This is a genomic window from Mycobacterium sp. 1274761.0 (assembly GCF_001668615.1).
GTDB lineage: Bacteria > Actinomycetota > Actinomycetes > Mycobacteriales > Mycobacteriaceae > Mycobacterium.
This window is the reverse complement of the sequence record NZ_LZMC01000100.1, coordinates 1-52,599: the sequence shown is the minus strand read 5'-3', so window position 1 is coordinate 52,599 and position 52,599 is coordinate 1. Positions and strand designations below refer to the sequence as shown.

The 52,599-nt window shown below is 66.5% G+C and carries 60 protein-coding genes and 2 pseudogenes; 37 read left to right on the top strand and 25 right to left on the bottom strand.

The features are described 5' to 3' along the window. Positions 1 to 596 (bottom strand): annotated as a pseudogene (locus A5651_RS20290) (translation initiation factor IF-2); the annotation flags it as partial. On the opposite strand from A5651_RS20290, the gene A5651_RS20285 reads away from it, so the two are divergent. Genes A5651_RS20285 through A5651_RS20270 form a run of 4 tightly spaced genes read left to right on the top strand, consistent with a single transcriptional unit; the run spans position 525 to position 3,937 of the window. Beyond that, complete coding sequence (locus A5651_RS20285; protein WP_066985056.1) at positions 525 to 1,082, top strand: EF-Tu/IF-2/RF-3 family GTPase; 558 nt, start codon at positions 525 to 527, stop codon at positions 1,080 to 1,082. The pseudogene A5651_RS20290 and the gene A5651_RS20285 overlap by 72 nt on opposite strands. Positions 1,083 to 1,114: 32 nt before the next feature. Then, complete coding sequence (rbfA, locus tag A5651_RS20280; protein ID WP_066985053.1) at positions 1,115 to 1,609, top strand: 30S ribosome-binding factor RbfA; 495 nt, start codon at positions 1,115 to 1,117, stop codon at positions 1,607 to 1,609. After that, positions 1,569 to 2,591 (top strand): bifunctional oligoribonuclease/PAP phosphatase NrnA, encoded by a 1,023-nt coding sequence (locus A5651_RS20275; protein WP_066985049.1) that lies wholly within the window; start codon positions 1,569 to 1,571, stop codon positions 2,589 to 2,591. Before rbfA ends, A5651_RS20275 begins: the two co-directional genes overlap by 41 nt. A 17-nt stretch (positions 2,592 to 2,608) precedes the next feature. Continuing rightward, positions 2,609 to 3,937, top strand: a complete 1,329-nt coding sequence (locus A5651_RS20270) for an MATE family efflux transporter (protein WP_066985046.1) — start codon at positions 2,609 to 2,611, stop codon at positions 3,935 to 3,937. Between the two features lie 72 nt (positions 3,938 to 4,009). Here A5651_RS20270 and A5651_RS20265 read toward each other — a convergent pair whose 3' ends face one another. Both A5651_RS20265 and A5651_RS20260 read right to left on the bottom strand, forming a co-directional pair. Further along, on the bottom strand, positions 4,010 to 4,573 hold the full coding sequence (locus A5651_RS20265; RefSeq protein ID WP_066985043.1) for a class I SAM-dependent methyltransferase: 564 nt from the start codon (positions 4,571 to 4,573) through the stop codon (positions 4,010 to 4,012). A 95-nt stretch (positions 4,574 to 4,668) separates the two neighbouring features. Further along, a complete protein-coding gene (locus A5651_RS20260) occupies positions 4,669 to 5,430 on the bottom strand; it encodes an enoyl-CoA hydratase (RefSeq protein WP_066985040.1) in 762 nt (253 codons plus the stop codon). A gap of 23 nt (positions 5,431 to 5,453) precedes the next feature. Between A5651_RS20260 and A5651_RS20255 the strand changes: the two genes are divergently transcribed. Together A5651_RS20255 and A5651_RS20250 are read left to right on the top strand one after the other, a co-directional pair. Then, complete coding sequence (locus tag A5651_RS20255; RefSeq protein ID WP_066985035.1) at positions 5,454 to 5,735, top strand: DUF2277 domain-containing protein; 282 nt, start codon at positions 5,454 to 5,456, stop codon at positions 5,733 to 5,735. Between the two features lie 23 nt (positions 5,736 to 5,758). Further along, the gene (locus A5651_RS20250) at positions 5,759 to 6,307 is read left to right on the top strand and encodes a DUF1802 family protein (protein WP_066985080.1); all 549 of its coding nucleotides are present in this window, start codon (positions 5,759 to 5,761) and stop codon (positions 6,305 to 6,307) included. On the opposite strand, the gene A5651_RS20245 is transcribed toward A5651_RS20250, so the two are convergent. Both A5651_RS20245 and A5651_RS20240 read right to left on the bottom strand, forming a co-directional pair. Then, complete coding sequence (locus A5651_RS20245) at positions 6,296 to 7,933, bottom strand: CocE/NonD family hydrolase (RefSeq protein WP_231988759.1); 1,638 nt, start codon at positions 7,931 to 7,933, stop codon at positions 6,296 to 6,298. The two genes, A5651_RS20250 and A5651_RS20245, sit on opposite strands and share 12 nt — an antisense overlap. 10 nt (positions 7,934 to 7,943) lie before the next feature. Continuing rightward, complete coding sequence (locus A5651_RS20240; RefSeq protein WP_066985032.1) at positions 7,944 to 8,549, bottom strand: DUF3558 domain-containing protein; 606 nt, start codon at positions 8,547 to 8,549, stop codon at positions 7,944 to 7,946. 131 nt (positions 8,550 to 8,680) lie between these two features. Here A5651_RS20240 and A5651_RS20235 point away from each other — a divergent pair, with 131 nt between their 5' ends. The 4 genes from A5651_RS20235 to A5651_RS20220 all read left to right on the top strand — a co-directional run bounded on the left by A5651_RS20235 (position 8,681) and on the right by A5651_RS20220 (position 11,689). Continuing rightward, a complete protein-coding gene (locus tag A5651_RS20235; RefSeq protein ID WP_066985029.1) occupies positions 8,681 to 9,625 on the top strand; it encodes a metallophosphoesterase in 945 nt (314 codons plus the stop codon). After that, a complete protein-coding gene (locus A5651_RS20230) occupies positions 9,622 to 10,290 on the top strand; it encodes a 4'-phosphopantetheinyl transferase (protein WP_197496703.1) in 669 nt (222 codons plus the stop codon). The genes A5651_RS20235 and A5651_RS20230 overlap by 4 nt, the downstream gene beginning before the upstream one ends. A gap of 77 nt (positions 10,291 to 10,367) precedes the next feature. After that, positions 10,368 to 11,276, top strand: a complete 909-nt coding sequence (truB, locus tag A5651_RS20225; RefSeq protein WP_066985017.1) for a tRNA pseudouridine(55) synthase TruB — start codon at positions 10,368 to 10,370, stop codon at positions 11,274 to 11,276. A gap of 11 nt (positions 11,277 to 11,287) precedes the next feature. Continuing rightward, complete coding sequence (locus tag A5651_RS20220) at positions 11,288 to 11,689, top strand: DUF6632 domain-containing protein (RefSeq protein ID WP_066985015.1); 402 nt, start codon at positions 11,288 to 11,290, stop codon at positions 11,687 to 11,689. Between the two features lie 84 nt (positions 11,690 to 11,773). Here A5651_RS20220 and mntR read toward each other — a convergent pair whose 3' ends face one another. Next, positions 11,774 to 12,478: a manganese-binding transcriptional regulator MntR gene (mntR, locus tag A5651_RS20215; RefSeq protein ID WP_066985013.1), complete on the bottom strand. Its 705-nt coding sequence runs from the start codon at positions 12,476 to 12,478 to the stop codon at positions 11,774 to 11,776. 81 nt (positions 12,479 to 12,559) lie between these two features. On the opposite strand from mntR, the gene A5651_RS20210 reads away from it, so the two are divergent. The 6 genes from A5651_RS20210 to A5651_RS20185 all read left to right on the top strand — a co-directional run bounded on the left by A5651_RS20210 (position 12,560) and on the right by A5651_RS20185 (position 19,570). After that, the gene (locus A5651_RS20210; protein ID WP_066985011.1) at positions 12,560 to 13,534 is read left to right on the top strand and encodes a bifunctional riboflavin kinase/FAD synthetase; all 975 of its coding nucleotides are present in this window, start codon (positions 12,560 to 12,562) and stop codon (positions 13,532 to 13,534) included. A gap of 120 nt (positions 13,535 to 13,654) precedes the next feature. Next, positions 13,655 to 13,924, top strand: coding sequence for a 30S ribosomal protein S15 (gene rpsO, locus A5651_RS20205; protein WP_066985007.1), 270 nt, complete (start codon positions 13,655 to 13,657; stop codon positions 13,922 to 13,924). A 304-nt stretch (positions 13,925 to 14,228) separates the two neighbouring features. Next, entirely contained in the window at positions 14,229 to 16,496 is a 2,268-nt protein-coding gene (locus tag A5651_RS20200) for a polyribonucleotide nucleotidyltransferase (protein ID WP_066985005.1), read from the top strand. After that, the gene (locus tag A5651_RS20195) at positions 16,477 to 17,829 is read left to right on the top strand and encodes a pitrilysin family protein (protein WP_082943873.1); all 1,353 of its coding nucleotides are present in this window, start codon (positions 16,477 to 16,479) and stop codon (positions 17,827 to 17,829) included. Before A5651_RS20200 ends, A5651_RS20195 begins: the two co-directional genes overlap by 20 nt. An 18-nt stretch (positions 17,830 to 17,847) precedes the next feature. Beyond that, positions 17,848 to 18,750, top strand: a complete 903-nt coding sequence (gene bla / locus A5651_RS20190; RefSeq protein ID WP_066985003.1) for a class A beta-lactamase — start codon at positions 17,848 to 17,850, stop codon at positions 18,748 to 18,750. Between the two features lies 1 nt (position 18,751). Further along, positions 18,752 to 19,570, top strand: a complete 819-nt coding sequence (locus A5651_RS20185) for a rhomboid family intramembrane serine protease (protein ID WP_066985000.1) — start codon at positions 18,752 to 18,754, stop codon at positions 19,568 to 19,570. On the opposite strand, the gene A5651_RS20180 is transcribed toward A5651_RS20185, so the two are convergent. Then, positions 19,567 to 20,121 carry a DUF4334 domain-containing protein gene (locus tag A5651_RS20180; protein WP_066984997.1) on the bottom strand — a complete coding sequence of 185 codons (555 nt, stop codon included), beginning with the start codon at positions 20,119 to 20,121 and terminating at the stop codon, positions 19,567 to 19,569. The genes A5651_RS20185 and A5651_RS20180 overlap by 4 nt on opposite strands. 53 nt (positions 20,122 to 20,174) lie before the next feature. Here A5651_RS20180 and A5651_RS20175 point away from each other — a divergent pair, with 53 nt between their 5' ends. Then, a complete protein-coding gene (locus tag A5651_RS20175; protein WP_066984995.1) occupies positions 20,175 to 20,561 on the top strand; it encodes a YchJ family protein in 387 nt (128 codons plus the stop codon). 4 nt (positions 20,562 to 20,565) lie between these two features. On the opposite strand, the gene ald is transcribed toward A5651_RS20175, so the two are convergent. After that, positions 20,566 to 21,681, bottom strand: coding sequence for an alanine dehydrogenase (gene ald / locus A5651_RS20170; protein WP_066984993.1), 1,116 nt, complete (start codon positions 21,679 to 21,681; stop codon positions 20,566 to 20,568). A 90-nt stretch (positions 21,682 to 21,771) separates the two neighbouring features. On the opposite strand from ald, the gene A5651_RS20165 reads away from it, so the two are divergent. Then, the gene (locus tag A5651_RS20165; RefSeq protein WP_066984991.1) at positions 21,772 to 22,287 is read left to right on the top strand and encodes an Lrp/AsnC family transcriptional regulator; all 516 of its coding nucleotides are present in this window, start codon (positions 21,772 to 21,774) and stop codon (positions 22,285 to 22,287) included. 34 nt (positions 22,288 to 22,321) lie between these two features. On the opposite strand, the pseudogene A5651_RS20160 reads toward A5651_RS20165, so the two are convergent. Further along, positions 22,322 to 23,876 (bottom strand): annotated as a pseudogene (locus A5651_RS20160) (HNH endonuclease signature motif containing protein). Between the two features lie 44 nt (positions 23,877 to 23,920). On the opposite strand from A5651_RS20160, the gene dapB reads away from it, so the two are divergent. From dapB to A5651_RS20135, 5 genes are all read left to right on the top strand, one after another. Next, complete coding sequence (dapB, locus tag A5651_RS20155) at positions 23,921 to 24,658, top strand: 4-hydroxy-tetrahydrodipicolinate reductase (protein ID WP_066984990.1); 738 nt, start codon at positions 23,921 to 23,923, stop codon at positions 24,656 to 24,658. Next, positions 24,655 to 25,119 (top strand): tetratricopeptide repeat protein, encoded by a 465-nt coding sequence (locus A5651_RS20150; RefSeq protein ID WP_066984986.1) that lies wholly within the window; start codon positions 24,655 to 24,657, stop codon positions 25,117 to 25,119. The genes dapB and A5651_RS20150 overlap by 4 nt, the downstream gene beginning before the upstream one ends. Further along, positions 25,116 to 25,574 (top strand): flavodoxin family protein, encoded by a 459-nt coding sequence (locus A5651_RS20145; protein WP_066984982.1) that lies wholly within the window; start codon positions 25,116 to 25,118, stop codon positions 25,572 to 25,574. Before A5651_RS20150 ends, A5651_RS20145 begins: the two co-directional genes overlap by 4 nt. Positions 25,575 to 25,998: 424 nt before the next feature. Then, on the top strand, positions 25,999 to 26,640 hold the full coding sequence (lepB, locus tag A5651_RS20140) for a signal peptidase I (protein WP_066984980.1): 642 nt from the start codon (positions 25,999 to 26,001) through the stop codon (positions 26,638 to 26,640). Positions 26,641 to 26,886: 246 nt separating this feature from the next. After that, the gene (locus A5651_RS20135) at positions 26,887 to 27,363 is read left to right on the top strand and encodes a hypothetical protein (protein WP_066984979.1); all 477 of its coding nucleotides are present in this window, start codon (positions 26,887 to 26,889) and stop codon (positions 27,361 to 27,363) included. Here A5651_RS20135 and A5651_RS20130 read toward each other — a convergent pair. Together A5651_RS20130 and A5651_RS20125 are read right to left on the bottom strand one after the other, a co-directional pair. Then, positions 27,357 to 28,277 carry a CoA ester lyase gene (locus tag A5651_RS20130; protein WP_066985074.1) on the bottom strand — a complete coding sequence of 307 codons (921 nt, stop codon included), beginning with the start codon at positions 28,275 to 28,277 and terminating at the stop codon, positions 27,357 to 27,359. The two genes, A5651_RS20135 and A5651_RS20130, sit on opposite strands and share 7 nt — an antisense overlap. Before the next feature lie 47 nt (positions 28,278 to 28,324). Further along, complete coding sequence (locus A5651_RS20125) at positions 28,325 to 29,068, bottom strand: dienelactone hydrolase family protein (RefSeq protein WP_066984977.1); 744 nt, start codon at positions 29,066 to 29,068, stop codon at positions 28,325 to 28,327. A 42-nt stretch (positions 29,069 to 29,110) separates the two neighbouring features. Between A5651_RS20125 and A5651_RS20120 the strand changes: the two genes are divergently transcribed. The 4 genes from A5651_RS20120 to A5651_RS20105 all read left to right on the top strand — a co-directional run bounded on the left by A5651_RS20120 (position 29,111) and on the right by A5651_RS20105 (position 32,211). Continuing rightward, positions 29,111 to 29,911 carry a thymidylate synthase gene (locus A5651_RS20120; RefSeq protein ID WP_066984976.1) on the top strand — a complete coding sequence of 267 codons (801 nt, stop codon included), beginning with the start codon at positions 29,111 to 29,113 and terminating at the stop codon, positions 29,909 to 29,911. Between the two features lie 22 nt (positions 29,912 to 29,933). Then, the gene (locus A5651_RS20115) at positions 29,934 to 30,422 is read left to right on the top strand and encodes a dihydrofolate reductase (RefSeq protein WP_066984973.1); all 489 of its coding nucleotides are present in this window, start codon (positions 29,934 to 29,936) and stop codon (positions 30,420 to 30,422) included. Then, positions 30,419 to 31,630 (top strand): winged helix-turn-helix domain-containing protein, encoded by a 1,212-nt coding sequence (locus A5651_RS20110; RefSeq protein ID WP_066984970.1) that lies wholly within the window; start codon positions 30,419 to 30,421, stop codon positions 31,628 to 31,630. The genes A5651_RS20115 and A5651_RS20110 overlap by 4 nt, the downstream gene beginning before the upstream one ends. Before the next feature lie 350 nt (positions 31,631 to 31,980). Next, positions 31,981 to 32,211, top strand: coding sequence for a deoxyribodipyrimidine photolyase (locus tag A5651_RS20105; RefSeq protein WP_066984967.1), 231 nt, complete (start codon positions 31,981 to 31,983; stop codon positions 32,209 to 32,211). Between the two features lie 437 nt (positions 32,212 to 32,648). On the opposite strand, the gene A5651_RS20100 is transcribed toward A5651_RS20105, so the two are convergent. Beyond that, positions 32,649 to 33,236 carry a nucleoside deaminase gene (locus A5651_RS20100; protein ID WP_066984965.1) on the bottom strand — a complete coding sequence of 196 codons (588 nt, stop codon included), beginning with the start codon at positions 33,234 to 33,236 and terminating at the stop codon, positions 32,649 to 32,651. Between the two features lie 83 nt (positions 33,237 to 33,319). On the opposite strand from A5651_RS20100, the gene thyX reads away from it, so the two are divergent. The 3 genes from thyX to A5651_RS20085 are packed head-to-tail and all read left to right on the top strand — an operon-like array spanning position 33,320 to position 36,668. Further along, complete coding sequence (thyX, locus tag A5651_RS20095; RefSeq protein WP_066984963.1) at positions 33,320 to 34,072, top strand: FAD-dependent thymidylate synthase; 753 nt, start codon at positions 33,320 to 33,322, stop codon at positions 34,070 to 34,072. Positions 34,073 to 34,089: 17 nt separating this feature from the next. Beyond that, the gene (dapA, locus tag A5651_RS20090; RefSeq protein WP_066985071.1) at positions 34,090 to 34,992 is read left to right on the top strand and encodes a 4-hydroxy-tetrahydrodipicolinate synthase; all 903 of its coding nucleotides are present in this window, start codon (positions 34,090 to 34,092) and stop codon (positions 34,990 to 34,992) included. Next, a complete protein-coding gene (locus A5651_RS20085; protein ID WP_066984954.1) occupies positions 34,992 to 36,668 on the top strand; it encodes a ribonuclease J in 1,677 nt (558 codons plus the stop codon). The genes dapA and A5651_RS20085 overlap by 1 nt, the downstream gene beginning before the upstream one ends. Positions 36,669 to 36,685: 17 nt before the next feature. Here A5651_RS20085 and A5651_RS20080 read toward each other — a convergent pair whose 3' ends face one another. The 3 genes from A5651_RS20080 to A5651_RS20070 are packed head-to-tail and all read right to left on the bottom strand — an operon-like array spanning position 36,686 to position 38,710. Continuing rightward, positions 36,686 to 37,558, bottom strand: coding sequence for an SAM-dependent methyltransferase (locus A5651_RS20080; protein WP_066984952.1), 873 nt, complete (start codon positions 37,556 to 37,558; stop codon positions 36,686 to 36,688). Beyond that, positions 37,558 to 38,361: a mycofactocin-coupled SDR family oxidoreductase gene (locus A5651_RS20075; RefSeq protein WP_066984946.1), complete on the bottom strand. Its 804-nt coding sequence runs from the start codon at positions 38,359 to 38,361 to the stop codon at positions 37,558 to 37,560. The genes A5651_RS20080 and A5651_RS20075 overlap by 1 nt, the downstream gene beginning before the upstream one ends. A gap of 31 nt (positions 38,362 to 38,392) precedes the next feature. Beyond that, complete coding sequence (locus tag A5651_RS20070; protein ID WP_066984943.1) at positions 38,393 to 38,710, bottom strand: putative quinol monooxygenase; 318 nt, start codon at positions 38,708 to 38,710, stop codon at positions 38,393 to 38,395. A gap of 136 nt (positions 38,711 to 38,846) precedes the next feature. Between A5651_RS20070 and A5651_RS20065 the strand changes: the two genes are divergently transcribed. Continuing rightward, complete coding sequence (locus A5651_RS20065) at positions 38,847 to 41,339, top strand: DNA translocase FtsK (RefSeq protein WP_231988758.1); 2,493 nt, start codon at positions 38,847 to 38,849, stop codon at positions 41,337 to 41,339. 23 nt (positions 41,340 to 41,362) lie between these two features. On the opposite strand, the gene A5651_RS20060 is transcribed toward A5651_RS20065, so the two are convergent. Then, a complete protein-coding gene (locus A5651_RS20060; RefSeq protein WP_197496705.1) occupies positions 41,363 to 41,848 on the bottom strand; it encodes an amino-acid N-acetyltransferase in 486 nt (161 codons plus the stop codon). A gap of 78 nt (positions 41,849 to 41,926) precedes the next feature. Here A5651_RS20060 and pgsA point away from each other — a divergent pair, with 78 nt between their 5' ends. The 4 genes from pgsA (at position 41,927) to A5651_RS20040 (ending at position 44,713) form a co-directional block, all read left to right on the top strand. Beyond that, entirely contained in the window at positions 41,927 to 42,523 is a 597-nt protein-coding gene (pgsA, locus tag A5651_RS20055) for a CDP-diacylglycerol--glycerol-3-phosphate 3-phosphatidyltransferase (RefSeq protein ID WP_066985065.1), read from the top strand. Positions 42,524 to 42,629: 106 nt separating this feature from the next. Further along, entirely contained in the window at positions 42,630 to 42,962 is a 333-nt protein-coding gene (clgR, locus tag A5651_RS20050) for a transcriptional regulator ClgR (RefSeq protein ID WP_066984937.1), read from the top strand. A gap of 84 nt (positions 42,963 to 43,046) precedes the next feature. Further along, positions 43,047 to 43,871, top strand: a complete 825-nt coding sequence (gene pspA / locus A5651_RS20045) for a phage shock protein PspA (RefSeq protein ID WP_066984934.1) — start codon at positions 43,047 to 43,049, stop codon at positions 43,869 to 43,871. A gap of 20 nt (positions 43,872 to 43,891) precedes the next feature. Then, a complete protein-coding gene (locus tag A5651_RS20040; protein ID WP_066984931.1) occupies positions 43,892 to 44,713 on the top strand; it encodes a hypothetical protein in 822 nt (273 codons plus the stop codon). 1 nt (position 44,714) lies between these two features. Here A5651_RS20040 and A5651_RS20035 read toward each other — a convergent pair whose 3' ends face one another. Further along, a complete protein-coding gene (locus tag A5651_RS20035; protein WP_066984928.1) occupies positions 44,715 to 45,146 on the bottom strand; it encodes a limonene-1,2-epoxide hydrolase family protein in 432 nt (143 codons plus the stop codon). A gap of 41 nt (positions 45,147 to 45,187) precedes the next feature. On the opposite strand from A5651_RS20035, the gene A5651_RS20030 reads away from it, so the two are divergent. Next, positions 45,188 to 46,360 (top strand): glycosyltransferase, encoded by a 1,173-nt coding sequence (locus A5651_RS20030; RefSeq protein ID WP_066984924.1) that lies wholly within the window; start codon positions 45,188 to 45,190, stop codon positions 46,358 to 46,360. Here the strand turns inward: A5651_RS20030 and A5651_RS20025 are convergent. Then, on the bottom strand, positions 46,357 to 46,914 hold the full coding sequence (locus A5651_RS20025) for a hemerythrin domain-containing protein (RefSeq protein WP_066984921.1): 558 nt from the start codon (positions 46,912 to 46,914) through the stop codon (positions 46,357 to 46,359). The genes A5651_RS20030 and A5651_RS20025 overlap by 4 nt on opposite strands. Before the next feature lie 92 nt (positions 46,915 to 47,006). On the opposite strand from A5651_RS20025, the gene A5651_RS20020 reads away from it, so the two are divergent. Continuing rightward, positions 47,007 to 47,201, top strand: coding sequence for a DUF3046 domain-containing protein (locus A5651_RS20020; RefSeq protein ID WP_066985062.1), 195 nt, complete (start codon positions 47,007 to 47,009; stop codon positions 47,199 to 47,201). 4 nt (positions 47,202 to 47,205) lie between these two features. On the opposite strand, the gene A5651_RS20015 is transcribed toward A5651_RS20020, so the two are convergent. From A5651_RS20015 to A5651_RS19985, 7 genes are all read right to left on the bottom strand, one after another. Further along, entirely contained in the window at positions 47,206 to 47,664 is a 459-nt protein-coding gene (locus A5651_RS20015) for a hypothetical protein (protein ID WP_066984918.1), read from the bottom strand. 114 nt (positions 47,665 to 47,778) lie between these two features. Then, a complete protein-coding gene (gene hypD / locus A5651_RS20010) occupies positions 47,779 to 48,906 on the bottom strand; it encodes a hydrogenase formation protein HypD (RefSeq protein ID WP_066984916.1) in 1,128 nt (375 codons plus the stop codon). Positions 48,907 to 48,916: 10 nt separating this feature from the next. Then, a complete protein-coding gene (locus A5651_RS20005) occupies positions 48,917 to 49,189 on the bottom strand; it encodes a HypC/HybG/HupF family hydrogenase formation chaperone (protein ID WP_066984913.1) in 273 nt (90 codons plus the stop codon). Between the two features lie 13 nt (positions 49,190 to 49,202). Beyond that, positions 49,203 to 50,300, bottom strand: a complete 1,098-nt coding sequence (hypE, locus tag A5651_RS20000) for a hydrogenase expression/formation protein HypE (protein WP_082943872.1) — start codon at positions 50,298 to 50,300, stop codon at positions 49,203 to 49,205. Further along, positions 50,297 to 50,986 carry an SIS domain-containing protein gene (locus A5651_RS19995; protein ID WP_066984911.1) on the bottom strand — a complete coding sequence of 230 codons (690 nt, stop codon included), beginning with the start codon at positions 50,984 to 50,986 and terminating at the stop codon, positions 50,297 to 50,299. The genes hypE and A5651_RS19995 overlap by 4 nt, the downstream gene beginning before the upstream one ends. Continuing rightward, positions 50,983 to 51,720, bottom strand: a complete 738-nt coding sequence (locus A5651_RS19990) for a hydrogenase assembly protein HupF (protein ID WP_066984908.1) — start codon at positions 51,718 to 51,720, stop codon at positions 50,983 to 50,985. The genes A5651_RS19995 and A5651_RS19990 overlap by 4 nt, the downstream gene beginning before the upstream one ends. After that, positions 51,717 to 52,469: a DUF6390 family protein gene (locus A5651_RS19985; RefSeq protein ID WP_066984905.1), complete on the bottom strand. Its 753-nt coding sequence runs from the start codon at positions 52,467 to 52,469 to the stop codon at positions 51,717 to 51,719. The genes A5651_RS19990 and A5651_RS19985 overlap by 4 nt, the downstream gene beginning before the upstream one ends. Positions 52,470 to 52,599 lie beyond the last annotated feature (130 nt).

Sequence of the window (52,599 nt, the reverse complement as noted above, 5' to 3'; positions counted from 1 at the left end):
AGATTTCGGCCGATGATCACCGCATCCGATGCCGACGCCAGGTTGACGTTGGTCTCGGTGATACCGCCGACGCCGCGGTCGATGACGCGCAGCTCGACCTCGTCGTCGACCTGGATGCCCATCAGCGCTTCCTCGAGCGCCTCCACGGTGCCCGCGTTGTCGCCCTTGAGGATCAGGTTCAGCTGGCTGGTCTCCTTCAGCGCCGAATCCAGGTCCTCGAGGCTGATCCGCTTGCGGCTGCGCGCGGCCAACGCGTTGCGCTTGCGCGCGCTGCGCCGGTCGGCGATCTGGCGGGCGATGCGGTCCTCGTCGACGACCAGCAGGTTGTCACCGGCGCCCGGCACCGATGTGAAGCCGATGACCTGCACCGGCCGCGACGGCAGCGCCTCGGTGACGTCGTCGCCGTGCTCGTCGACCATGCGGCGGACGCGGCCGTAGGCGTCACCGGCCACCACGGAGTCGCCGACCCGCAGCGTGCCGCGCTGGATGAGCACGGTCGCCACCGGTCCGCGGCCGCGGTCGAGGTGCGCCTCGATCGCCACGCCCTGGGCCTCCATGTCGGGGTTGGCCCGCAGGTCGAGCGCGGCGTCGGCGGTATCACCGAGACCAACGTCAACCTGGCGTCGGCATCGGATGCGGTGATCATCGGCTTCAACGTTCGCGCCGAGGGCAAGGCCACCGAGCTGGCCAACCGCGACGGCGTCGAGATCCGCTACTACTCGGTCATCTACCAGGCGATCGACGAGATCGAGAGCGCGCTCAAGGGCATGCTCAAGCCGATCTACGAGGAAAGGGAGCTGGGTCGGGCGGAGATCCGCGCGATCTTCCGGTCGTCCAAGGTCGGCAACATCGCCGGCTGCCTGGTTACCTCAGGGGTCATCCGGCGCAATTCCAAGGCGCGGTTGCTGCGTGACAGCGTCGTGGTCGCCGACAACCTGACCGTCTCCTCGCTGCGCAGGGAGAAGGACGATGTCACCGAGGTGCGCGACGGCTACGAATGCGGTTTGACGCTGACGTACTCCGATATCAAGGAAGGCGACGTCATCGAAACGTACGAGCTCGTCGAGAAAGAACGTACCTAAATGGCCGATGAGCGCTTGCGCGAAGAGCAGATATGAGCGATCCGGCACGAGCACGCCGGTTGGCCAAGCGCATCTCCGAACTCGTCGCGTCGGCGATCGAGTACGAGATCAAGGACCCGAGGCTGGCCGGCGTCACCATCACCGATGCGAAGGTGACTGCCGACCTGCACGACGCGACGCTGTACTACACGGTGATGGGCAAGTCGCTGAACGATGAACCCGACTACGCCGGCGCGGCGGCGGCGTTGTCGAAGGCCACGGGTGTGTTGCGCAGCAAGGTGGGTGCGGCACTCGGCGTGCGGTTCACTCCGACCTTGGCGTTCGCACGGGACACCGTGCCCGACGCGGCGCACCGGATGGAGGAGCTGCTTGCGCGCGCCCGCGCGGCGGATGAGGATTTGGCGAGAGTTCGACAGGGTGCCAAGCACGCCGGCGACCAAGACCCGTATCGTCAGGACGGGGTGGGAGGCGCAGGCGGGGAGCTGGATGACGAGCGAGACGCCGAGGACACTGTTGACCGCGATTGACAAGACCGAAGCAGACGTGGTGGGTCGGCGCGTCGATGCAGACGGCGCCGCCGAACTGCTGGACGCCGCCCAATCGGTCAGCGTGGTCTGCCATGTCTATCCCGACGCCGACACCGTCGGAGCGGGTTTGGCGCTGGCCTTGGTGCTCGATCACGCCGGCAAGGACGTCGAGGTCAGCTTCGCCACCCCCGAAGGCCTGCCGGAATCCCTGCAATCGCTGCCGGGTGGTCACCTGCTCATTGCGCCGCACGACATGCGCCGCGACGCCGACCTGGTGGTCACGGTCGACATTCCCAGCGTCAACCGCCTCGGCTCGCTGAGCGAGCTGGCCGAACCGGGTCGCGAGGTGCTGGTGATTGACCACCACGCGTCCAACCGGCTGTTCGGCAGCGCCAATTTCGTCGACCCGTCGGCAGACTCCACCACCATGTTGGTGGCCGAACTCCTCGACGCCTGGGGCAAGCCGATCGACCCTGGGGTCGCGCACTGTTTGTACGCCGGGCTGACCACCGACACCGGATCGTTCCGTTGGGCCACCGCCCGCGCGCACCGGTTGGCCGCCCGGCTGGTCGAGCTGGGTGTCGACAACGCGGGCATCAGCCGCACCCTTCTCGACACCCACCCGTTTGCGTGGCTGCCGATGCTGTCGCGCGTCTTGGCGTCAGCGAAGCTGCTGCCCGCCGTCGCCGAGGGTCGCGGCTTCGTGTATGCCCTTGTGGGACACCAGGAGTGGGCCGACGCGCGACCCGAAGAAGTCGAGAGCATCGTCGACATCGTGCGCACCACCCAGCAGGCGGAGGTTGCCGCGGTGTTCAAGGAGATCGAACCCGGGCACTGGTCGGTGTCGATGCGGGCCAAGTCGATGGACCTTGCCGCGGTCGCCAGCGCGTTTGGCGGCGGCGGACATCCGCACGCCGCAGGGTATTCGACAACAGGGTCGGCCGACGACGTCGTGCAGGCGCTCGCTTCGGCTCTTGGCTGACGCACGTCAGCGGCGCCTTGGCTGACCCCGATCTACCCGTCGCCCCTGCGACTACCCGCCGCATCGCCGGGCTGGCACTGCCCGCGCTCGGCGTGCTGGCCGCCGAACCCGTCTACCTCCTGTTCGACCTCGCCGTGGTCGGTCGGTTGGGTGCACTCAGCCTGGCCGGGCTGGCCATCGGCGGGCTGATCCTGAGCACGCTGAGCTCTCAGATGACGTTCCTGTCCTACGGGACGACGGCGCGCTCGGCGCGGTTCTTCGGAGCGGGCAGCCGCGCGGCGGCGGTCGGCGAGGGTGTCCAGGCGACGTGGCTCGCGGTCGGGCTGGGCGTGGCGATCGTGGCGGCGGTGGAGATCGCCGCGGTGCCGTTGGTGTCGGCGCTTGCTGCCGGTGGTGATATCGCCGCGGCCGCGCTGGACTGGGTACACATCGCGATCGTCGGCGCGCCCGCCATCCTGATCTCGGCCGCGGGCAACGGCTGGATGCGTGGGGTGCAGGACACCGCACGGCCGTTGCGCTATGTGGTCTCCGGGTTCGCGGCCTCGGCGGTGCTGTGCCCGCTGCTGGTGTTCGGCTGGCTGGGCATGCCGCGGTTGGAGCTGGCAGGGTCGGCGGTGGCCAACCTGGTCGGCCAGTGGTTGGCGGGGCTGCTTTTCTGCCGCGCGCTGTTGGTGGAGCGGGTGCCGTTGCGGATCCAGCCGACGGTGCTGCGCGCCCAAGTGGTGATGGGCCGGGACCTGCTGTTGCGGACGCTTGCGTTTCAGGCATGCTTCGTGTCGGCCGGAGCCGTCGCGGCTCGGTTCGGTGCGGCCGCCGTCGCCGCTCACCAGGTCGTGCTGCAGTTGTGGAATTTCCTTGCGCTGGTGTTGGATTCGCTGGCCATCGCGGCGCAGTCGCTGGTGGGCGCGGCGCTCGGCGCGGGCGACTTGGCGCACGCTAAATCGGTGGCCTGGCGGGTGACCGTCTTCTCTGCCGTCGCCTCTGCGGTGCTGGCCGCCATCTTCGCCGTCGGCGCATCGGTCTTCCCGAGCGTGTTCACCGACGACCGCTCGGTGCTCGACGCGATCGGCGTGCCGTGGTGGTTCATGGTGGCCCAATTGCCGATCGCGGGAATCGTTTTCGCGCTCGACGGCGTGCTACTCGGCGCCGGCGACGCGAAGTTCATGCGCAACGCGACAGTGTTCAGCGCGCTCGCCGGGTTCTTGCCGCTGATCTGGCTCTCACTGATCTTCGGCTGGGGCCTGCTGGGTATCTGGTCGGGCCTGAGCACTTTTATGGTGCTGCGGCTGATCTTCGTCGGCTGGCGTGCCTCCTCCGGGCACTGGCTGGTGCCCGGCACCTCCTAATTTCCGCGAGCGCCCGTGTCTGCACACGACCCGCCGCACGTTTTCGGCGGTTTGAGGTCGCTCGCGCGCGTGTCAGCGTGCGCGTGCGACGGCGGCCCAGCCAAACTCGGTCGTCTTGATCTCAACATCCCCGAAGCCCGCCGCAGCCAGCCGCGACGGCAGTGTCGCGGGATCGACCGGGTTGTAGGTATCGCCCTCGTGCGCGGTGGCCAGCTCGTCACTACCGAGGCTGTCGCTGGCCACCAGTGCGGCGCCCGGCCGCAGCACCCGGGCGACCTCGGCGAACAGCCGATCCTGCAACGCGGCGCTGGGTACGTGATGCAGCATCGTGAAACACACTGCGCCGGTGAACTTTCCATCGCCGAACGCGAGCTGTGTGGCATCGCCGTTGACGATCTCGACCGACGGCGTGTTCGAGAACCGCTCGCGCAGCATCGCCGCCAGCCCGTCGTCGATCTCCACCGAAGTCAACCGCGCCACTGATGCACCGAACACGTCAGTGGTGGCGCCGTATCCCGGTCCGACCTCGAGCACGTCATCGCCCAGGTCGATCTCGCCCACTGCCCACGGGATGATGATCTCGCGGATCGTTTGTCGCCATTCGTCGCTGCCGCAGAACTCATGCGCTTCGTTCACGCTCGTCACCCTACGAGGGACCGCAAAATGCCGGTGCACAACGGCGTGTCGGGTACAGACACGGTCGGTCGCGGAATGAGGGGGGCCGCCAGCGCTCAGCGGACTTGTGTGCGGCCCCGCTGGATCACGGCATCGCGGTTGGCGGCGATGTCGTCGCCGGTGGCGGTGCTCATCCACTGCCGCGCCGACGCCGCCTCGATCCACAGGCCGTCGTTGGTCTGCGCCTCGTCGATGCGGTGGTAAGACTCCAGCAGCGCGCGCACGGCCTTCCGGTTGTTGCCGACGATCGACGCCGAGACCCGGCGCGCGGCGGGCAGCAGCTCGTCGTGCGGCACGACCTCGGTCACCAACCCGGTCCGCAGCGCCTCGTCGGCCGAGAGGTAGTCGCCGGTGAGGCTCATCCTGCGGGCCATGCCGATGCCGACCTTCTGAGGCAGCCGCACCGAGAGCCCCCACGTTGGGAGCAAGCCGACCCTGGCGTGGGTGTCGGCGAATCGCGCCCGCTCGGAGGCGATCAGGACGTCGCAGTACAGCGCAATCTCCAGGCCGCCGGTGACCGCGGCGCCGTTGATGGCACCGATCACCGGCTTGCTCATCGGCGGCCACTTCGGCGAGATGTCGGGCAGCTCGGTGGTGTCGCCGAGCTCCTTGAGGTCCAGCCCAGCAGAGAACACCGGGTCCGCGCCGGTCAGAATGACCACATCGACGGCGTCGTCGGCCTCGGCGTCGCGCAGCGCCGCGAAGAGCCGGGTGCGCAGCGCAGAGGACAAGGCGTTGCGCGATTGCGGGCGGTTCAGGGTCAGGGTGCGCACCCGCTCGTCGGTCTCGATCAGCAGAACTTGATCAGCGTTGGTCATGCGGAAGAACCTATCGTGGACCCATGTGCCGAAACATCACCGAACTCCGCGGCCTGGAGCCGGCAGCCACCGATGAGGAGATCGAGGCGGCCGCGCGGCAGTACATCAGGAAGGTCAGCGGCGTCACCCGGCCGTCGGCGGCCAACGTCGACGCCTTCGAACAAGCCGTCGCCGAGGTCACCGCGATCACGAGCCGGCTGCTGGCCGCGTTGCCGCCGCGTAAGCAGCCGCCGAAATCGGTGCCGCCGTTGCGGCGCCCCGAGGTTCGCGCGCGTATCGAGGCCAGGGCGGCCGGCGCGCGGTGACGACCACACCGACCCAGTCCACCCTGACCCAGCCGGCGCTGAAAGAGTGGAGCGCCGCGGTGCACGCGATGCTCGACGGCCGCCAGACCGTGCTGCTGCGCAAGGGTGGGATCCACGAGAAGAGGTTCACCCTCGACTCGCCGCAGTTTCTGTTCTTCCCGACTGTCGCCCACAGCCACGCGCAGCGGGTCCGGCCGGAGCACCGCGACCTGCTGGCGCCCGCAGCCGCCGACAGCACCGCTTCCGAAATCGTGCTGCGGGCCGGCGCGAAGGTCGTCGCCGCCGTGGAGGTCCACCGGCCAGAAGGTCTGGAAGACCTTGCGCCGCTGCATATCTGGACGGCCGAGTCGGTGCGGGCGGATCGGCTGGACTTCCGGCCTAAATGCCGGCTGACGGTGTTGGTGGTGCAGGCCAGTTCGCTCGCCGAACCGCTGCGGTTGCAGCGGACGCCCGAGTACGCCGGCTGCACCAGTTGGGTGCAGCTGCCGGTCAACCCGATGTGGGCCGCTTCAGTGCATGACGACGCGACGCTGCGCGAGGTCGCCGCGCAGGTGCGCGAATCAGTCGGGTAGCCGCGTCGCCGCGGGCAGCAGCAGACGTGACGCGCCATCGCCGAGGCGCACCGTGTGCCTGGCGGGCTGCAGCCGCGTACCGGTGGCCAGTGGCTCGCCGGTGCCCAAATTGCGGGCGAACCGCGGATGCGAGCCGCCGGCGACCAGGACCCGAATGCGCGAGCCCGCGCCGAACCGGTGTGCCACGGCATCCAACTTCATGGTCACGGTTTCCGAATCGCCTGTGCCGCGGCGATATCCGTCGGTGACGTTGCGCGACCGGCCTTTTTCGTCGACCTCGCTGAGCCGGATAAAGAGGTCGTGGTGCGGATTGTCACAACTGTGCGTCAGCTCGATGACCGGGGCGCCGACGACGTAGACGTCCTGCGGCAGCGCATCGCCGGTGAAAGCCAGCACGTCGGAGCGCTCGGCGAGCTGGTCGTCGCGGCGATATCCGCGGTTGGGGGAGAGCAATCCACCGCCCACGGTGGGTGTCGGGTCGGCCGGGTCGTAGGTGAACGTCACCGGTTGCGCGGTGTCGGGAGGCACCGAGGTGCCGAGCCGCCCGCCTGGCTGCAGATAGCGCACTTGTTCGGGCATCGCGGGGGGCCAGTCGTCGAGGTCGAGCCAGCCGTCGTGGTTGACGTGGATGCGCACCGGGCTGCGCCGCCGCGCCCCGTGCCCGTCGCCGAGATGGGTGTCGAACCACGCCAACGACTCACGCACCACGGTCGGCGCGCCCCGCCTCAGCAGGTCTGAGTGGGTCCACGAGCCGACGGTCAGCGCAACCGGCACATCGCGCATGCGCAACTGCGCGTACTGCTCCAGCGTCTGTTCGATGAACAGGTCCTGCCATCCGGTGAGCAGCAGCACCGGCACCTCGGATCGTTCCAAGGCGCCCTGCAGCTGCGTCGGCTTCCAGAACGGGTCGTCGCGCTGGTCGTGCTCGAGCCACGATTCGAACCACGGCGCGCCCTTGCCGAACAGCTTTCGCCCCGCATGCCCCACCGGGATACCTGCCGTCGCCCGGGCCACCAGCCGGCGAGTCCGCATCGTCCGCACGAGTTGCCTGACCCGGCCCGGCTCTTCCTGGTGAGCGACGCTGTGGCTCCAACCGACGAAATCGTCGAGGCCGAAAGATCCTGCGCCCCAACGGGGTCCGCTGATATCGTGCGGGCCCACGGTGATGACGGCGGCCGCCAGCTCGGGCGGCGGGTCGGTCAGCAGCGCCCACTGCGTGAAGCCGAGGTAGGACGCCCCCATGGTGCCGAACGATCCCGTGAACCACGGCTGTGAGCGCAGCCACTCCGCGGTGTCGGCGCCGTCGGGAATCTCGTTGACGAACGGATTGAACTCGCCGCCGGAGCCGAAGGTGCCGCGCACGCTTTGGACGATGACGTGGTACCCCCGAGCCGCGTAGACGCTGCCGAACAGCACCGACACCGGGTATCCGCGCCCGTAGGGCGTGCGCACCAGAAGCGTGCCCGCCGGATTTGGTGTCGTCGGCCGATAGTGATCGGCGACGAGGTCGACGCCGTCGCGCATCGGTATCCGAACCCGCTGGACAACCTCGAAGGCGGTGGTGCGCGGCGGCAGTCGCAGCGCGCGGGCGAGGGTACGGCCGACGAGGGTCTGCGCTAGCGGCACCGGACCGACGCTACGCAGCCGGTTTATCACCCGTGTACTTGTAATACGGCGCCAGCTCGTGAGCGCGCTGCAGGTTGGTCTGCATGCAGTCGACGTCGTCGGCCGCGTACACCGGTGAGTAGAACAGCGACTGCTGGATCAGGCCGTAGTCGGTCTTGAACGCGATCGCGCAGGTGATCCACCACCGGTTGTTCCAGTCTGTCGGCTTCATCACCCAGTACTGGGCGGCGCGGTGGCCCTCGATGTCCATCTCGACCGCGTCGGCGGGCAGGCTCTGCTCGTAGGTCCGCCAGACGAACGCCTCGACCGCCATCTGATAGTTGCCCGCGTCGAAGTGACAGCGCAGGGCGTCCTCCGGCTGTGGCGGCGTGAATGCCAGGCCGAGGCGCTGGACGACGTCGAGCGGGATGTCGCGGCACGCGTCGAACGGGTCGGGGTCGACGGTCTCGATCACCGGCCACTTGATTGTCGTGGTGGCCATCGGCAGCGGCGCGGCGGTCGAGCGTAGATCCACCGGTCCGGGCGACGGCACCGTCAGCGGCCCGCTCTGGAGGACCAGAACGACCGCCGTCACCAGCGCGCCGAACGCCGCGAACAGACGGACCTTGGTGGCCATGAAACCCCCTCGCGCGTCGGCAGCCCCTGCGGGGACTATACAAGTCGGCGCCATCGCGCCAAACAGGAAACGAGAACAGGTTCTAGTTGCACCGCGGGTCTCACCGGCGCGCTTCAGTAGGCTGGTCGGTTGTGGCGACACTCTGGGCGATCAGCGACCTGCATACGGGTCACACCGGCAACAAACCGGTCACCGAATCGCTGCACCCCTCTTCGCCCGACGATTGGCTGATCGTCGCCGGCGACGTGGCCGAACGCACCGACGAGATCCGCTGGGCGCTGGACCTGCTGCGCAAGCGGTTCGCCAAGGTCATCTGGGTGCCCGGCAACCACGAGCTATGGACCACCAACAGGGATCCGGTGCAGGTATTCGGCCGTGCTCGCTACGACTACCTGGTCAACATGTGCGACGAGCTGGGCGTGATCACCCCCGAACATCCCTTTCCGGTGTGGACCGACGCAGGTGGGCCGGCCACGATCGTGCCGATGTTCCTGCTCTACGACTACACGTTCCTGCCCAAGGGGGCGGCGACGAAGGCCGAGGGGCTCGCGATCGCCCGCGACAACAACGTGGTGGCCACCGACGAGTTCGTGTTGTCCAACGAGCCGTATGCGACCAAGGATGCGTGGTGCCGCGACCGAGTGGAGGCCACTCGCAAGCGGCTGGAGGACCTGGACTGGGTGACGCCGACGGTGCTGGTGAATCACTTTCCGCTGGTGCGCGAGCCCTGCGACGCATTGTTCTACCCGGAGTTCTCGCTATGGTGTGGCACCACGGCGACCGCGGACTGGCACACCCGCTACAACGCGATCTGCTCGGTGTACGGACATCTGCACATTCCCCGGACCACGTGGTACGACGGTGTGCGCTTCGAAGAGGTGTCTGTCGGCTACCCGCGAGAGTGGCGGCGGCGCAAGCCATATCGCTGGCTGCGGCAGGTGCTGCCCGACCCGGAGTATCCGCCGGGCTACCTCAACGAGTTCGGCGGACATTTCGAGATCACGCCCGAGATTCGGACCAACGCGCAGAAGATGCAGGAGCGCATCGCCAACCGTCAGGCGACGCGGGCCAGGTGATGGTCGCCACGCTGCTCGCCGAAGTCCTGCCCGGCGCCGTCGCTGCCGCCGAAATGTATTCCGATCCACCGGGTCTGGCGCCGCTGCCGGAGGAGGAGCCGCTGATCGCGAGGTCAGTGGCCAAGCGCCGCAACGAGTTCGTCACCGTCCGCCACTGCGCGCGGCTCGCGCTGGGCCAGCTGGGTCTACCGCCGGTCCCGATCCTGAAGGGGGAGAAGGGTGAGCCGTGCTGGCCCGACGGCGTGGTCGGCAGCCTGACCCACACCGAGGGCTTTCGCGGCGCCGCGGTCGCACACCGCAGCGCGGTGCGGTCGGTAGGCATCGACGCCGAACCCCACGACGTGCTGCCCAACGGGGTGCTCGACGCGATCAGCCTGCCCGCCGAGCGCACCGAAATCGCTGCGCTGCAGCCGAATCTGCACTGGGATCGAATCCTGTTCTGTGCCAAGGAGGCGACGTACAAGGCGTGGTTCCCGCTCACCAAGCGTTGGTTGGGCTTCGAGGACGCGCACATCGTCTTCGGCGTCGACGACGGCGCCACGACAGGCGGTTTCGAATCCCGCATCCTGATCGACCCGGCAGCGCTATCCGGGCCGCCGTTGACGACGTTGCGGGGCCGCTGGTCGGTGCGCAACGGTTTGGCGCTGACGGCGATCGTGCTGTGACAGATCCAGCGCACGCGAGGAGCATGAGAGATCCAGCGCACGCGAGGAGCATGAAAGATCCAGCGCACGCGAGGAGCATGAAAGATCCAGCGCAAGCGAGGAGCAAAAACCACCCCGGCATTGTGGTGGTCGACAAGCCCGCGGGTATGACCAGCCACGACGTCGTCGCCCGATGCCGCCGGATCTTTTCCACCGCCAAGGTCGGCCATGCTGGCACGCTTGACCCGATGGCCACCGGTGTCCTGGTGATCGGGATCGAGCGGGCCACCAAAATTCTCGGCCTGCTGACCGCCACCGACAAGTCCTATTCCGCGACGATCCGGCTCGGTCAGACGACCAGCACCGAGGACGCCGAAGGCGATGTGCTGCAGACGGTTTCGGCTGCACATGTGACCGACGCCGACATCGAGTGCGCGGTGACGGCGCTGCGCGGCGACATCCAGCAGGTGCCGTCATCGGTCAGCGCCGTCAAGGTCGGCGGCGAACGCGCCTACAAATTGGCACGCGAGGGCAAGCCCGTCGAGCTGGCGGCACGGCCGGTGCGCATCGACCGCTTCGCGGTGTGCGATGTCCGGCGCTCGGACGACACCGTCGACGTCGACGTCGAGGTGGACTGCTCCAGCGGCACCTATATCCGCGCGTTGGCCCGCGACGTCGGCGCCGCGCTTGAGGTCGGCGGGCATCTGACCGCGCTGCGGCGCACCCGAGTCGGCCGATTCGGGCTCGACGAGGCCCGCACGCTCGAGGCGTTGGCCGACAAACCGGAGGTGTCCTACTCCCTCGACCACGCCTGCCTGCTGGCGTTTCCGCGCCGCGACCTGTCCGCGCAGGAGGTCGAATCGGCCCGTCACGGCCGAGCGTTGAACCCGGCGGGCATCGACGGCGTATATGCAGGGAAGGCTCCCGACGGGCAGGTCATCTCACTGCTGCGCGACGAGCCGGGAAAGGCGAGATCGGTCGTGGTGTTGCGGCCGGCGACGTTGTAAAGGAGCGCGCCTTGACGACCCCTTACCGACTTCTGCAGCTGGCCCTGGCCATATTCGGCGTCGTCGCGCTGCTGCTCTACCCATTGGCGGTGGTCTGGCCGTCGGGGTGGGCGTGGCATCACGGCGCCCCGTACGACTCCCAGTACTTCATGATGATCGTCGGCCTGTACCTCACCATCGGCGTCTTCCTGCTCATCGCCGCCCGCAAGCCCGAGGCGAACCTGACCTTCATCTGGTTCGTCGTATGGTCGTCGGTGGTGCACGCGGTGATCATGGCGGTGCAGTCGTTCGGCCACGACGGCCACCACATGGGTCATCTGTGGGGTGACGTGCCGGCGCTGCTCATCATGGCCGTGGTGCTGACCGTCCTGGTCCGCGCCGCCAACCTCAAGCAAGAGGCCGTCGCGGCGTGAGCTGAACGCCGTTGAGACTGCGCTGAGGGCGGCGTCCACTCGCACTTCTCCGCCGGCAGAGCAGTGTCGATGACCGCACAGCGGTCAGCCGACGACCCAGATCGCTTCTGCGGCAGGGCTGCCCAGATCCACCGTGCTGCCCGGGTCATTCTCCTTGGCGTCGGCCGGTTTGACCGCGACGGAGATCATGCCGGCGAAGTCACGGCGCGCCAGCACCATCAGCCGCGAATCCAGCGTGATGCCGACGCTGTCGAAATAGCGCAGCATTTCGGGGTCGGCGTCGGAGATGCGGGCCACCGTCCCGGTGTCGCCGTCCTCGCAGACCGACAGTTGCCGCGCGTCGGGTGTGGGGACGTGGCCGTCGGCCGCAGGGATCGGGTCGCCGTGCGGATCGCGCTTCGGATAGCCGAGCTTGGCGTCGATGCGATCGAGCATCCGGTCGGACACCGCGTGCTCGAGAATTTCGGCCTCGTCGTGCACCTCGTCCCAGCTGTAGCCGAGCACCCGGACCAGGAACGTCTCCATCAGCCGGTGCCTGCGCACCATCGCCAGCGCGGCCTTGCGACCCGCCTCGGTCAGCGTCACCGCGCCGTACTTCTCGTGGTCGACCAGGCCCTGATCGGCGAGCTTGCGGATGGACTCCGACGCCGTGCTGGCCGACACGCCGATCCGTTCGGCGAGCATTTTCGTGCTCACCTTCTCCAGCGACCACTCCTGCGCGGTCCAGATGGTCTTCAGGTAATCCTGGGCGACTGCGGTCAGGTCGCGCGGGTCACCGTTCGGGCTCACGAGTACAAAGTTTAGGCAATGGTCATTTGATCTGGGGATGTGAAGCAGCCGGGCCCGTCGGCGCGCCGTAGGCTTGCCCCTGTGCAGCGCTGGCGAGGCCAGGACGAGATCCCCACGGACTGGGGTCGATGCGTGCTCACCATCGGCGTGTTCGACGGGGTTCATCGCGGGCATCAGGAGCTGATCAACCATGCGGTGAAAGCGGGCCGGTCCCGCGGCGTGCCGACGGTGTTGATGACGTTCGACCCGCATCCCATGGAGGTGGTCTTCCCCGGCAGCCATCCCGCGCAGCTGACCACGCTGACCCGCCGGGCCGAGCTCGTCGAGGAACTGGGCATCGACGTCTTCCTCGTCATGCCGTTCACGTCGGACTTCATGAAGCTCACCCCCGAGCGCTACATCCACGAGCTGCTGGTCGAGCACCTGCACGTCGTCGAGGTCGTGGTCGGGGAGAATTTCACGTTCGGCAAGAAGGCAGCCGGCACCGTCGACCTGCTGCGCAAGGCAGGGGAGCGGTTCGGCTTCGCAGTGGAAGGCATGTCGCTCGTCGCGGAGCACCACCGCGACGAAACCGTCACCTTCTCCTCGACCTACATCCGGGCCTGCGTGGACGCCGGCGATGTCGTGGCCGCCGCGGAAGCTCTGGGCCGGCCACACCGGGTCGAGGGCGTGGTGGTCCGCGGCGAGGGCCGCGGCAAAGTGCTGGGCTATCCGACGGCCAACGTCGCGCCGCCGATGTACTCGGCGATCCCCGCCGACGGGGTGTACGCCGCATGGTTCACCGTCTTGGGCCACGGCCCGGTGATGGGAAGCGTCGTGCCGGGTGAGCGCTATCAGGCCGCGGTGTCGATCGGCACAAACCCGACGTTCTCCGGACGCACGCGCACCGTCGAGGCGTTTGTCCTGGACACCGAGGCTGACCTGTACGGACAGCACGTCGCGGTGGACTTCGTCGCCCGCATCCGTGGCCAGGAGCGCTTCGATTCGGCCGACGATCTGATTGCGGCCATGGGTGGCGACACCGAGCGCGCCCGCACCATCCTGGCCGCCCAGTAAGCCGCGATTTCGCAGCTCACCTGGGTCGCTGCTAAACTTCACGCCGACCAAGCGTGTGCTGCAGTTCGCGGTGGCCACGCCGAAGATGATCCTCGCGGACTTATCGATGGAGATTGTTTCGTGGCGCTTACTGCCGAGCAGAAAAAAGACATTCTGGGCTCCTACGGCCTGCATGACACCGACACCGGCTCGCCGGAGGCCCAGGTCGCGTTGTTGACCAAGCGCATCGCCGACCTGACCGAGCACCTCAAGGTGCACAAGCACGACCACCACTCGCGGCGTGGACTGCTGCTGCTCGTCGGCCGTCGCCGTCGGCTGCTGAAGTACGTCGCCCAGGTCGACGTGGAACGTTACCGCTCCCTGATCGACCGGCTCGGCTTGCGCCGCTGAGCGCAGTCCATGCTGGTGGCCGCGGTATACCCGCGGTGTAGCATAAATGCGTTCGTCAGCCGGATTACCCGGCACGAACAATCGGTGCGGTTCTCGCAGTTCCGCGTGCACCGCTCCGGCGCGTCCCTGGCGGACCCCGCCTGATCGGGCGGTCTTCGGTAGTGGCTGCCGGGGAGACTTCTCCGGCCGCTTCGATCGACGGCCGTAGCCGTATCAAGGCCCGTGGTCTGGCAGGCTGCTCGGCTTTTCTGAGCGTGACGACGCAAAACAGTTGAACAGAGCCAGAGAGGCCTTACGGACACCTATGTCTGTTGCAGAAATTGAGGACGGGGTCTTCGAAGCGACCGCCGTGATCGACAACGGAGACTTCGGCAAGCGCACCATCCGCTTCGAGACCGGACGCCTTGCCCAGCAGGCCGCAGGGTCTGCCGTCGCCTACCTCGACGACGAGACCATGCTCCTGTCGGCGACCACCGCCAGCAAGAATCCCAAAGACCACTTCGACTTCTTCCCGCTGACGGTCGACGTCGAAGAGCGCATGTATGCCGCCGGGCGCATTCCCGGCTCCTTCTTCCGTCGCGAGGGACGCCCGTCCACGGATGCCATCCTGACCTGCCGCCTGATCGACCGGCCGCTGCGGCCGTCGTTCGTCGACGGGCTGCGCAATGAGATCCAGGTCGTTGTCACGGTGCTGTCGCTCGACCCCAACGATCTTTACGATGTGCTGGCCATCAATGCCGCGTCGGCCTCCACCCAGCTGGCGGGCCTGCCGTTCTCGGGTCCCGTCGGCGGCACGCGCATCGCCCTGATCGACGGCACCTGGGTCGCTTTCCCGACCGTCGAACAGCTCGAGCGGGCGGTGTTCGACATGGTCGTCGCGGGCCGGGTGGTGGGTGACCCCGGAAACGAAGACGTCGCGATCATGATGGTCGAGGCCGAAGCCACCGAGAGCGTCATCGAGCTCGTCGCCGGTGGCGCGCAGGCGCCGACGGAGACGGTCGTCGCCGAGGGTCTCGAGGCCGCCAAGCCGTTCATCCGCGTTTTGTGCGAGGCGCAGCAAGGGCTGGCCGAGCGCGCCGCGAAGCCCACCGGCGAGTACCCCGTCTTCCCGGACTACGGCGACGACGTGTACTACTCGGTGTCTTCGGTGGCCACCGACGCCTTGTCAGAGGCGCTGACCATCGCCGGCAAGACCGAACGCAACGACCGCACCGACGAGATCAAGGTAGAGGTACTCGAGAGGTTGGCCGAACAGTACGCCGGCCGCGAGAAGGAGATCGGCGCCGCGTTCCGGTCGCTGACCAAAAAGCTTGTCCGGCAACGGATTCTGACCGATCACTTCCGGATCGACGGTCGCGGCATCACCGACATCCGCGCCCTGTCGGCAGAGGTGGCCGTGGTGCCGCGGGCGCACGGCAGCGCGCTGTTCGAACGTGGTGAAACCCAGATCCTGGGCATCACCACGCTGGACATGATGAAGATGGCCCAGCAGATCGACTCGCTGGGACCGGAGACCACCAAGCGCTACATGCACCACTACAACTTTCCGCCGTATTCGACCGGTGAGACCGGCCGTGTCGGTTCGCCGAAACGCCGCGAAATCGGCCACGGCGCGCTGGCGGAGCGGGCCTTGATCCCGGTGCTCCCCAGCATCGAGGAGTTCCCGTACGCCATCCGTCAGGTGTCAGAAGCGTTGGGCTCCAACGGCTCCACGTCGATGGGTTCGGTGTGCGCGTCCACCCTGGCGCTGCTGAACGCCGGCGTTCCGTTGAAGGCGCCCGTCGCCGGCATCGCGATGGGTCTGGTGTCCGACGACATCGAAATCGACGGTGGCGGCACCGAGCGACGCTTCGTCGCGCTGACCGACATCCTCGGCGCCGAAGATGCCTTCGGCGACATGGACTTCAAGGTCGCGGGCACCAAGGACTTCGTCACCGCGCTGCAGCTGGACACCAAGCTCGACGGCATTCCGTCGACGGTGCTGGCCGGTGCGCTGTCGCAGGCCAAGGATGCGCGGCTGACCATCCTCGAGGTGATGGCCGAGGCCATCGACGGCCCCGACGAGATGAGCCCGTATGCGCCGCGCGTCACCGCGATCAAGGTTCCTGTCGACAAGATCGGCGAGGTGATCGGGCCCAAGGGCAAGATGATCAACTCGATCACCGAGGAGACCGGCGCCCAGATCTCGATCGAGGACGACGGCACCGTGTTCGTCGGCGCCACCGACGGACCGTCGGCGCAGGCGGCGATCGACAAGATCAACGCAATCGCCAACCCGCAGCTGCCCAAGGTTGGGGAGCGGTTCCTCGGAACCGTGGTCAAGACAACGGATTTCGGCGCGTTCGTGTCGCTGCTGCCGGGCCGCGACGGCCTGGTGCACATCAGCAAGCTCGGCCGCGGCAAGCGCATCGCCAAGGTCGAGGATGTCGTGAAGGTCGGCGACAAGCTGCGGGTGGAGATCGCCGATATCGACAACCGCGGCAAGATCTCACTCGTCCTCGTCGCCGAGGAAGAGACCACCGCGGACGCCTCGTCGGCCGATTCGCCTGTCGATGCCACGACCGGCAGCTAGCGGCACGGCGGGCCTGCGACGGGTCCGCCGTGGTAACGAGTCCACGACCAAGACCACAGTGCGGCGCACCACCCTGCCCGGTGGACTGCGCGTCGTCACCGAATACATCCCCTCCGTGCGCTCCGCGTCGGTCGGGGTGTGGGTGGGCGTCGGTTCGCGCGACGAGGGGCCCAGCGTCGCAGGCGCCGCGCACTTTCTCGAGCACTTGCTGTTCAAGGCCACGCCGACGCGGAGCGCGATGGACATCGCCCAGGAGGTGGACGCGGTCGGCGGCGAGCTGAATGCGTTCACCTCTCGGGAGCACACCTGCTATTACGCGCACGTGCTCGACAGCGACCTCGAACTCGCTGTCGACCTGGTCGCCGACGTGGTGCTGCGCGGCGTGTGCGCCAGCGAGGACGTCGAACTCGAACGCGCCGTCGTGCTCGAGGAGATCGCCATGCGCGACGACGACCCGGAGGACACGCTTGGCGATGTCTTCCTGTCGGCGGTCTTCGGTGCGCATCCGGTCGGACGACCCGTGATCGGCAGCGCCGCCTCGGTTTCGGCGATGACTCGCTCGCAGCTGCATTCGTTCCATGTCCGGCGCTACACGCCCGAACGGATGGTGGTGGCGGTCGCCGGCAATGTCAACCATGACGATGTGGTCCGGTTGGTGCGCGAGCATTTCGGTCGCCACCTGGTGCGTGATCGCACCGCGGTGCTGCCGCGCAAGGGCACCACCCGCGTCACGGGTCAACCGTCGCTCGAGGTGGTCACCCGCGACGCCGAGCAGACCCACATGTCGCTGGGCGTGCGCGTGCCAGGTAGACACTGGAAGCACCGCTGGGCATTGTCCGTGTTGAACACTGCGTTGGGCGGCGGCCTGAGTTCGCGCCTGTTCCAAGAGATTCGCGAGACGCGCGGGTTGGCGTACTCGGTGTATTCGACGGTGGACACCTTCTCCGACAGCGGCGCGTTGTCGGTCTATGCAGCCTGCCTACCCGACCGCTTTGCCGAAGTGGCCCGTGTGACGGCCGACGTGTTGGAAGCCGTTGCCCGCGATGGCATCACCGACTCCGAGTGCCGAATTGCGAAGGGCTCGTTGCGGGGTGGCCTGGTGTTGGGGCTCGAGGATTCCGGCTCACGGATGAATCGCATCGGCCGCAGCGAGCTGAATTACGGTGAGCATCGCAGCATCGACGAGACGCTGTCGATGATCGACGAGGTCACCCTCGATGAGGTCAACGCGGTGGCACATCGGCTGCTGACCAGGCCTTACGGCGCGGCGGTGCTGGGGCCCTACCGCACCAAAAAGTCGCTGCCGCAGCCGCTTCGGGCGATGGCGGGCTGATCACCTACCGTGGGAGCGGTGAAACAGCTGTCTCGACGAAGCGTGCTTCTCGGTGGGTTGGCCGTGACTGGCCTCGCCGCATGCGCGCAGAAGCCCGTCCTTGCCGACCCAGCCGAGCCCGTCCCGCCGCCGCACGACCGCATCGAAACGCTTCAGCGCAGGCATAACGCCAGGATCGGTGTCTACGCCGTGGACCTGGCCTCGGGCCGCACGATGTCGCATCTTGACGGTGAGACGTTCGCGATGTGCTCGACGTTCAAGGGCTACGCCGCTGCCCGCGTGCTGCAGATGGTGGCCGACGGTGAGCTTTCACTGGACCGCCAGGTGTTCGTCGATCCCGTACAGGCCGCCTTGCCCAACTCGCCGAGGACCGCGCCGAACGCCGGCGGGCAGATGTCACTCGCCGATCTATGCGCGGCGGCGGTGCAGGTGAGCGACAATGCGGCCGGCAACCTGCTGCTCCAAACCATCGGCGGGCCCACGGCCATCACCGATTTCGCTCGTAGCATCGGTGACAACCGGTCCCGGTTGGATCGCTGGGAGACCGAGTTGAACTCGGCGACGCCCGGAGATCCCCGTGACACCAGCACCCCGAATGCGCTCGGCGGCGGATACCGCCGCCTGCTCACCGGCGATGTGTTGGCGCCACCGCAGCGTCAGCAGTTCGAGGACTGGATGAGCGCCAACGAAACATCGAGCATGCGCGCCGGGCTGCCATCCGGGTGGACCACCGCCGACAAGACCGGCAACGGTGATTACGGCAGCACCAACGACGTCGGCATGGCCTTCGGGCCTGGCGGCGAGAAAATCTTGGTGGCGATCATGACGCGCTCTCAGTCCAATGACCCCAACGCCCCCAACAACCGGCCGATGATCGGTGAAGTCACCGCGGCGCTGGTGCCTTGGTTGCTCGGTCGCTGACATGACTGGATCTGCCAACCCCCCGACGTGTTACCGGCATTCCGACCGGCCGACGTATGTGCAATGCACGCGGTGTCAACGCCACATCTGCCCGGAGTGCATGCGCGACGCCGCCGTCGGTCATCAATGTGCCGAATGCGTGGGCGCGGCAGCGCAAACGGTGCGCGCACCCAAGAAGCGCGCGTGGCGTGCGACGAACCCGGTGGTCACGTATGCGTTGATCGCGCTCAACGTGCTGGTGTTCATCGCACAGGCGGCGGCACCGCGCACCGACGTGGACTTCGTCATGTGGTCACCCGCCGTCGCCGACGGCGAGCTGTACCGGCTGCTGACGTCGGCCTTTCTGCACGGCAGCCTGACCCACATCTTGTTCAACATGTTCGCGTTGTACGTCGTGGGACCACCGCTCGAAATCTGGCTGGGTCGACTGCGGTTCACTGCGCTGTATCTACTGAGCGCGCTGGGTGGTTCGGTGCTGATCTATCTGCTCGCGCCGCTGGACGTGCCGACGCTGGGCGCCTCGGGCGCCGTATTCGGTTTGTTCGCAGCGACATTCGTAGTGGGCAGGAAGGTCAATGTCGACATCCGCTGGGTCGTCGTCATGATCGTGATCAACCTCGTCATCACGTTCACCGTGCCGTCGATCAGCTGGCAGGGACACCTGGGCGGGCTGGTGACGGGTGGACTCGTCGCGTTCGCCTACGCGTACGCGCCCGCCAAAAATCATCGTCCGGTGCAGGTGGGGGCCACGGTTGCGGTTGCAGTCGTGTTCGCCGCGCTGATCTGGTGGCGGACAAGCGATCTGCTGATGCTGGTCTAACGCAGCTTCAGCGAGTCGTCGCGGGTCAGCACGAAGAAGTACGGCCTCCTCGAGCCACGCAAATCCATGGCGCCGATGACGCTGTCGTCGTTGAGCTTGCGGAACACGTCGTTGACGGGTAGCTGGTCGTAGATCATCGTCGCGGTGTCGACGCCCCGGTAGCGCGTGGTGCGCAACCTGGCCTTGGGGCTGCGGGTGCGTAGCAGCGGGCTCGCCGCGTTGATGGCGGCTGCGTGGTTGCGTCGCCGCAACGCCGGGATCTTCGTGACAGCGCCCAGACCAGAGAACGCGAGGATGGGGTTCACCGCCCAGAGCCCGCGGCCGTCGCTGGTGGTGAACAGCAGCGGGTGCACAGTCTCGCCGTCGACGAACTGCTTTCCATACCAGCCGCTGACCTCCAGCAGACCATCCAGGGGGTGGCCAGTGGGCATTTCGGCGCCGTGCCAGGTACCGATCATGAACTCGGGTTCGACGGCGGAGCTGGCGTCGAACAGGGCAAGGGCGTCATCGGTGGTCGTGGGGGCATCGGGGAGCACGTCGGCCAGAACCATGACCCGACGGTACTTGACATGCGTCAAGAAGTGAATCGGCCAGACTGTGATTCGTGTCGGCGACCGATGCCTGCCCGTGCGGCAGCGGCGAGCAGTTCGGCCGGTGCTGCCTGCCGCTTCATGCCGCTGAGCGACAGGCGGAGACCGCCGAGGAATTGATGAGGTCGCGCTACAGCGCGTACGCGGTCGGGGACCTGGACTACGTCTGGCGGACGTGGCACCCGCGCACCCGGCCCGAAACGCTGACGCCGTCGGACGAGGAGTGGACGGACCTGGAGATCCTCGACGCCGTCGCGGGGCAGCCCGGCGACGAGGCGGGGGAGGTGGAGTTCCGCGTTCACTATCGCCGAAACCGACGACCGGGTGTCCTGCACGAGCGCTCCCGCTTCGTGCTGAGAGCCCGTCGCTGGTTCTACCTGGACGGAGAGCTGCTCGGTTGACCGATCAGGCCAGCACGACGGCGGGATCGGTGAACGGCAGATCAAGGTCGGCGGCCACCTGCTGAGATAGCAACGCACCCTGGTGGGTCGAAAGACCCTTGGCCAGAGCCGGATCGGCCCGGCAGGCCGCCTTCCAGCCTCGCTCGGCGAGCTTGACCACATAGGGCATGGTCGCGTTGGTCAGCGCGTAGGTCGAGGTGCGCGGCACCGCGCCGGGCATGTTGGCCACGCAGTAGAAGACGGTCTCGTGGACCGTGAAGGTCGGCTCGTCGTGTGTCGTCGGCTGCGAGTCTTCGAAGCAGCCACCCTGATCGATCGCGATGTCGACCAGCACCGCGCCCGGCTTCATATGTGCCACAGTCGAATTCGTCACCAGCTTGGGGGCCTTCGCGCCGGGTACCAGCACGGCGCCGATGACCAGGTCAGCGCCCTTGACGGCATCTTCGAGATCCAGCGTCGAGGAGTAGCGGGTCTCGATTGAGCCGCCGCTTTCGTTGTCGATCTTGCGCAGTGTGTTGATATCGACGTCGAAGACGTTGACGTGTGCGCCCATACCCCTGGCGATGCGGGCGGCGTTGTAGCCGGCCACGCCACCGCCGATGACGACGACCTCGGCCGGGGCCACACCTGGCACCCCGCCCATCAGGATGCCGCGGCCGCCCTGGCTGCGCATCAGGTGATACGCGCCGACCTGTGCCGAGAGCCGGCCCGCGACCTCACTCATCGGGGCGAGGAGCGGCAGTGAGCCGTCGGCGCTCTGCACGGTCTCGTAGGCGATCGACGTCGTGCCCGACGACAACAGCGCATCGGTGCACGGCTTGGATGCGGCCAGATGCAGATAGGTGAACAGGGTCTGGCCCGGGTGCAGGCGGGCGTACTCGGACTCGACCGGTTCCTTCACCTTCAGCAGCAGATCGGCCTCGTCCCAGACCTCGTCGACACTGGTGATGATCTGGGCGCCGGCGCGCTTGAAGTCGGCGTCGGAAAGCGCGGAGCCGTCGCCGGCACCGGCTTGGATGAGGACGTCGTGACCGCGACGGACCAACTCCGCGACGCCGGCGGGGGTGATGGCGACTCGGAACTCGTTGTTTTTGATCTCGGTCGGAACGCCGACGCGCATGATCGCTCCTGATTGTCGATGACTACACAAGTGTGAAGAACCTTCGATAATGACGCAATAAAACCGGATACCGTTCGATATAGTGGCTGTATGAGCGAAGATTTGTCTGTCGAAACCCTGAGCCGCCCGCGCGCGCCGAAGGATGTTCGGCGGCCCGAGCTCGATGACACCGACCGGCGCATCTTGATCCTGTTGCACCGCGATGCGCGCATGCCGAACAGCGCGCTGGCCGAAGCCGTGGGCATCGCGCCCTCGACGTGCCACGGCCGGGTCCGACGGCTGCATGAGCTCGGAGTGATCCGCGGCTTTTACGCCGACATCGACCCGGCGGCCATTGGATTGTCGCTACAGGCGATGATCTCGGTCAGCCTGCAGGCGAACGCCCGCGGCAAGATCCGCAGTTTCATCCAGCAGATCCGGCGCAACCCGCGCGTCATAGACGTCTACTTCCTTGCGGGCTCCGACGACTTCATCCTGCACGTGGCCGCAGCCGACACCGACGATCTGCGAGCGTTTGTAGTCGAGAACCTGAACTCCGACGCCGACGTGGCCGGCACGCAGACATCGCTGATCTTCGAGCACTTGCGGGGCGCTTCTCCGTTGTAGATAGCTTGGGTTTGTACACCGATCAGAACGGTGGCTAGTCCGGATCTTGAGGTTCCGGTGGCGGTCGCCAATCGGGCGGCAGCTCTTCGGGTTCGAATGGTTCGTTGACCCATGAGCAGAACGGGCTTGTGCTGGGCTCGCCCTTGAGCAGGAACAGCATCCTGCGCATGTGGTTGCGTTGGATCCGGTAACCGATCTCGCGGCGGCGAGCCTGTTGGAGTCGGCGCTGCTCCTCGTTGATGGGCCGCTGAATGCAGTTGCGGGCGCGTATCCGGGCAATGCGCGCCGCTCGCTCGCGAGAGCGGTTGCGGCGTAGGGGTTTCGGCTCCTGGCATGGAGTGGAGGAACCCATGTCAGGGAACAGATCAGGACCACCGGGCACGGTTCGGTACACCTCGCCGGTAGGAGACGTCCAGATCACAGTGCCGTCAGGCAGCTGTTCGTCGCGCCACCCGTCGTGGAAAGACTTGAGCCGATGATGTTGACGGCAAAGGCATTTCAGGTTGCGCGCGACGGTCAAACCGCCCCGGCGCGGGTCATTGTGGTTGAACGGGACGGTGTGGTCGATGTCGCATACCACCGCCGGACGATCGCAGCCCGGAAACCGGCAGGTGAGATCGCGTAGTCGCACTGCGCGCTCCAGCGCAGCCGATGGCTGGTACCGCAGGGCCTCGCCTCGCTGACGACTGGTTCCTCGACCAGGCGCAGCGTCGCACCCTGCGCAAGACTGCGAATCTGGTCGGCATCGACGACGCCGTACCCTTCGATTAGCCCGGCTCTGATCCGCCGCCGAGAACCGTCTCCGACCCGGCGATGACATTGACCACGATTCGCGTCGCCGCGGCTGCGTAGTCAGCGCGGTTGGGACAGTTGTCGGCGCCGCACTGGCAACCCAGCCGTCGGCCTTCAGCCATCGCTTTGACGGCGTCGGCGCGGCGTTGCCTGACCGTGCGCGGATCGTCGCGGCAGACAGCCTTGGCGAGCTCATCCAGTCGCTGGTCGAACGCTACGGCCGCCTCGGCGGCGATGATGCCGTCCACCTTGGCGGTGCCGTCGCCGAGTGGAGTGACGTCGACATGCCGCTTGTCCTCTCGCCGCACCCTCTCGTAGACCGCGTCGGGATCCATCTTGCGTACGCTGGCGTCGATTGCGTTGATGATCCTTCTGCGGGACCAGCTCTGCCACTTGCCGATTCGGCTGGCGAGGTTGGCATCAACCTCGGCAATCACCTTGTCGCGGACGAATTCGGTGCGCGTGATGATCAACTTCACCGTGAGCCAGTCGATATCGCCCATGGCCAGCACGGCCGCGACCTTCGGCAGCCGTTCATCGAGCGCCTGGGCGTGCGAGACCACGAAAGAGGCCGCGACGGGCGAGAGGTTCATCGCGGCGGCCACTTCGGCCGTGGTGCGCTGGAAACCGGTCACGATCATGAACCCGGGATCGGGATCCTCGTCGTAGACCTCATCCGTGCGCTGAGCCAGCAGCTCGGCTACCGCCCCCATCCGCTGCGCGGTCACCATCGATTCCTGGCGCTGTGACTCGGCGATTACCGTCACCAGCTCGGTCGACGCCAGGAGTTCGAACATGTGTTCGATCATATCGGACTTGGGCGACAAACTAGGGTGAACTCATGCGCGTAGGAGTGCTGGGCAGCAAGGGCAAGGTCGGCGCGACCATGGTGCAGGCCGTGCGGGACGCCGACGACCTGACCGTGTCGGCCGAGGTCGACGCGGGTGACCCGCTCAGCCTGCTCACCGACGCCGGCACGGAGGTCGTCATCGACTTCACCCATCCCGACGTGGTGATGGGCAACCTGGAGTTCCTCATCGACAACGGCATCCACGCCGTCGTCGGCACCACGGGATTCGACGACAAACGGCTGGGGCAGGTCCGCAGCTGGCTCACCAGCAGCCCCGAGGTGGCGGTCCTCATCGCGCCGAACTTCGCGATCGGCGCCGTGCTGTCGATGCACTTCGCGCGGCAGGCGGCACGCTTCTTCGAGTCGGTGGAGGTCATCGAACTGCACCACCCGCACAAGGCCGACGCGCCGTCGGGCACCGCGGCCCGCACCGCGAAGCTCATCGCCGAATCGCGAAAGGGCCTCCCGCCCAACCCCGACGCCACCAGCACCGCTCTCGACGGGGCACGCGGTGCCGACGTCGACGGGATACCGGTGCACTCCGTCCGGCTGGCCGGGCTCGTCGCGCACCAGGAAGTGCTGTTCGGCACCCAGGGCGAGACGCTGACCATCCGCCACGACAGCATCGACCGGACCTCGTTTGTGCCCGGTGTGCTGTTGGCGGTCCGCAACGTGGCCGACCGTCCGGGGCTCACCGTTGGCATAGAGCCGCTGCTCGACCTGACATGAGCGAGGGCGCGCGATCGCTACGCATCCAGCTGGTCATCGGCTTCATGTGCGTCGCGCTGGTGGTCTACTTCCTGTTGCTCGGCCGCATCGCGTGGGCCTTCATGACATCCGGAAGTGCCGCCGCGGTCGGCCTCGGCTTGGCGATCCTCGTCATGCCGCTGATCGGTATCTGGGTCATGGTGAGCACGCTGGCAGCCGGCTTCGCGCATCAGCGGTTGGCCCGGCGCGCGCGTGAGGAGGGCATGGAGCTCGACGTCAGCGACCTGCCGAGGATGCCGTCCGGCCGGGTCCAGCGCGACGCCGCCGACGCGCTGTTCGAGACCGTGCGGCGGGAGGTCGAAAACGAACCGGACAACTGGTTGCGGTGGTATCGCCTGGCGCGGGCCTACGACTACGCGGGCGATCGCAGCCGGGCGCGGGAGGCGATGAGGAAGGCCGTCGAATTGCAGGAGGGGCAATGAGCAAGCGGCTGTTGATCATTCACCACACGCCGTCGCCGCATACCCATGAGATGTTCGAAGCCGTGGTGTCGGGCGCGACCGATCCCGACATCGAGAACGTCGATGTGTTCCGGCGGCCGGCGCTGACGGTGTCGGCGACTGACGTGCTAGAAGCCGACGGTTATCTGCTTGGCACGCCCGCCAACCTCGGCTACATGAGCGGGGCGCTGAAGCACGCCTTCGACGTCTGCTATTACCCGTGCCTGGATGCCACGCGCGGGCGACCGTTCGGTCTCTATCTCCACGGCAACGAAGGCACCGAAGGCGCCGAGCGCGGCGTCGACTCCATCACCACCGGGCTCGGCTGGGTAAAGGCCGCCGAGACCGTCGTCGTATCGGGTAGGCCGAGCAAGGATGACCTCGAGGCGTGCTGGAACCTCGGCGCCACCATCGCCGCTCAGCTGATGGATGGGTGACTGAGAGGCCGATGCAAGTCTCTTCGCGACCCAGGTGTCTGCAACTGATGGCGGATGCACACCCCCCGTTCACGAAATTGACGACAGACGAAAGTCTCAATACTTCGTATCGATGATGGCGCGTCGATATGACGGACATCTCATCAGGTGACAACATACTGTCGTGAGCGACGGTCGCGATGCGGGAGCGGCGGAACATTCGTGCGCATTATGTCTCACTGAGCTGCCTCCGAAGTCAAAATTCTGCAACGAGTGTGGCGCGGAGGTCGTGTCCGCACCTGAGCCCGCGGAACCTGAGCGCTCACCGGAGAATGCCGGACTTGACGCTCCGGGCAATGACGCCTCGGCGACCCCCGACGAGGTGTCTAGGCCGCCAAAACGTGAGTGGGGTGCGCTGCGCAAGGCTGTAGCCGCGGTAGCCACCATGGCGCTTCTGCTCGTGGTCTTGTATGCCTTCGCTTCGAAGTTCATTGTCCAGCCATACGTGATTCCGTCCGAGACGATGGCGCCGACGCTGAATACAGGTGAGCGCATTGTCGTCAATAAACTTGTGTACCACTCGTACCGCTGGGGTTCGCCGCAGCCCGGCGACGTAATCGTTTTCAAGGCGCAGCCAGCATGGAGCGCCGGCTATCAATCGATCCGGTCGCAAAACACGGTGGTGCGATGGCTGCAGAATGCGCTATCGGCTGTCGGCTTGGTTCCACCAGATGAAGAGGAGCTAGTCAAACGAATCATCGCGGTCGGCGGCCAGCGGGTCGAGTGCCGGGTAAACACAGGACTCACAGTAAACGGCCAACCGGTAATCGAGCCGTACCTGGATTCGAAGACACTTGGCGTCGACCCCTCCCTCGACCGGTGTCTCGGTCCCGAGTTCGGCCCCGTCACAGTGCCGCGGGACCGGCTGTGGGTGATGGATGACAATCGCACACACGCGGCGGATTCTCGCGCGCACTGCACCAGCCTTCCCGATGACCGGCAACGCGGCATGTTGTGTACTGGCGACCCGACCACGGGCACGATCCCGGTGGGGGACGTTGTCGGAAAGGTGGGCGGTTCTAGGTGACCGATGATTAGCCGCTCTTTGGCGGCGCACGTTCAGCGACGCTTGGCCGCCGAGCGCGCCCTCGTTGTCCACTTCCCGAATGTTCTTACAGCTCAGCTCGTGCCGAAGGGCACCGCCACATCAGCAGGCCCAGCAGACAGGACACGAAGCGCGGCACACAGCGCCACTGTCGCCGCGACACTGATGGAATGACGTGTGTGGGCGATAACCCGCCGCGAGAACCGTCGACGCGATAGAAAGCTAGCTATGCCGGGTATTGCCGAACTCGCTTTGGGCGCAGCGCCGATCGCCGGGGGCGCCTTGTTGGGGGCCGCCGCGGGCAGCTTCAAGGGTCCCGACGTGCGCGGCCTGATCGCCAAGGACATGGACCTTCTCGAGCGGATCCCAGAGTCTCAGCCGGACTTGAGAGCTCGGCTAAAGGCCAGCATCGACGAGCGCATCAAGGACTTGATCGAGACGACGGAAAAGAGCCGGGCGCTGCGCCAGGCCGCACTCTCCTACAGCGGCAACTGGCGCGACGTCGTCGTGCTCATTGCAGCCGTTCTATTCACGATCGTCTGGTGGAATGTCGACCACGCCAGATCCAACTGGCTGGTGATGTTCATCATCATGATCATTTTGTCGGTGATAGCGGCCATCTATGCGGGGCGTGGTCTTGCGCGTGCGATAGGCGGATTCCTGCACCGCAACAACCGCGACGAGGCGCCGCCGAAAAATCAGTAGTGGTAGGTATCCGACGGCGCCGGGATGTGCGCGGCGTCATCGACATCGTCGAAGTCCGACGGCTCGATGCCGTAGGCGCGGGCCAGGTCGAGGATCTTGTTGGCGCGCGCAATGCGCGGTAGATCCGACCCGTTGCGGATCTCGCCGCCATCGCGCTCGAACTCGAGAAAAAACTCTTTGGCCCAGTTGATTTCGTCCAACGACGGCGACAGCCCCTCATTTACTGTCGCGCACTGATCGGGCGTCAGGCAGATCTTGCCGGTCATGCCGAACTCGGCGGACACCGCCGTCGCCTCGCTCAGTTTCAAGGCGCTGGAGCCAACGGTCGGGCCGTCGATTGCGCTCGGCAGATGTGCGGCCTTGGCAGCGATCGTGAACCGTGACCGCGCGTACGCCAGCGTCGTCGGGTTGTCGCCGAAGCCGGTGTCGCGGCGGAAGTCGCCGATGCCGAAAGCCAACCGGAAAGTGCCTTTCGCCGCGGCGATCTCGGTGATGCGCTCCAAGCCGCGAGCGGTCTCCACGAGCGCGACGATCGGTACGTTCGGCAGACGCTTGGCCGTCTCGGTGACGTGGTCGACACCCTCGACCATCGCCAGCATCACTCCGCCGACCGACGTCCCCGCGAGCATGTCGAGGTCGTCCTGCCACCACTGGGTGCCGAAGCCGTTGACGCGTACCCAGTCGCTGTTGCCCTCGCTGAGCCACCTGATCACGTTTTTGCGCGCGGCGACCTTGTCCTTGGGTGCGACGGCATCCTCGATGTCGAGGACGACGATGTCGGCGCGTGACCGAGCGGCCGGCGCGAACCGTTCGAACTGCGCGCCATTGACGAGCAGCCAACTCCTGGCGAGCACGGGACTGATCCGCGACCCGACCTCGGTGTCGTCGTGGGCAGTGCTGGCCTCGTGATCCACGCGAATATCGTCGCGCACTGCGGCCACCAGGCCAAGGGCGGGGGTGGTCAGGGTAGGGCCGCGAAGAGCTTCGAAAGCGCGGCCCAGTGCCGGTCGGCAGCCGCCTTGTCGTAGGGCGGATTGTCCGGAACCGCGAAGCCGTGACCCGCCGGATAGATCTCGACCATGTGCTCGACCCCTGCCGCCGTCAGCGCTTTGTCCAGGGTTTCAGCGTGCTCGGCAGTGAAGCTGGCGTCGTTCTCGGCGCCGGCGACGTAGACGGTGGCGTCGATCTTGTCGGCCAGCAAGTGGGGGCTGTTGGGGTCGTCGGTGACCAGGCCGCCGCCGTGGAAGGAGCCCGCGGCGCCGACGCGGTCGGGGTGTCGACCGGCGACGATGATCGCGGTCCGGCCGCCCATGCAGTAGCCGAACACGCCGAACCGCGAGCCCTTGACCTCCGGCCGAGAATCCAGAAAGTCGAAGAAGGCGCCGGCGTCGGCGGCGATCATGTCCGGTGTCAGCGACTTGACCATGCCCATCAGCCGGGTGCGTTCCTGCTGGTCGGTGAACGCGGTCTGCATGTCGAACGGCGCCCAGTCGCCGTGGCGGTAGTAGACGTCGGGCAGCAGGACGGCGTAGCCGTAGCCGGCCATTCTCTCGGCCATCTCGGACATGGTGTCGCGCACGCCGCCGGCGTCGACGTACATCACCAGGCCGGGCCATGGACCGGCGCTGCCGGGGAGGTACAGGGCGGCGGCACAGGTGGCGTCAGGTGTGGGGATGGAAACTTCGACTTTGCGGACACTCGCCATCGTTCCGTTCTACGCCACGGGTCTGGACGTAAGCTGGGCAACGTGCCGATCGCGACGCCATACGAGGATCTCTTGCGCGAGGTATTGCAGCGCGGTACGCCCAAATCCGACCGCACCGGCACCGGCACGCGAAGCCTCTTCGGCCACCAACTGCGCTACGACCTGTCGGCCGGCTTTCCGCTGATCACCACCAAGAAGGTGCACCTGAAATCGGTGGTCTACGAGCTGCTGTGGTTCCTTCGCGGTGACTCGAACGTGCGCTGGCTGCAGGAACGCGGCGTCACGATTTGGGACGAATGGGCGAGCGACACAGGCGATCTCGGACCGGTGTACGGCGTGCAGTGGCGGTCGTGGCCGACGCCCTCGGGTGAGCACATCGACCAGATCAGCGCTGCGCTGGAGTTGCTGAAGTCCGATCCGGACTCCCGGCGCAACATCGTCTCGGCGTGGAACGTCGGCGAGATTCCGCAGATGGCACTACCGCCGTGCCACGCGTTCTTCCAGTTCTATGTCGCCGACGGGCGGCTTTCCTGCCAGCTCTATCAGCGCAGCGCCGACCTCTTCCTGGGGGTGCCGTTCAACATCGCCAGTTATGCGCTGCTGACCCACATGATGGCCGCACAGGCTGGCCTCGACGTCGGCGACTTCATCTGGACCGGCGGGGATTGCCACATCTATGACAATCACGTCGAGCAGGTCACGCTGCAGCTGAGCCGCGAGCCGCGGCCATACCCGGAACTTGTTCTGGCGCCGCGGGATTCGATTTTCGACTACACGTATGACGATGTCGTCATAAAGAATTACGACCCGCATCCGGCGATCAAGGCACCCGTCGCCGTATGAGGCCTGCTTGCAGGGCCGAATCATGAGTGAGCGCCTGGGCCTGATCTGGGCCCAGTCGCCCTCCGGTGTGATCGGCCGTGCGGGCGGCATTCCGTGGCGGCTGCCCGAGGATCAAGCCCGCTTCAAAGAGCTCACCATGGGTCACACGGTGGTGATGGGGCGGCTGACGTGGGAATCGCTGCCGGCGAAGGTGCGCCCGCTGCCGGGACGCAGAAATGTCGTAGTGACGCGGCAAGCTGACTACATGGCAGAGGGAGCGACGGTGGTGGGCGGCCTGGACGAGGCGCTCACCGACGACGAAACATGGGTGATCGGCGGCGAGAAGATCTACGCACTGGCGCTGCCGGCGGCGACGCGCTGCGAGGTCACCGAGGTCGAGGTTGACCTGCGGCGCGAAGACGGCGACGCCGTCGCGCCGGTTCTCGACGAATCGTGGGTCGGAACCACGGGGGAATGGCTGACCAGCAGCTCCGGCGTGCGCTACCGGTACCACACCTACCTCCGGGCATGACCACGCTGACCGCCGCGCAGGCCCGGCGGGTGGGGATCGCAGCGCAGGGCCTTCACGAGCCTCCGCCGCGCGGCGCAGTGAATCGTGCGCACCTGCGCCGGCTGATTTCACGGATCCAGGTGTTGCAGCTGGATTCTGTATCGGTGGCGGTGCGGGCGCACTATGCGCCGGTGTTCAGCCGCCTCGGTTCGTACGACCGCGACGTGGTGGACAAGGCCGCGTGGAGCCACAGCGCGCGGTCGCCGCGGCTGCTCGTCGAGTATTGGGCGCACGAGGCCGCGCTGATGTCGGTCGACGACTGGCCGCTGCTGCGGTGGCGGATGCGGGAGTACACCGGCGGCCGGTGGGGCCGCGAGATCGTCAAGAAGAACGCGCGGCTGGCCGACGACATTGTGGCTGCCGTCGCCGCGCTCGGGCCGTCGACCGCAGGGCAGATCGAAGCGCACCTCGGCGCGGCGCAGCGCGGCAGGAAGGGGCCGTGGTGGGACCGCAGCGTCACCAAGTGGGTGACCGAAGCGTTGTTCGCCGCCGGGGTGCTGACGACGGCCACGCGGGTGGGCTTCGCGCGGCACTACGACCTGGTGGAGAACGTGCTGCCGCCGGAGGTGCTCGCGCGCGAGGTGGACGACGACGAAGCCATGCGGGAACTGACGTTGCGGGCGGCCGGTGCGCTCGGGGTGGGGACGGAAGCCGACATCCGCGACTACTTCCGATTGGGTGCCGCGCAAGCCAAGCCCGCGATTGCAAAGCTGGTGGCAGACGGAGAGTTGGAACCGGTTGCGGTAGAAGGATGGTCGACGCCTGCGTATCTGCGAGTCGGACAGGTCGTGCCGCGCGTTGAGCGGGGGACAGCGCTGCTGTGCCCGTTTGATCCACTGATCTGGTTCCGGCCGCGCGTCGAGCGGATGTTCGGTTTCCGGTATCGGATCGAGATTTATACACCAGCGGCAAAGCGCGAATTCGGTTACTACGTATGGCCTTTTCTGCTCGACGGCCAGCTGGTCGGCCGGGTCGATTTGAAGGCGGAGCGTTCTAGCGATGCGCTGAATGTCGTCGGCGCGTTTACCGAAGAAGGTAAGGATTCACGGCGGGTCGCGACGGCGTTGGCCCAGGAGTTGCGGTCGATGGCGGCGTGGCTGGGGCTGGGCGACGTAACAGTCGGCGAGAGAGGCGATTTGGTGGCGGGACTGCGTCGCGCTTTGACGTGACCTGGGCCGACTGTGCGGTTTCGGATGATTTCTTGGCCTTTTTCATCACAAAACGCACGGTCGTGCTTTCGTAGTGTGGCGAAATCGGCTACAACCGCCCCGGAATACGCTGCTCAGGATTTCATCCGGAGCCGGCACGCGTACGCGCTTTATCAGCGGGGCTGGTTACTCGATGACGTCGCGCCTTGTCGGAAAAGCGACCGGTGCGCGTCCGTGAGGCCTGCTGAACCGGGCATCCGGCCGCCCGGCTACCTCGCAGCATTAGCAGGTAACTATCAGCTTCGCGCGTCCAACGCGGGGGTATTCGCCTCGCAGCGGCGCAAGCCGGTCGGTCACCGAGGAGAGATGTCATGTTGCACAGCCTCGTTCTTGCCTCCACGCAGCAGCCAGAGGCCGCCGGATTCATCCTCAGAGGAATCAAGGGACTTTTCGTTGCGATCGGAAGCATCATTGCCGCGATCGTGTGCGCCGTCATCGCCGGCGCCAAGGGCCGCAGTGCCATCGGGTGGGGCATCTTGGGGCTGTTTTTCTCAATCCTGACCCTCATCGTCGTCATCGTCATCCCCTCGAAGAGGCGCTGACCAGGCGAGCGACACCGCGGTGGTCCCCAGCGGATTGGCAGCCGCTTTGTCTCGTGGTTCTCAGCTTCACGGTGTTGTCTCCAAGCCCAATACGCAAGTGCCCTGCTCGAGGGGAGCGAGGGAGAGCCGGAGGGGGACAATGCGATGGAGACGGTCAAGCAGCCACGTGTGAGATTGCTGGTCGCCGGGCTGGTGGCAGGCGCAACCCTGGCAGTCGGAGCGGTTGCCGTCGCGGTAACACAGCAGCAGGCAGGAACTAACACAGCGGGGACGATGAATATGGGCCCGACTGCGCCTACGACGACGCCGCCGACGACGCTACCGACCGCAAAGGCAACCCCAGGCTTGAAAGCGACCCGCCCCCACGGCTTCTGAGACTCGGCTGACCACAGATCAACCCCATGGGCACATGGCGGACCCCATTGCACCAAAATGAGTCAGTTGAACGGGATGGTGTTGTCGGCCTTGGTGCTCTGATACTGCGCCGACAGCGCCGCATAGGCCTCTCGGATGCGCCTGTCCTGCTGGCGCAGTTTGGTGCGCAGCGGTTCGGCCTCCGTCTCCACCAGCGCGCCCAGTGAGTACGCCGTCCAGAAGGCGTTCTTGCGCCGGTAAGCACCGTCCTCGACGCCGAAAACCTCTCTGAGGATCTTCAGGTCGTGCGGGATGCCGAAGGCGTCGCGGGAGTCCTCGTAGGTGAAGAAGTAGTAGAAGTTGTCGAAACCGCACCACGTGATGGCCGACAGGCACAGCGGGCACGGTTCGTGAGTCGACAGAAAAACCAGGTCGCGGGTCGAGGGTCGGGCGGGTCGGGCGTAGAACTGATTCAGCGTGCTGATTTCGCCGTGCAGCAGCGGATTGTCGGTCTCCGCGTTGGTGCCAGCGACCACCACCGAGAAGTCGGACTTGCGCAGCAACGCCGCGCCGAAGATCTTGTTGCCCGCGGCCACGCCGCGTTCCGTCACGGGCAGAATGGTGTGCTCCATGACATTGAGAAGCCGGGATGCGACGGTGTCTCCTCCCATCGGCCCAGCGTAGCCGGGCTAACCGGCCATCTGAGTGCGCAACACTGCAAAGGTTTCATAACAAGCTCGCGTTAGGGTGAGCCGTGGCCGAGACCGCTTCATTGCGCGTGCAGCTAGTCGCCAAGACCGAGTTCTTGGCGCCACCCGACGTGCCGTGGAGCACCGACGCCGACGGCGGACCCGCCCTTGTGGAATTCGCCGGACGGGCCTGCTACCAGAGCTGGGCCAAGCCGAATCCGCGGACCGCGACCAACGCCGGCTACCTGCGACACATCATCGACGTCGGGCATTTCTCGGTGCTCGAGCACGCCACGGTGTCCTTCTACATCACCGGGATCTCGCGCTCATGCACCCACGAGCTGATCCGTCACCGCCACTTCTCCTACTCGCAGTTGTCGCAGCGCTACGTGCCGGAACACGATTCGCAGGTGGTGGTGCCGCCAGGGCTGGAGGACGATGCCGAGCTGCAGGAGATCTTCGCCGCGGCCGCCGACGCCAGCCGCGCGACCTACACCGAGCTATTGACCAGGCTCGAAGCGAAGTTCGCCGACCAGCCCAACGCATCGCTGCGCCGCAAACAGGCACGTCAGGCGGCCCGCGCTGTGCTGCCGAATGCGACCGAAACCAGGATCGTCGTGACCGGCAATTACCGGGCCTGGCGGCATTTCATCGCGATGCGGGCCAGCGAGCAGGCCGACGTCGAGATCCGCAGGCTGGCGATCGCGTGCCTGCGGCAGTTGGTGGATGTCGCTCCACAGGCATTTTCTGACTTCGAGATCGCCACCCTGGCCGACCGCACCGAGGTTGCCACGTCCCCGCTGGCGACGGAAGCCTAAGGGTAATCTTGGTGGTCGTGAGCACCAGCGGAATCGATGTGACGGCCCAGTTGGGCACCGTGCTGACCGCGATGGTGACGCCCTTCAAGCCCGACGGTTCCCTCGACACCGACGCCGCCGCCAGGCTGGCGACCCACTTGATCGACGCCGGCTGCGACGGCCTGGTGCTATCGGGCACCACCGGCGAGTCGCCGACGACCACCGACGACGAGAAGCTGGCACTGCTGCGGGCGGTGCTCGAGGCCGTCGGCGACCGCGCCCGCATCATCACCGGCGCAGGTACCTACGACACCGCGCACAGCGTCCACCTCGCCAAGGCGTGCCAGGCCGAGGGGGCACACGGCCTGCTCGTCGTGACCCCGTACTACTCGCGTCCGTCGCAGGCCGGGCTGGCCGCTCACTTCACCGCGGTTGCCGATGCGGTCTCGGTGCCGATCCTGCTCTACGACATTCCGGTGCGCTCGTGCATCCCGATCGAGTGGGACACCATCCGCGCGCTGGCCGCACACCCGAACATCGTCGGCGTTAAAGACGCCAAGGGCGACCTGAACGACGCCGGGGTGATCATCGCCGAGACCGGACTGGCCTACTACTCCGGTGACGACGCCCTCAACCTGCCGTGGCTCGCGATGGGTGCGGTCGGATTCATCAGCGTCTGGGGCCACGTCGCCGCCAGTCAGCTACGAGAAATGTTGTCGGCGTTCACTTCCGGCGACGTCGCCACCGCCCGCAAGATCAATGTGACGCTCGCTCCGCTGGCCGACGCACAGACGCGGCTCGGCGGTGTCACGATGTCGAAGGAGGGGCTGAGGCTGCAGGGGATCGATGTCGGCAATCCCAGGCTGCCGCAGGTGCCCGCCACGCCCGATGAGATCGAAACACTGGCCGCCGACATGCGGGCCGCCACGGTACTTCGGTAGTGGACGCGGAGCTTAAACCGCCGGGACCGCTGGTCCCAGGGGGGCTGCGGGTCACAGCGCTGGGCGGCATCAGCGAAATCGGCCGTAACATGACGGTTTTCGAGCATCTCGGCCGGCTGCTGATCGTCGACTGCGGAGTGCTGTTCCCCGGACACGACGAGCCCGGCGTCGACCTGATTCTGCCCGACCTGCGCCTGGTCGAGGACCGGCTCGACGATGTCGAAGCCCTGGTTCTGACCCACGCGCACGAGGATCACATCGGCGCCATCCCGTTTCTGCTCAAGCTGCGGCCCGATATCCCGCTGGTCGGCTCGAAATTCACGCTCGCACTGGTGGCGGAGAAATGCCGCGAACACCGCATCAAGCCGAAATTTATTGAAGTCGCTGCGGGGCAACGGAGTACGCACGGCGTATTCGAGTGCCAGTACTTCCACGTTAACCACTCGATCCCGGGTTGCCTGGCGATCGCGATCCACACCGGTGGGGGGACCGTGTTACACACCGGCGACATCAAGCTCGACCAGCTGCCACTGGACGACAAACCCACCGACCTGCCGGGTATGTCGCGACTCGGCGACGGCGGCGTCGACCTGTTTCTCTGCGACTCAACCAATTCCGAGATCCCCGGCGTCGGGCCGTCGGAGAGCGAGGTCGGCCCGACGCTGCACCGGCTCATCCGCGGAGCGGAGGGCCGCGTCATCGTGGCGTGCTTTGCCTCCAACGTCGACCGCGTGCAGCAGATCATCGATGCCGCCGTGTCGTTGGGCCGGCGGGTGTCGTTCGTGGGCCGTTCCATGGTGCGCAACATGGGCATTGCGCGTGAATTGGGCTATCTGCGTGTCGATGACGATGATCTGATCGATATCGGCGCAGCCGAGATGATGGCGCCGGAACGGGTCGTGCTGATCACGACTGGCACGCAGGGCGAGCCGATGTCGGCGCTGTCGCGGATGTCGCGCGGCGAGCACCGCAGCATCACCCTGACGCGGGGTGATCTGATCGTGCTCTCTTCGTCGCTGATTCCCGGCAATGAAGAAGCGGTGTACGGGGTGATGGACGCGCTGGCGAAGATCGGCGCCCGCGTCGTCACCAACCAGCAGGCACGCGTTCACGTTTCGGGTCATGCCTATTCCGGCGAGCTGCTGTTCCTCTACAACGGTGTGCGGCCGCGCAACGTCATGCCGGTGCATGGAACGTGGCGGATGCTACGGGCCAACGCCGCGCTGGCCGCCCGATCCGGCGTCGATCCTGACGGGATCGTGTTGGCGGAGAACGGCGTCAGCGTCGACCTGGTGTCGGGCAGGGCGAGCATCGCGGGGGCGGTGCCGACCGGGAAGATGTTCGTCGACGGGTTGATCACCGGTGATGTCGGCGAGTCGACGCTGGGTGAACGGCTCACCCTCTCCTCGGGATTCGTCGCGGTTACTGTCGTCGTCCACCGTGGCACCGGACGCACCGCCGCACCCGCGCATCTGCACGCGCGCGGCTTCTCCGAAGACCCGAAGGCGCTCGAGCCCGTCGCGCTGAAAGTCGAGGAGGAGCTGGAAGCCCTTGCCGCCGAACGTGTCACGGACGTCGCCCGTATTGCCCAGGCCGTGCGCCGGACCGTCGGCAAATGGGTTGGCGAGACCTATCGTCGCCAACCCATGATCGTGCCGACGGTCATCGAGATCTAGCGGTCAGGGGCCAGAGGTCAGCGCTTGACGCAGTACGCCGTCCACTCCAGGTCGGACGCGCCCAGGTCGCGCCCCGTCGGCTCGATGTAGTTACGCCGGTAGTAGTCGGGACCGGCCTGGTCGACGAGCCCCCAACCGTACGAGCCGACGAATGCCTCCACCTCGGCGGGGTCCAGGCCGTATTTCCACACCTGCTGTCGCTGCCGGAAGCGTTTGTAAAGCACCTGCGCGCCGTACATGTTCGACCCGTCGATGAAATCCCTTCGGACAAAGGTGAACACCAACCGGCTGTCCGCAGCGGCGTCCTGCAGTGCGGTGAGTGTGGTACGCACGGCGTCCTCGGTCAGATACTGCGTGACGCCCTCCCAGATGAAGAACGTGCGTGCGTCGGTTCGGTAGCCGTGCCTGCTCAACGTGACGATCAGCTCGTCGCGCTCGAAGTCCACCGGCACGAGGTGTAGCGACGAGGGTACCGCACCGATCGCCCGACGCACCGCGGCCGTCTTCCGCTCGATGTTGACGGGAAGATCGACTTCGAAGACCGGGATGTCGGATCGGCGTGCAAGCCGGCATCCCCGGGTGTCAAGGCCCGCGCCCAGAATGACGACGGCATCAATGTCCGGCAGCGCCTGGTCCAGCCGGTCGTCGATGAAGCGCTTGCGGCATGTGATGAGCGTCCACGAGCCGGGCACCGTGCGCTCGCTCGCCCACACGGTCAGGCGGCGCAGCAGCGGCCACCGCATCGCACGCACGAGCGCGCGTTGGCGTGCGGGCAGCATCGAGGCGGCGAGGTCGTCGAACACCAGGCGGCGGTCGGCCGGTTCGTATTGCTCGATCGCGGCCTGCACCATGGGGCCGAAGGCCGTCTGCGCGGCGGCATTTCGCGCCATCAGCGCTTGACCACCGCGCCGGCGTCCACCGGCAGCGTCACACCTGTGACATAACGGGCCGCGTCCGATACCAACCACGCCACGGCGTTGGCGACGTCTTCAGCCTCGACAACGGGCACCGGCAGCGCGTTTCCACCGGCGCGAGAACCCATGCGCTGCAGCCAGTCTCGGACGTAGTCGTTGTCGATCATCGGCGTGTTGACACCAGTCGGATGGACCGAGTTCACCCGGATGCTGTGCTCTGCAAGGACATTCGCATACTGCCGCATCAACCCGACGATGCCGTGCTTGGCCGCGGTGTAGCCAAGGCTGCCTGGATCGGAGCTGGTCATCGCCACCAGACCCGCGACGGAACTGATCAGCACGATCGACCCGCCGCGGCCTTGCTCGACCAGGGTCGGCACTGACACCTCGACGGTGTTGTAGGTGCCGGTCAGGTTGACGTCGATGACGTCGCGCCAGCCGGCGTCGCCGGTTTCCATCGGCGCGATGCCGGCGTTGGCGATGACGATGTCGAGCCTGCCGAACTCGTCCAACCCGGCCTGCAGCGCTGTCTGGAGGTCGTCGCGGTCGCGAACATCGGCTTGTCGCGCGACGATTCGCGCGCCGGTGTCTTCGACGAGCTTGACGGTCTGCGCCAGATCGTGGGGTGTCGCCATTCGATAGGGCACCGAGGCGATCTGGTCACAGATGTCGACAGCGATGACGTCGGCGCCTTCGGCTGCCAGCCGTATTGCCTCCGCCCGCCCCTGACCGCGGGCGGCGCCGGTGATGAAGGCGACCTTGCCGGCGAGCGTCGTCATCAGTGTTTTTGCTTCCTCGCGCGAGCGCTCGTCAGGGCCGCAGTTGGGCCTTGGCCGGGTCGCCGCCGACGACGGTCTGCAACAGCTTGATATCGGGTGCGCCGTCGAGATGCTCGCCGATCGCGCCGAAGAACTCCGCGACGGCCGGGGCCTTACTGTGCGCCTGCAGCGCATCGCCGTCGGCCCATTGCTCGACGAAGATGAACGTCCCGTCTTCGGCCTCATGTAGGGAATACAGGTCGCAGCCGGGCTCCTCGTGGACCGCTGCGAGCGCTTTCTTGCCCGCCTCGCGCACCGTTTCGACGGACTCGGATTTGGCCTTCAGGGTGGCGACGACGACAACTGGCATGGCTGCGGACTCCTCGATGAGTGAAAAGCGGTCAATTGAGCACCTTACTGAAGTCGGCCTAACTAAATTTCGTCACCCAACTGTGACCCGTGTGGCTGATGGTGAATTTGGGGCCGCAGCGACTAGGCTGGAGATCATGCCAAGTAAGACCGCTGCGCGCTCCGGAGGCCGTTCGAGCAGGTCAAAGGCCGGTTCGCGGTCCGGAGCCCGCTCGGCGAAGCCCGCTGCACGCCGCAAGCCAGCCAAACGCCGCAGCCCGTCACCCGTCCCCGCGGCAGGGTTGGCCATCGGACGCGGCGCCCGCGCCGGGTGGCTGATGCTGGCCAGGGGAGCCGGTTCGACGGCCCGATCGGTGGGACGCGCGCGGGAGATCGACGCCGGACACCGCCGCGACGGGATCGCGCTGGCGCTGCTGGGGGTCGCGGTCATCATCGTGGCCAGCTCGTGGTTCGACGCCGCCCGGCCGGTGGGCGGATGGATCGACAATTCCCTGCGCGTGCTGATCGGGTCGGCCGTGGTGCTGTTGCCGATCGCACTGATCGCGATCGCGGTCATCCTCATGCGGACCGAGCCGGACCCTGACGCCCGTCCCCGGCTGATTCTCGGGGCGGCGATGATCACCCTGCCCGCGCTTGGTCTGTGGCACCTGTGGGCCGGCTCGCCGGTCAACCCTGCCGACCGACAGCACGCCGCCGGGTTCGTCGGCTTCGCCATCGGTGGCCCCCTGGCCGAGGGCCTGACCCAGTGGATCGCGGCGCCGCTGCTGTTCATCGGTGTGCTGTTCGGCGTGCTGCTGGTCACCGGCACCACGATCCGCGAGGTGCCCGACACGCTGCGCGACATGTTCAGCACGCGGTGGCGCGACGACGAAGAGTTCTATGACGACGAATTCGACGGCTACGCCGAGGCTGGGCCCGAGGACTTCTCCGACGGCTACTACGACGACCCGTCCGCCTACGGCGACGAGGGGCAGGCCTGGCCTTCTTCCGGAGCCGCAGCGGCGGCGACATTCAACGGCGGCACGCCGATGGAGAACTACCCGCTCGACGACGAGGCACCCACGATCCCTGAGCCGACGCGTGCGGCCAAGCGCAAGAAAGCCAAGCCAGCAAAGCAGGTGGCCGACCGCGTCGTCGAGGGACCCTACAACCTGCCGTCGCTGGAATTGCTGCAGAAGGGCGATCCGCCGAAGCGGCGCTCAGCTGCCAATGACCATACGGCAGAAGCGATTTCGGAGGTGCTGCAGCAGTTCAAGGTGAACGCCGCTGTCACCGGCTGCACGCGTGGGCCGACCGTCACCCGGTACGAGGTTGAGCTCGGGCCGGGGGTGAAGGTCGAGAAGATCACCCAGCTGCAGAAGAACATCGCCTATGCGGTGGCGACCGAGAGCGTGCGGATGCTCGCGCCGATCCCGGGTAAGTCAGCCGTCGGCATCGAGGTGCCCAACACCGACCGGGAAATGGTGCGTCTTGCCGACGTGCTGACCGATCCATCGACCCGCAGCGACCACCATCCGTTGGTGATCGCGCTCGGCAAAGACATTGAGGGCGAGTACATTTCGTGGAACCTTGCGAAGATGCCGCACCTGTTGGTGGCCGGTTCCACCGGTTCTGGTAAGTCCAGCTTCGTCAACTCGATGCTGGTGTCGCTGCTGGCGCGCGCCACTCCCGAAGAGGTCAGGATGATCCTGATCGATCCGAAGATGGTGGAATTGACGCCCTACGAAGGCATTCCGCACCTGATCACGCCCATCGTCACGCAACCCAAGAAGGCGGCAGCGGCGCTGACGTGGCTGGTCGAGGAGATGGAGCAGCGCTACCAAGACATGCAGGCGTCGCGGGTGCGCCACATCGATGACTTCAACGCCAAGGTGCGATCAGGAGAAATCACGGCGCCGCTGGGAAGCCAGCGCGAATACCGGCCGTATCCGTACATCGTGGCGATCGTCGACGAGTTGGCCGACCTGATGATGACGGCGCCGCGCGATGTCGAAGACGCCGTCGTTCGAATCACCCAGAAGGCCCGCGCCGCAGGCATCCATCTGGTGCTGGCGACACAGCGGCCGTCGGTCGACGTGGTCACCGGCCTCATCAAGACCAACGTGCCGTCGCGGTTGGCGTTTGCGACATCGTCGCTGACCGACAGCCGCGTGATCCTCGACCAGCAGGGCGCCGAGAAGCTGATCGGCATGGGCGACGGCCTGTTCATCCCGATGGGCGCCAACAAGCCGATCCGGCTGCAGGGCGCCTACGTCTCCGATGACGAGATCCATGCCGTCGTCAACGCCTGCAAGGACCAGGCCGAGCCCGAATACACCGAAGGCGTCACGGCGGCCAAACCCAACAGTGAGCGCACCGACGTCGACCCCGACATCGGCGACGACATGGACGTCTTCCTGCAGGCCGTCGAGCTCGTGGTGTCCAGCCAGTTCGGCTCCACGTCGATGCTGCAGCGCAAGTTGCGGGTGGGCTTCGCCAAGGCCGGCCGCCTGATGGACCTCATGGAGACCCGCGGGATCGTCGGCCCCAGCGAGGGTTCCAAGGCGCGCGAGGTGCTGGTCAAGCCCGACGAGTTGGCCGCGACGCTGGCGTCGATCCGTGGCATCGATGCGCGCGGCGACAACGAGTAGCGCCGGTTTGGGCGTGAAAGGGTCTAGAGCGTCAACAGCATTCGCGTGTTGCCGAGGATGTTGGGCTTGACGTAGGACAGGTCGAGGAACTCGGCCACGCCCGTGTCATACGAGCGGCACATTTCCTCGTAGACCTCCGCCGTCACCGGCGTGCCTTCGATTTCGACGAAACCGTGCTTGCTGAAGAATTCGGTTTCGAACGTGAGCACGAAGATGCGCTGCAGGTGCAGTTCGCGGGCCACGTCCAGCAGCCGGTCGACGATCAGGTGGCCGACGCCTCGGCCCTTGACGCTCGGATGCACGGCCACCGTGCGCACCTCGCCGAGGTCGGCCCACAGCACGTGCAGCGCCCCGCAGCCGATGAGTTCGCCGTCGCGTTCGGCGACCCAGAATTCCTGGACGGCCTCATAGAGGGTCACCAGGTTCTTCTCCAGCAGGATGCGGCCGGAGTAGATGTCGACGAGCGCCTTGATCGCGGGCACATCCGACGTCGTGGCGCGGCGCACCACGAGCCCGTCGGCCCGCGAACAGTCGCCATCGCTCACAGGTGCGAGGGTATCGGTTCGAGCAACCGATATTCTGTGGCGGTGTCGGGCCAACCTCACACCGATCCGGTGATTCCTCGCGCAAAGGTCGCGAACATCGCCAACCTGCTCACCGGCGTGCGGCTGGTCCTGGTCCCGGTTTTCCTGATAGCGCTGTTCGCCGGCGACGGTCATGAAACCCCCTGGCGCGTCGCCGCTTTCGTCATCTTCGCGGTCGCGGTGATCACAGACCGGTTCGACGGTGCACTGGCTCGCAGCTACGGAATCGAAACCGACTTCGGCCGGCTGGCCGACCCTATCGCCGACAAGACGCTGATCGGCGCGGCACTGATCAGCCTGGCCATGCTCGGCGAGCTGCCGTGGTGGGTGACGGTGGTGATCCTGGTGCGCGAGATTGGGATCACCGTGCTGCGCTTTGTCGTGCTGCGCCACGGCGTCATTCCAGCCAGCCGCGGCGGCAAGCTCAAGACCCTCGTTCAGGCCGTGGCGATCGGACTTTTCGTCCTGCCACTGTCGGGCCCGTGGCTGACAGGAGCTTGGGTCGTGATGATCGCCGCGATCGTGTTGACCGTGCTCACCGGCGTCGACTACGTGGTGTCGGCAATCCGCGATTGGCGAGGACGGGTCGCAGGTCAGTGACGGTGTGGGAGGGGCGGGGCCAGAAAATCGCGCCAATCGTGCCGGTCCGGGAACCACCCGGCAACCCGCGGCGTTGCTCTAGTACGCCCAAGCGAAGGAGAGCACGATGGCGACATTGCTGCGCGAGGTGATCGGCGACGTGCTGCGTCGTGCCCGCACTGATCAGGGCCGTACCCTGCGCGAGGTGTCCGATGCCGCGCGGGTGAGCCTGGGTTACCTGTCCGAGGTCGAGCGTGGCCGCAAGGAGGCCTCGAGCGAACTGCTCAGCGCCATTTGCGGCGCCCTGGATGTGCCGCTGTCGCAGGTGCTGTCCGACGCCGGCGACGAGATGGCGCAGGAGGAGCGCAAGGCGCTCGCCGCCCCGTCGGCGAGCGCGGCGAACATCGATGCCACCACCAAGGTCGTCATTCCACACGCCGTTTCGATGGCGGTCGCGTAGCTGTTCTGATCTGCGCAGAACCGATAGGTTGGCTCCTAGAGGCAGACGGAAGCACGTTCTCGAACACGAAGGTGGAATGAACCCATGGCCAATCCGTTCGTCAAGGGGTGGCGCTACTTGATGGCGCTGTTCAGCTCGAAGGTCGACGAGTACGCCGACCCGAAGGTGCAGATCCAGCAGGCCATCGAGGAGGCCCAGCGGCAGCATCAGGCGCTCACGCAGCAAGCCGCCCAGGTCATCGGCAACCAGCGTCAGCTCGAGATGCGGCTCAACCGCCAACTCGCCGACATCGAGAAGCTGCAGGTCAACGTTCGCCAGGCGCTGACGCTGGCCGACCAGGCGACCGCCAACGGTGATGCCGCCAAGGCCACCGAATACAACAACGCCGCCGAGGCCTTCGCCGCGCAGCTGGTGACCGCCGAGCAGAGCGTCGAGGACCTCAAGGTGCTTCACGACCAGGCGCTTCAGGCCGCCGGTCAGGCGAAGAAGGCCGTCGAGCAGAACGCGATGATGCTTCAGCAGAAGATCGCCGAGCGCACCAAGCTGCTGTCCCAGCTCGAGCAGGCCAAGATGCAGGAGCAGGTCAGCGCGTCACTGCAGTCGATGAGCGAGCTGGCCGCCCCCGGCAACACCCCCAGCCTCGACGAGGTCCGGCAGAAGATCGAGCGCCGCTACGCCAACGCGATGGGCGCCGCCGAGCTGGCGCAGAACTCGGTGCAGGGCCGCATGCTCGAGGTGCAGCAGGCCAGCGTGCAGATGGCCGGGCATTCACGGCTGGAGCAAATCCGGGCCTCGATGCGCGGCGAGGCCCTGCCGTCCGGAGGGGCAGCAGGGACGTCGGCGCCAGCCGCGCCTGCGTCCCCGGTGTCTAGGCCGGAGGCCACTCCCGAGAATCCGCTCGGCCAGTAGTTGGTTCGTGAGGTGGAGCAGTGAAGCAGCGCTCGACAGCCGGCCGACCGGAGGCCTGGCGGTCATTGCTGCAGCGCGGAATCGACACCGCCGCTGAGCTGTCCGACGTGCTGGCGCAGAAGCTGAGTGCAGCGGCCGACCCCCGCGCCAAGCAGCTGCGGAAGCGCAAGTGGGCGCTGCGGCTTGCGCTGTTTTTCACCGCGGGATGTCTCTTCTTCGTCTTCGTGACAGCCGTGCTTGCCTCGTGGCACACCCCGGCGTGGGCACTGTTCATTCCCGCGCCGATCGCCGTCGGTGCGGGCTTCCTCGCCACGCTCTCGTTCCTGCGCTACCGCTGGTTGCGTGGGGAGCCGCTGCCGCCGCAGCGGTCGCGGGCTACCCGCCGGCTGCCGCCGTGGGGTTCGGCGGCGCGGCAGCCGATGGCCGCGCTGGCCGCCTCCGAGCGGGGGCTGTTCTCGTTGATCAGCGTGATCGAGCGGGGCAGGATGCTGCCCGCGGCAGAGTTGCGCGAGCTCGTCGCTGTGGCCAACCAGTCGGCCGCGACCATGGCGGCGACCGCCGACGAGGTCGTGTCGATGGAGCGGGCGGCAGCCAACGCCCCGCAGTCGCGGGCCTATCTGTCCCCGACGATCGCGGCGTTCACTGCGCAGCTGGATAACGGCGCACGCCAGTACAACGACATGGTCACCGCTGCAGCGCAACTGGTGTCGGCGGCCAGCCAATCCGATGGTGCGGGGCACATGCCGCAGCAGCGCTACCGCGCCGAACTGGTCAACGCCACCGACCGGCTGACCGGATGGGCGAAGGCGTTCGAGGAACTCGGTCAGCTCAAGCGCGCGTGAGTTAGAACGTGGGGCGCAGCGGCGGGATCGCGACGCCGAGCAGGCCGCGCACGGTTCCCTTCAGCACATCCCACACGTCGAAGTAGTCGCGCCACAGCGTGATTCGGCCGCCGTGCACCTCGAAGACTCCGCAGACCCAGAATTGCGCGCGGATTGGGCCGAAGGTCAGCGCGTCGGTGCGTTCGGTCAGCACCGCGTTGCCTTCCGTCGCGACCCGGTGGAACTTCACGTCGAAGCCGAGCCAGCTCGGTTGGCTTCGGAAGAGTTTCGTGATGCGTCGCCGGCCGCGAATAGTCGGGTAGCCGACGTTCTGCCACTCGATGTCGTCGGCCATCAACGAGTCGACGGTGTCGTAGTCTTCATCGGCCATGGCGTAGAGGAACGTCTCCACTGTGCGGGCATTGGCCGTGGTGTCCAGTTCGGATGACGTCATGCCTAGAGCGTAGTGCCGCAGGGCTGTGGCAGGGTAGCCGCATGCGCGTCGCCGTGGTCGCCGGACCCGATCCCGGACACGCGTTTCCCGCGTTGGCGCTGTGCCTGCGGTTCCTGGCCGCCGGCGATGCTCCGACGCTGCTCACCGGCACCGAATGGCTCGGCACCGCCCGGTCGGTCGGGGTGGACGCCGTCGAGCTCGTCGGGCTCGATCCCACCGAGCTCGACGACGACAGCGACGCGGGGGCCAAGATCCATCAACGCGCGGCGCGGATGGCGGTGCTCAACGTGCCGGTGCTGCGGGAGCTGGCACCCGATCTGGTGGTCTCCGACGTCATCACCGCCTGCGGCGGAATGGCCGCCGAGCTGCTCGGAATTCCATGGATCGAGCTGAATCCGGCGCCGCTGTACCGGCCATCGAAGGGCCTGCCGCCGCTGGGCAGCGGGCTGGCGCCCGGTGTTGGCATCCGCGGCAAGCTCCGCGACGCCGTGCTGCGGGCGCTGACCGCGCGGGCCTGGCGGGCCGGCATCCAGCAGCGCTCCGCGGTGAGGGTCGAAATCGGTTTGCCCGCAACCGATCCCGGACCGTTACGGCGATTGATCGCCACGTTGCCTGCGCTGGAAGTGCCGCGCCCCGACTGGCCGGAGGAGGCCGTCATCGTCGGGCCGTTGCACTTCGAACCGACGACCGACGTGCTGGAGATCCCGCCGGGGGACGGCCCGGTCGTCGTCGTCGCGCCTTCGACCGCCGTGACCGGCGCGCGTGGCCTGACCGAAGTCGCGCTGGAAACCCTGCGCCCGGGTGAGGCGCTGCCGCACGGCTCACGGGTCGTGGTGTCGCGTCTCGGCGGTGACGACCTCGAGGTGCCGCCGTGGGCGGTGGTGGGCCTCGGCCGTCAGGACGAACTGCTGTCGCACGCCGACCTGGTGATCTGCGGCGGCGGCCACGGCATGGTGTCCAAGACGCTGATGGCCGGGGTGCCGATGGTCGTGGTGCCCGGCGGCGGCGATCAGTGGGAGATCGCCAATCGCCTTGTGCGGCAGGGGAGTGCACGCCTCATCCGGCCACTGGAGCCCGCCGCCTTGGTGGCGGCGGTCACCGAAGTGTTGTCTTCACCGCGGTACGCCGCGGCCGCCAGGCGCGCCGGGGCCACCGCAGCCGATGTGGCAGACCCGGTCCGGGTGTGCCACGAGGCGCTCGTGTCGTCGGCTTAGCTGTTACGCCCGCTGAGCGCGTCGCGCAGGCGGTCGATCAAGCCCATGCCCGGACCCAGGATCTTGTTGGCCGGCGGCTCGTCCGGCGCCGAGGGGTGGGGCCGCGTGGGCGCCATCTTCTTGGCGCTTGCGAATTTCTCCCCGAGCTCGGCCAACTCCTGGCGATCGCACACCTCACGAAGTTTCGGAAGGAGGTCGCCTTCTTCGTCTGCGATGTGGTGCCGGATGTCTTTGATCAATTCGCCGACCAGCTTGTCGAACCCCGCGTCCTCGGCTTCGGTCTTCTCGATCTTCTTCATGATCTCTTCGGCTTCGGCGTGCTCGTGCAACTCGTGGTCGACGAGCTTGTCGCCGTCGGGTAACGCCTTGCGGGCGGCCGGGTAGAGGTACATCTCTTCGCCGACCGAGTGGCGCACCAGTTCGGTGATCACGTGCTCGACGAGCTGGCGCCGCTGATCCGGATTACGGTTGCTCTCAAGCTCTTTGAATATCTCCTCCACCTCACGGTGGTCGGTGACGATGTCGTCGATGATGTCGGCGGGTGTTGCTGTCATGGCATTTACCTTGGGCTGGAGGTGTGATTACGACCAAGGGGATACCCCGCCGATGCCCGATGACACCGGCGGATGCCGGTAGTTTGGACGATGTGCGTCTGACCGAATTCAACGAGCTTGTCGAGGGTCGGTTCGGCCCCGTGCGTGGGCAGTCGCTGCTGCTCGACCACGTGCTCACCGATCTCGGCGGACGCACAGCCGCACAGGCCATCGAGGACGGCGTCGAGCCGCGTGACGTCTGGCGGGCACTGTGCGCCGACTTCGATGTCCCTCGCGATCAATGGTGACGGGCTAGCGCTTGTCCTCGCCGCGGCCGGTGCCGGCGGTGTGAGCCGGGCCCACCGCGTCGTCGTCGGTGTCGGACTCCGACCCGCGCGAAGCAGGCTGCTCGTCAGCGGGTGACGCCGTTGTTCCGCCGGATGTCTGCCCCGGCGCGGGTGATTTGTATTCAGGATCACCGGTCGGTCCTGTCGCGCCACCCGTCCTGGCGCCTTGGGCTTCGGTGAAGCCTGAATCGGCCTCTGCTTTTCGGCCCTCGTATGGCGGAAGGGCGGCCTCGACGTCGCGCGGTGGTTCGTTGGTGAACTTGGTCTCGAATCCAGGGTCACTTTCTTCGCCGTGAGTGGGCACCGATTCGTCGCCCTGGTAGGTGCCCGAGGGACGATCTTCGCCGCCTGATGGCTTGTCTGATCCCGTGTCACGGGTCCCTGGTTCCGGGTCTCCGGCGAAGCGGTCTTGTGGGCTGCTCATGAGTTCTCCTTGGAGCCGCCGCACGCCTGGCGGCGACCTAGAGGTGGCGCATCCGTCGTCGGCGGCCAAAGCCGATCATGGCGCCGTTGTATCTAATGGACATATTCGGCGGCATTAACCTCGCTGACCCAGCAACTGAGCCGTCTCGCGGTGCAGCCTGCCGAAGTTGTAGTAAGCGGCGCAAGCGCCTTCGGGAGAAACCATGCACGTGCCAATCGGCGTCTCGGGGGTGCATGCGGTGCCGAACACCTTGCATTCCCAGGGCTTTATGACGCCCTTGAGGACCTCTCCGCATTGGCATGCCTTGGGGTCTGCGACCCTCACTCCGGGCATGTCGAACTTCAGCTCTGCGTCGAAGTCGGCATAGTCACGGTGGATCTTCAGCGCACTCTGTGAGATGAAGCCCAGCCCCCGCCACTCGAAGTGCGGGCGCAACTCGAAGGTTTCGGCCATCAGCTTGAGCGCTTGCGTATTGCCTTCTGGACGCACGACCCTCGTGTATTGGTTTTCCACCTCACAACGCCCAGTTCTGATTTGTCGCAGCAACATGTGTACCGAGGCCAGGATGTCGAGCGGTTCGAATCCCGCGACCACCATTGGCTTTCCATATACGTTCGGCACGAACCGGTATGGGCGCAGACCCACCACTGTGGATACATGCCCGGGCCCGAGAAAGCCGGAAAGCCTCAGATCCGGTGATTCGAGGATGGCCTTGATCGGCGGAACTATGGTCACGTGGTTGCAGAAGATGCTGAAATTGCCGACGCCGAGCGCGCGGGCACGAACCAGTGTCACGGCGGTCGACGGTGCCGTGGTTTCGAAGCCGACGGCGAAGAAGACGACATGTCGATCGGGGTTGTCGACAGCGATCTTCAGTGCGTCGAGCGGGGAGTAGACAAAGCGCACGTCGGCGCCGCGAGCCTTGGCCTCGATGAGGTTGCCCTCGGAGCCGGGCACCCTCATCATGTCGCCGAACGTGGTGAAGATGACGTTCGGCTGTTCGGAGAGCCACATCGCGTCGTCGACGCGTCCCATCGGAATAACACACACCGGGCAGCCCGGTCCGTGGACAAGCTCGACTGACTTCGGCAGCAGATGCTCGATTCCGTGCCGGTAGATGGTATGGGTGTGGCCCCCACACACTTCCATGAACTTGAACTCGTCACCGGCCGCGAGTTCGGTGATCGACTTGACCAGCGCGCGTGCGGCGGCGGGGTCACGGAATTCGTCGACGAATCTCATATCAAGCCTTTCAAGCGATTTCAGACGAGTTGAAGGACTCGATCTCGTTGAGGTAATCGGCGCCCATCTTCTGCACCTGATCGAGTGTCAGCGTTGCCTCGCGCTCGTCGATCTTGGCCATCGCGAACCCGACGTGCACCAGCACCCAGTCGCCCACCTGCAGGTTGTCGTCGGCGAGCAGGCGCACACTGATGTTTCGTCGGACGCCGTTGACGTCGACCTTGGCCAGCGATTGTTCGGCGTCGACGATGTCGACCACCTGGCCGGGAATTCCCAGACACATCGTCGGTCTCCTTTCAGCAGATTCGGGGTAGTGGGTCCCCGACCAGCATGTCGACGATTCGACTGCCCCCGAAGGAAGTTCGCAGCGCGACGATGCCGTGCGGCTCGGGCATGATCTCGCCCACGACGGTCGCCCTGACACCTTGCGGGTGTGACTGCATCGCCGCCACGGCGGCCTCGGCCTCATCGGCCGCAACGACGGCAATGAACTTCCCTTCGTTGGCGACGTACAGCGGGTCGATGCCGAGCATGTCGCATGCACCCAGCACCTGCGGCAGCACCGGCAGGCTCTGCTCGTCCAGAACAAGGGCGAACGAGGAATCCTTGACCAGTTCGTTGCAGACGGTTCCGACGCCACCGCGGGTCACGTCACGCATCCACCGGGTTGACGGCGCAGCTTCCAGCAGCAGCTCGACCAGTTCATGGACCGGCGCAGTGTCGGAGGCGATGTCGGCGTCGATGGCCAGGTCGCCGCGCGCGAGCATGACCGCCATCCCGTGTTCGCCGATCGTGCCGGACACCACGACCTTGTCACCCGGCTGCACACGATCACGCGATAGCCGTCGAACCTCGGGAATCACGCCCACACCCGCGGTCGTGATGTACAGCCCGTCAGCCGCGCCCCTTCCGACGACCTTGGTGTCACCGGTGACGATCTGCACGCCTGCTTTGGCGGCGGCCTCGCTCATGTCCGCGACGATCTCGCGCAACTCCGAGATCGGGAATCCCTCCTCGATGACGAAGGCCGCCGAAATCCATTGCGGCCGTGCGCCCGACACCGCGAGGTCATTGATCGTTCCGTGGACGGCGACGTGGCCGATGGAGCCCCCGGGGAAACGCCGCGGCGAAACTACGAAGGAGTCGGTGGAGAACGCGAGCCGGTCGCCGGACGGCGTCCGCAACGCGGCGGCGTCGTTCAGCTGTTCGAGTTCGTCGTTGCGGAATGCCTCGAGGAACACCGAGTCGACGAGGGCGGCCGACGACTTGCCGCCCGCGCCGTGTGCCAGAGTCACCACGTCGTCGAGCAGCCGGGGGCGGCGCTGACGGAATTTGTCGATGCGCGCCAGCACACGGTCTTCGCGTTCGGCGGCGGTCATGGCGTTGGTTGTCATGAGGTGTTCGCTCCATTGCGTGGACGGGACAGTTGTTCCTGGACGACTGTCCATAGCCGAAAGCCGAGCATGGCGTGGCTCTCCTGGATGCGGTGGATGCTCTGGCTGTGCACCGTGAAGCAGTAGGCGAGGTCCTCGGCGACCGCCATTCGCCCACCGTCGTGGCCGGAGAAACCGATTGTCAGCAGCCCGCGCCGCTTGGCCTCCGTGATGGCAGCCATCAGGTCTTCTGAGTTGCCCGACGTCGACAGTGCTATCGCGACATCGCGGTCGCGGGCGTGGGCAATGATCTGACGTTTGAAGATCAGGTCGAAGCCGACGTCGTTGCCCAGGGCTGTCACCACCGCTTCGTCGGCTGCAAGTGACCACGCCGCCACTGCGCGGCCGCGTGCCGGGCGGCTGAACAGCGATGCCAACGTCGCCGCATCGGTTGAGCTGCCCCCGTTGCCCAGCGTGTAGAGTCGGCCGCCGCGCAGGAACCGCTCGGCCATCTCGCTACCCGCGGCGGCCAGCGCCGGCCCATATTCGTTCAGCGATTCTCGTTGCAGACGCGCGCTTTCGGCGGCCTTGCCCCTGGCTGATGCTGCGAGGTCGTCGAGGAGGCTGCGGGCGTCGGTTTCCTCCGACTCGATGAACGGATAGAGGAAGCCGGTTGTTTCGGTGCTCTCACTGCTGGGCGTGGTCATCGGTTCACCTCCTCGGTGTTGTGACGTGCAATCGCGGTGCCCGCGTGCACCAGCACAAGATCGTTGGGCGCGACGTCGCCCAGAACGGTGACATCGACCCATTCCTCGCCCTCGGCAGTGCGAACGAGGGCCTGGCCCAAGGGATCTGCGGACTCGAGGATCACTTCGCCGAGCCGTCCTTCGTCGCTGCACGTCACACACACGTGGTCCGCGGATTCGTCAAGAGCGGGTTTCAGTAGGCCGGGATGTTCGAAGCAGACGTGGGTGAGCTCCCACAACAGGTGATACATCAGGACGAAGCGCCCGGTGGCCGGGACCATGGGATCGTACGAGTCGACCCAGAGAATGTGGTCGGCCGCGCCGGCCGGTGGCCGCGGGCCGGACCCGATCCAAAGTGTCCGCGCACCCCAGGCGGGTGCTCGTCGCATCGCGTCGACGGCGGCCGGTTCGTCGGCCGACGCCACCGCCATCAGCAGGTCACCCGGCTGGGCGGCGACGCGGGCCTGGGCCACTGGGTCGGGTTCGACGAGCGCCACCGACGGCAGCGCTCGTTTGCCCACGATCACGGGATGGACGAATTCGACCGCGACATGATGGGCGTGTGGTTCCCACTGCGGCGAGATCACCCACAGTGTCGCGCCGTCGTGAAAGTGGCGTGCGAGGTCCAACGCCGCCGCAGCCAAGTCGGCCGACAGGTTGGCGTCGATACAGCCCGAATCTGAAGTAACCGTCATTCTTTTCGCTCCTCCCGGTCGGTGTTCACCAGGTTCAGCGTGGTCCGCGTCGCGTCGGCCAGCGCTGCGCATTCGTCATCGGTGAGGACCCCGCAGGCCCATTCCCAGTGGGCCGCAACCACCTCGCCCGGGGTGGGTCGCCCGATCAGCGCGACGCCGTTCTTGCTCCACCGCACCTGCTCGAGCCGTGGCTCGCCGAGTCCTAGGGTGCCATCGCTGAATGTCAGCGGGCGCGCCGTGACGGTCGCGTGCTCGTCGTCGACGGACTCCACGGCGCCCCAACGGATTCGGCAGTCCTGCAACACTTTCAGCGCGATGGTCGGTTCACGGTCGAGGAACCGCACCCAGGGATACACCACGAAGACGTGGAAGCTGTGGTGGGCCAACGCCCCTTGGGGCCGAGCCAGGTGACCGAGCAGCCCCGTCGCCTGGCCGGTGAATGCGCGGCGCAGCGTCTGCACCAACGCTGTGGCATCGACGCGGTCCAGCAGCGGCCCACCGATCCAGTAGCTGCGGACGACCTCAACGTCCAGCGGATCCGGTATGCCTGCCGCTTCGGCGATCGTGTGCAGATACGGCCACGCGCCGTCGAACTCCTTGGCGTTGTCGGCCACTTCGGAGGGATTGTCGCCGCGCAACAGCACCTCTGAGTCGGCAGGTCCGCAGTAGCCCAGCTCGTTCGGGGGAAAGGCGTAGCGCGCGAACATCGTGTATCCGGCAGGCAGCTTGTGTTCGTGGAGTGCGGTCATGGCTATCCCGCTGTCCCGACAAGCAGTTGCCCGAGCGCGATGCCGCCGTCGTTGGGTGGCACATGTCGATGGGTGATCACCGAAAGGCCCGTGGCCCGTAAACCGTCGAGCACCAGGCGCAACAGCAGGG

Bases quoted from the DNA above. Each gene is read 5' to 3' on its own strand.
- rbfA (WP_066985053.1), top strand. From the start codon at position 1,115: ATGAGCGATCCGGCACGAGCACGCCGGTTGGCCAAGCGCATCTCCGAA.
- A5651_RS20275 (WP_066985049.1), top strand. From the start codon at position 1,569: ATGACGAGCGAGACGCCGAGGACACTGTTGACCGCGATTGACAAGACC.
- A5651_RS20260 (WP_066985040.1), bottom strand. From the start codon at position 5,430: ATGACCAACGCTGATCAAGTTCTGCTGATCGAGACCGACGAGCGGGTG.
- A5651_RS20255 (WP_066985035.1), top strand. From the start codon at position 5,454: ATGTGCCGAAACATCACCGAACTCCGCGGCCTGGAGCCGGCAGCCACC.
- A5651_RS20240 (WP_066985032.1), bottom strand. From the start codon at position 8,549: ATGGCCACCAAGGTCCGTCTGTTCGCGGCGTTCGGCGCGCTGGTGACG.
- truB (WP_066985017.1), top strand. From the start codon at position 10,368: ATGAAAGATCCAGCGCAAGCGAGGAGCAAAAACCACCCCGGCATTGTG.
- A5651_RS20200 (WP_066985005.1), top strand. From the start codon at position 14,229: ATGTCTGTTGCAGAAATTGAGGACGGGGTCTTCGAAGCGACCGCCGTG.
- A5651_RS20195 (WP_082943873.1), top strand. From the start codon at position 16,477: ATGCCACGACCGGCAGCTAGCGGCACGGCGGGCCTGCGACGGGTCCGC.
- A5651_RS20185 (WP_066985000.1), top strand. From the start codon at position 18,752: ATGACTGGATCTGCCAACCCCCCGACGTGTTACCGGCATTCCGACCGG.
- A5651_RS20180 (WP_066984997.1), bottom strand. From the start codon at position 20,121: ATGGTTCTGGCCGACGTGCTCCCCGATGCCCCCACGACCACCGATGAC.
- ald (WP_066984993.1), bottom strand. From the start codon at position 21,681: ATGCGCGTCGGCGTTCCGACCGAGATCAAAAACAACGAGTTCCGAGTC.
- A5651_RS20165 (WP_066984991.1), top strand. From the start codon at position 21,772: ATGAGCGAAGATTTGTCTGTCGAAACCCTGAGCCGCCCGCGCGCGCCG.
- dapB (WP_066984990.1), top strand. From the start codon at position 23,921: ATGCGCGTAGGAGTGCTGGGCAGCAAGGGCAAGGTCGGCGCGACCATG.
- A5651_RS20150 (WP_066984986.1), top strand. From the start codon at position 24,655: ATGAGCGAGGGCGCGCGATCGCTACGCATCCAGCTGGTCATCGGCTTC.
- A5651_RS20145 (WP_066984982.1), top strand. From the start codon at position 25,116: ATGAGCAAGCGGCTGTTGATCATTCACCACACGCCGTCGCCGCATACC.
- lepB (WP_066984980.1), top strand. From the start codon at position 25,999: ATGGCGCTTCTGCTCGTGGTCTTGTATGCCTTCGCTTCGAAGTTCATT.
- A5651_RS20135 (WP_066984979.1), top strand. From the start codon at position 26,887: ATGCCGGGTATTGCCGAACTCGCTTTGGGCGCAGCGCCGATCGCCGGG.
- A5651_RS20125 (WP_066984977.1), bottom strand. From the start codon at position 29,068: ATGGCGAGTGTCCGCAAAGTCGAAGTTTCCATCCCCACACCTGACGCC.
- A5651_RS20115 (WP_066984973.1), top strand. From the start codon at position 29,934: ATGAGTGAGCGCCTGGGCCTGATCTGGGCCCAGTCGCCCTCCGGTGTG.
- A5651_RS20110 (WP_066984970.1), top strand. From the start codon at position 30,419: ATGACCACGCTGACCGCCGCGCAGGCCCGGCGGGTGGGGATCGCAGCG.
- A5651_RS20105 (WP_066984967.1), top strand. From the start codon at position 31,981: ATGTTGCACAGCCTCGTTCTTGCCTCCACGCAGCAGCCAGAGGCCGCC.
- A5651_RS20100 (WP_066984965.1), bottom strand. From the start codon at position 33,236: ATGGGAGGAGACACCGTCGCATCCCGGCTTCTCAATGTCATGGAGCAC.
- A5651_RS20080 (WP_066984952.1), bottom strand. From the start codon at position 37,558: ATGGCGCGAAATGCCGCCGCGCAGACGGCCTTCGGCCCCATGGTGCAG.
- A5651_RS20075 (WP_066984946.1), bottom strand. From the start codon at position 38,361: ATGACGACGCTCGCCGGCAAGGTCGCCTTCATCACCGGCGCCGCCCGC.
- A5651_RS20070 (WP_066984943.1), bottom strand. From the start codon at position 38,710: ATGCCAGTTGTCGTCGTCGCCACCCTGAAGGCCAAATCCGAGTCCGTC.
- A5651_RS20065 (WP_231988758.1), top strand. From the start codon at position 38,847: ATGCCAAGTAAGACCGCTGCGCGCTCCGGAGGCCGTTCGAGCAGGTCA.
- clgR (WP_066984937.1), top strand. From the start codon at position 42,630: ATGGCGACATTGCTGCGCGAGGTGATCGGCGACGTGCTGCGTCGTGCC.
- pspA (WP_066984934.1), top strand. From the start codon at position 43,047: ATGGCCAATCCGTTCGTCAAGGGGTGGCGCTACTTGATGGCGCTGTTC.
- A5651_RS20035 (WP_066984928.1), bottom strand. From the start codon at position 45,146: ATGACGTCATCCGAACTGGACACCACGGCCAATGCCCGCACAGTGGAG.
- A5651_RS20030 (WP_066984924.1), top strand. From the start codon at position 45,188: ATGCGCGTCGCCGTGGTCGCCGGACCCGATCCCGGACACGCGTTTCCC.
- A5651_RS20025 (WP_066984921.1), bottom strand. From the start codon at position 46,914: ATGACAGCAACACCCGCCGACATCATCGACGACATCGTCACCGACCAC.
- A5651_RS20015 (WP_066984918.1), bottom strand. From the start codon at position 47,664: ATGAGCAGCCCACAAGACCGCTTCGCCGGAGACCCGGAACCAGGGACC.
- hypD (WP_066984916.1), bottom strand. From the start codon at position 48,906: ATGAGATTCGTCGACGAATTCCGTGACCCCGCCGCCGCACGCGCGCTG.
- A5651_RS20005 (WP_066984913.1), bottom strand. From the start codon at position 49,189: ATGTGTCTGGGAATTCCCGGCCAGGTGGTCGACATCGTCGACGCCGAA.
- hypE (WP_082943872.1), bottom strand. From the start codon at position 50,300: ATGACAACCAACGCCATGACCGCCGCCGAACGCGAAGACCGTGTGCTG.
- A5651_RS19995 (WP_066984911.1), bottom strand. From the start codon at position 50,986: ATGACCACGCCCAGCAGTGAGAGCACCGAAACAACCGGCTTCCTCTAT.
- A5651_RS19990 (WP_066984908.1), bottom strand. From the start codon at position 51,720: ATGACGGTTACTTCAGATTCGGGCTGTATCGACGCCAACCTGTCGGCC.
- A5651_RS19985 (WP_066984905.1), bottom strand. From the start codon at position 52,469: ATGACCGCACTCCACGAACACAAGCTGCCTGCCGGATACACGATGTTC.